At 58.4% G+C, this 55,785-nt stretch carries 60 protein-coding genes, 1 pseudogene and 1 riboswitch (2 of these 62 only partly in view); of the genes and pseudogenes, 20 read left to right on the top strand and 41 right to left on the bottom strand.

Annotated elements, in window-relative coordinates; translation table 11 throughout:
* Positions 1-459, bottom strand: partial view of a GTP cyclohydrolase II RibA gene (gene ribA, locus MHM85_RS03665; RefSeq protein WP_139525317.1) — the 5' portion only. 645 nt of this gene lie to the left of the window's left edge; the window shows 459 of its 1,104 coding nt (coding positions 1-459); it begins with the start codon at positions 457-459; its stop codon lies beyond the left edge, outside the window.
* Positions 460-556: 97 nt separating this feature from the next.
* Here ribA and MHM85_RS03660 point away from each other — a divergent pair, with 97 nt between their 5' ends.
* Positions 557-1,381, top strand: a complete 825-nt coding sequence (locus tag MHM85_RS03660) for a RibD family protein (RefSeq protein ID WP_239285162.1) — start codon at positions 557-559, stop codon at positions 1,379-1,381.
* A gap of 123 nt (positions 1,382-1,504) precedes the next feature.
* On the opposite strand, the pseudogene MHM85_RS03655 reads toward MHM85_RS03660, so the two are convergent.
* The 4 genes and pseudogenes from MHM85_RS03655 to MHM85_RS03640 form a co-directional block, all read right to left on the bottom strand.
* Positions 1,505-2,371, bottom strand: a pseudogene (locus MHM85_RS03655) (lysylphosphatidylglycerol synthase transmembrane domain-containing protein); the annotation flags it as partial.
* A gap of 2 nt (positions 2,372-2,373) precedes the next feature.
* A complete protein-coding gene (locus MHM85_RS03650) occupies positions 2,374-4,308 on the bottom strand; it encodes a glycosyltransferase (protein ID WP_139525316.1) in 1,935 nt (644 codons plus the stop codon).
* Positions 4,305-4,703 (bottom strand): 6-carboxytetrahydropterin synthase, encoded by a 399-nt coding sequence (locus tag MHM85_RS03645; RefSeq protein WP_139525315.1) that lies wholly within the window; start codon positions 4,701-4,703, stop codon positions 4,305-4,307. Before MHM85_RS03645 ends, MHM85_RS03650 begins: the two co-directional genes overlap by 4 nt.
* Positions 4,704-4,736: 33 nt before the next feature.
* Positions 4,737-5,717, bottom strand: coding sequence for a zinc-binding alcohol dehydrogenase (locus tag MHM85_RS03640; protein ID WP_239285077.1), 981 nt, complete (start codon positions 5,715-5,717; stop codon positions 4,737-4,739).
* Positions 5,718-5,976: 259 nt separating this feature from the next.
* On the opposite strand from MHM85_RS03640, the gene MHM85_RS03635 reads away from it, so the two are divergent.
* Both MHM85_RS03635 and MHM85_RS03630 read left to right on the top strand, forming a co-directional pair.
* Positions 5,977-6,696 (top strand): CDP-alcohol phosphatidyltransferase family protein, encoded by a 720-nt coding sequence (locus MHM85_RS03635; protein ID WP_139525313.1) that lies wholly within the window; start codon positions 5,977-5,979, stop codon positions 6,694-6,696.
* A 290-nt stretch (positions 6,697-6,986) separates the two neighbouring features.
* Positions 6,987-7,547, top strand: a complete 561-nt coding sequence (locus MHM85_RS03630) for a manganese efflux pump MntP family protein (protein WP_139525312.1) — start codon at positions 6,987-6,989, stop codon at positions 7,545-7,547.
* A gap of 109 nt (positions 7,548-7,656) precedes the next feature.
* Here the strand turns inward: MHM85_RS03630 and bla are convergent, their stop codons facing one another.
* The 7 genes from bla to MHM85_RS03595 form a co-directional block, all read right to left on the bottom strand.
* Positions 7,657-8,538, bottom strand: a complete 882-nt coding sequence (gene bla / locus MHM85_RS03625) for a class A beta-lactamase (protein ID WP_153842270.1) — start codon at positions 8,536-8,538, stop codon at positions 7,657-7,659.
* Positions 8,539-8,631: 93 nt separating this feature from the next.
* On the bottom strand, positions 8,632-10,038 hold the full coding sequence (locus MHM85_RS03620) for an ATP-binding protein (RefSeq protein WP_139525310.1): 1,407 nt from the start codon (positions 10,036-10,038) through the stop codon (positions 8,632-8,634).
* Positions 10,039-10,172: 134 nt separating this feature from the next.
* Entirely contained in the window at positions 10,173-10,631 is a 459-nt protein-coding gene (locus MHM85_RS03615) for a GNAT family N-acetyltransferase (protein WP_139525309.1), read from the bottom strand.
* A gap of 2 nt (positions 10,632-10,633) precedes the next feature.
* Positions 10,634-11,062, bottom strand: coding sequence for a GFA family protein (locus MHM85_RS03610; protein ID WP_139525308.1), 429 nt, complete (start codon positions 11,060-11,062; stop codon positions 10,634-10,636).
* 43 nt (positions 11,063-11,105) lie between these two features.
* On the bottom strand, positions 11,106-11,576 hold the full coding sequence (locus MHM85_RS03605) for a GNAT family N-acetyltransferase (protein ID WP_239285075.1): 471 nt from the start codon (positions 11,574-11,576) through the stop codon (positions 11,106-11,108).
* A 22-nt stretch (positions 11,577-11,598) separates the two neighbouring features.
* On the bottom strand, positions 11,599-12,126 hold the full coding sequence (locus tag MHM85_RS03600) for a GNAT family N-acetyltransferase (protein WP_239285073.1): 528 nt from the start codon (positions 12,124-12,126) through the stop codon (positions 11,599-11,601).
* A 105-nt stretch (positions 12,127-12,231) separates the two neighbouring features.
* Positions 12,232-12,696, bottom strand: coding sequence for an OsmC family protein (locus tag MHM85_RS03595; RefSeq protein WP_239285071.1), 465 nt, complete (start codon positions 12,694-12,696; stop codon positions 12,232-12,234).
* Between the two features lie 196 nt (positions 12,697-12,892).
* Here MHM85_RS03595 and MHM85_RS03590 point away from each other — a divergent pair, with 196 nt between their 5' ends.
* From MHM85_RS03590 to MHM85_RS03580, 3 genes are all read left to right on the top strand, one after another.
* Complete coding sequence (locus MHM85_RS03590; protein WP_239285068.1) at positions 12,893-13,714, top strand: aldo/keto reductase; 822 nt, start codon at positions 12,893-12,895, stop codon at positions 13,712-13,714.
* Between the two features lie 163 nt (positions 13,715-13,877).
* On the top strand, positions 13,878-14,129 hold the full coding sequence (locus MHM85_RS03585; RefSeq protein WP_081195530.1) for a type II toxin-antitoxin system prevent-host-death family antitoxin: 252 nt from the start codon (positions 13,878-13,880) through the stop codon (positions 14,127-14,129).
* Positions 14,126-14,380, top strand: a complete 255-nt coding sequence (locus MHM85_RS03580) for a Txe/YoeB family addiction module toxin (RefSeq protein WP_239285065.1) — start codon at positions 14,126-14,128, stop codon at positions 14,378-14,380. The genes MHM85_RS03585 and MHM85_RS03580 overlap by 4 nt, the downstream gene beginning before the upstream one ends.
* Before the next feature lie 159 nt (positions 14,381-14,539).
* On the opposite strand, the gene MHM85_RS03575 is transcribed toward MHM85_RS03580, so the two are convergent.
* The 9 genes from MHM85_RS03575 to MHM85_RS03535 form a co-directional block, all read right to left on the bottom strand.
* Positions 14,540-15,520, bottom strand: a complete 981-nt coding sequence (locus tag MHM85_RS03575) for an alpha/beta fold hydrolase (protein WP_239285062.1) — start codon at positions 15,518-15,520, stop codon at positions 14,540-14,542.
* 27 nt (positions 15,521-15,547) lie between these two features.
* Positions 15,548-15,754 (bottom strand): type II toxin-antitoxin system RelE/ParE family toxin, encoded by a 207-nt coding sequence (locus MHM85_RS03570; protein WP_239285059.1) that lies wholly within the window; start codon positions 15,752-15,754, stop codon positions 15,548-15,550.
* Positions 15,751-15,999 (bottom strand): type II toxin-antitoxin system Phd/YefM family antitoxin, encoded by a 249-nt coding sequence (locus MHM85_RS03565; protein WP_239285056.1) that lies wholly within the window; start codon positions 15,997-15,999, stop codon positions 15,751-15,753. Before MHM85_RS03565 ends, MHM85_RS03570 begins: the two co-directional genes overlap by 4 nt.
* Before the next feature lie 118 nt (positions 16,000-16,117).
* A complete protein-coding gene (locus MHM85_RS03560) occupies positions 16,118-16,417 on the bottom strand; it encodes a helix-turn-helix domain-containing protein (RefSeq protein ID WP_239284983.1) in 300 nt (99 codons plus the stop codon).
* Positions 16,410-16,724, bottom strand: a complete 315-nt coding sequence (locus MHM85_RS03555; RefSeq protein ID WP_239284967.1) for a transcriptional regulator — start codon at positions 16,722-16,724, stop codon at positions 16,410-16,412. Before MHM85_RS03555 ends, MHM85_RS03560 begins: the two co-directional genes overlap by 8 nt.
* Positions 16,725-16,739: 15 nt before the next feature.
* On the bottom strand, positions 16,740-17,027 hold the full coding sequence (locus MHM85_RS03550) for a hypothetical protein (RefSeq protein ID WP_239284952.1): 288 nt from the start codon (positions 17,025-17,027) through the stop codon (positions 16,740-16,742).
* A 70-nt stretch (positions 17,028-17,097) separates the two neighbouring features.
* A complete protein-coding gene (locus MHM85_RS03545) occupies positions 17,098-17,817 on the bottom strand; it encodes a DUF4145 domain-containing protein (protein WP_239284949.1) in 720 nt (239 codons plus the stop codon).
* A gap of 91 nt (positions 17,818-17,908) precedes the next feature.
* Complete coding sequence (locus MHM85_RS03540; protein WP_239284932.1) at positions 17,909-18,415, bottom strand: MltR family transcriptional regulator; 507 nt, start codon at positions 18,413-18,415, stop codon at positions 17,909-17,911.
* Positions 18,416-18,485: 70 nt separating this feature from the next.
* A complete protein-coding gene (locus MHM85_RS03535; protein WP_239284928.1) occupies positions 18,486-19,394 on the bottom strand; it encodes a protein kinase in 909 nt (302 codons plus the stop codon).
* A 226-nt stretch (positions 19,395-19,620) separates the two neighbouring features.
* Here MHM85_RS03535 and MHM85_RS03530 point away from each other — a divergent pair, with 226 nt between their 5' ends.
* The 3 genes from MHM85_RS03530 (at position 19,621) to thiC (ending at position 23,503) form a co-directional block, all read left to right on the top strand.
* Positions 19,621-20,565 (top strand): integron integrase, encoded by a 945-nt coding sequence (locus MHM85_RS03530; protein WP_239284912.1) that lies wholly within the window; start codon positions 19,621-19,623, stop codon positions 20,563-20,565.
* A gap of 91 nt (positions 20,566-20,656) precedes the next feature.
* Positions 20,657-20,810: riboswitch (TPP riboswitch) on the top strand.
* Between the two features lie 82 nt (positions 20,811-20,892).
* Positions 20,893-21,561, top strand: a complete 669-nt coding sequence (tenA, locus tag MHM85_RS03525; RefSeq protein WP_239284910.1) for a thiaminase II — start codon at positions 20,893-20,895, stop codon at positions 21,559-21,561.
* A 25-nt stretch (positions 21,562-21,586) separates the two neighbouring features.
* Positions 21,587-23,503: a phosphomethylpyrimidine synthase ThiC gene (gene thiC / locus MHM85_RS03520; RefSeq protein WP_239284893.1), complete on the top strand. Its 1,917-nt coding sequence runs from the start codon at positions 21,587-21,589 to the stop codon at positions 23,501-23,503.
* 17 nt (positions 23,504-23,520) lie between these two features.
* On the opposite strand, the gene MHM85_RS03515 is transcribed toward thiC, so the two are convergent.
* The 9 genes from MHM85_RS03515 to MHM85_RS03475 all read right to left on the bottom strand — a co-directional run bounded on the left by MHM85_RS03515 (position 23,521) and on the right by MHM85_RS03475 (position 32,137).
* Positions 23,521-24,600, bottom strand: a complete 1,080-nt coding sequence (locus MHM85_RS03515) for an NAD(P)-dependent alcohol dehydrogenase (RefSeq protein ID WP_239284877.1) — start codon at positions 24,598-24,600, stop codon at positions 23,521-23,523.
* A 143-nt stretch (positions 24,601-24,743) separates the two neighbouring features.
* The gene (locus MHM85_RS03510; protein WP_139525293.1) at positions 24,744-24,929 is read right to left on the bottom strand and encodes a CsbD family protein; all 186 of its coding nucleotides are present in this window, start codon (positions 24,927-24,929) and stop codon (positions 24,744-24,746) included.
* A gap of 106 nt (positions 24,930-25,035) precedes the next feature.
* Positions 25,036-26,154, bottom strand: coding sequence for a DUF2955 domain-containing protein (locus MHM85_RS03505; protein ID WP_219863048.1), 1,119 nt, complete (start codon positions 26,152-26,154; stop codon positions 25,036-25,038).
* A complete protein-coding gene (locus MHM85_RS03500; RefSeq protein ID WP_219863045.1) occupies positions 26,144-27,205 on the bottom strand; it encodes an HlyD family secretion protein in 1,062 nt (353 codons plus the stop codon). The genes MHM85_RS03505 and MHM85_RS03500 overlap by 11 nt, the downstream gene beginning before the upstream one ends.
* Positions 27,206-27,373: 168 nt before the next feature.
* Positions 27,374-28,702 (bottom strand): TRAP transporter large permease subunit, encoded by a 1,329-nt coding sequence (locus tag MHM85_RS03495; RefSeq protein WP_139525290.1) that lies wholly within the window; start codon positions 28,700-28,702, stop codon positions 27,374-27,376.
* Entirely contained in the window at positions 28,699-29,214 is a 516-nt protein-coding gene (locus MHM85_RS03490; RefSeq protein WP_219863043.1) for a TRAP transporter small permease subunit, read from the bottom strand. The genes MHM85_RS03495 and MHM85_RS03490 overlap by 4 nt, the downstream gene beginning before the upstream one ends.
* A 78-nt stretch (positions 29,215-29,292) precedes the next feature.
* On the bottom strand, positions 29,293-30,345 hold the full coding sequence (locus tag MHM85_RS03485) for a C4-dicarboxylate ABC transporter substrate-binding protein (RefSeq protein WP_219863041.1): 1,053 nt from the start codon (positions 30,343-30,345) through the stop codon (positions 29,293-29,295).
* Positions 30,346-30,575: 230 nt separating this feature from the next.
* Positions 30,576-31,085 (bottom strand): porin family protein, encoded by a 510-nt coding sequence (locus MHM85_RS03480; protein ID WP_058575966.1) that lies wholly within the window; start codon positions 31,083-31,085, stop codon positions 30,576-30,578.
* Between the two features lie 131 nt (positions 31,086-31,216).
* Positions 31,217-32,137 (bottom strand): DMT family transporter, encoded by a 921-nt coding sequence (locus MHM85_RS03475; RefSeq protein WP_153842249.1) that lies wholly within the window; start codon positions 32,135-32,137, stop codon positions 31,217-31,219.
* 152 nt (positions 32,138-32,289) lie between these two features.
* Here MHM85_RS03475 and MHM85_RS03470 point away from each other — a divergent pair, with 152 nt between their 5' ends.
* Entirely contained in the window at positions 32,290-33,474 is a 1,185-nt protein-coding gene (locus tag MHM85_RS03470; RefSeq protein WP_219863039.1) for an acetate kinase, read from the top strand.
* Positions 33,471-35,654 carry a phosphate acetyltransferase gene (gene pta, locus MHM85_RS03465; RefSeq protein ID WP_219863037.1) on the top strand — a complete coding sequence of 728 codons (2,184 nt, stop codon included), beginning with the start codon at positions 33,471-33,473 and terminating at the stop codon, positions 35,652-35,654. Before MHM85_RS03470 ends, pta begins: the two co-directional genes overlap by 4 nt.
* A 95-nt stretch (positions 35,655-35,749) precedes the next feature.
* Here the strand turns inward: pta and cyoE are convergent, their stop codons facing one another.
* The 6 genes from cyoE to MHM85_RS03435 all read right to left on the bottom strand — a co-directional run bounded on the left by cyoE (position 35,750) and on the right by MHM85_RS03435 (position 41,713).
* Positions 35,750-36,673, bottom strand: a complete 924-nt coding sequence (gene cyoE, locus MHM85_RS03460; RefSeq protein WP_139525284.1) for a heme o synthase — start codon at positions 36,671-36,673, stop codon at positions 35,750-35,752.
* Complete coding sequence (gene cyoD / locus MHM85_RS03455; protein WP_044629017.1) at positions 36,631-36,957, bottom strand: cytochrome o ubiquinol oxidase subunit IV; 327 nt, start codon at positions 36,955-36,957, stop codon at positions 36,631-36,633. The genes cyoE and cyoD overlap by 43 nt, the downstream gene beginning before the upstream one ends.
* A gap of 1 nt (position 36,958) precedes the next feature.
* Positions 36,959-37,570 carry a cytochrome o ubiquinol oxidase subunit III gene (cyoC, locus tag MHM85_RS03450; RefSeq protein ID WP_239284871.1) on the bottom strand — a complete coding sequence of 204 codons (612 nt, stop codon included), beginning with the start codon at positions 37,568-37,570 and terminating at the stop codon, positions 36,959-36,961.
* Entirely contained in the window at positions 37,570-39,597 is a 2,028-nt protein-coding gene (gene cyoB / locus MHM85_RS03445; RefSeq protein ID WP_139525283.1) for a cytochrome o ubiquinol oxidase subunit I, read from the bottom strand. Before cyoB ends, cyoC begins: the two co-directional genes overlap by 1 nt.
* Positions 39,598-39,599: 2 nt before the next feature.
* The gene (gene cyoA, locus MHM85_RS03440; protein WP_219863035.1) at positions 39,600-40,646 is read right to left on the bottom strand and encodes a ubiquinol oxidase subunit II; all 1,047 of its coding nucleotides are present in this window, start codon (positions 40,644-40,646) and stop codon (positions 39,600-39,602) included.
* A 299-nt stretch (positions 40,647-40,945) separates the two neighbouring features.
* A complete protein-coding gene (locus MHM85_RS03435) occupies positions 40,946-41,713 on the bottom strand; it encodes a DeoR/GlpR family DNA-binding transcription regulator (protein ID WP_062374779.1) in 768 nt (255 codons plus the stop codon).
* A gap of 291 nt (positions 41,714-42,004) precedes the next feature.
* Here MHM85_RS03435 and MHM85_RS03430 point away from each other — a divergent pair, with 291 nt between their 5' ends.
* The 7 genes from MHM85_RS03430 (at position 42,005) to cdd (ending at position 48,839) form a co-directional block, all read left to right on the top strand.
* A complete protein-coding gene (locus MHM85_RS03430; RefSeq protein WP_219863032.1) occupies positions 42,005-42,850 on the top strand; it encodes an outer membrane protein OmpK in 846 nt (281 codons plus the stop codon).
* A gap of 34 nt (positions 42,851-42,884) precedes the next feature.
* On the top strand, positions 42,885-44,168 hold the full coding sequence (locus MHM85_RS03425) for a NupC/NupG family nucleoside CNT transporter (protein ID WP_139525280.1): 1,284 nt from the start codon (positions 42,885-42,887) through the stop codon (positions 44,166-44,168).
* Positions 44,169-44,251: 83 nt separating this feature from the next.
* Positions 44,252-45,058: a deoxyribose-phosphate aldolase gene (deoC, locus tag MHM85_RS03420; RefSeq protein WP_153842241.1), complete on the top strand. Its 807-nt coding sequence runs from the start codon at positions 44,252-44,254 to the stop codon at positions 45,056-45,058.
* A complete protein-coding gene (gene deoA / locus MHM85_RS03415; protein ID WP_219863031.1) occupies positions 45,059-46,411 on the top strand; it encodes a thymidine phosphorylase in 1,353 nt (450 codons plus the stop codon). It begins immediately after the preceding gene.
* The gene (locus tag MHM85_RS03410; RefSeq protein WP_139525277.1) at positions 46,411-47,655 is read left to right on the top strand and encodes a phosphopentomutase; all 1,245 of its coding nucleotides are present in this window, start codon (positions 46,411-46,413) and stop codon (positions 47,653-47,655) included. The genes deoA and MHM85_RS03410 overlap by 1 nt, the downstream gene beginning before the upstream one ends.
* Positions 47,656-47,669: 14 nt before the next feature.
* Complete coding sequence (deoD, locus tag MHM85_RS03405) at positions 47,670-48,395, top strand: purine-nucleoside phosphorylase (RefSeq protein WP_153842239.1); 726 nt, start codon at positions 47,670-47,672, stop codon at positions 48,393-48,395.
* A 36-nt stretch (positions 48,396-48,431) separates the two neighbouring features.
* Positions 48,432-48,839, top strand: coding sequence for a cytidine deaminase (gene cdd, locus MHM85_RS03400; protein ID WP_219863029.1), 408 nt, complete (start codon positions 48,432-48,434; stop codon positions 48,837-48,839).
* Here the strand turns inward: cdd and MHM85_RS03395 are convergent.
* The 5 genes from MHM85_RS03395 to MHM85_RS03375 form a co-directional block, all read right to left on the bottom strand.
* Positions 48,836-49,825: a LacI family DNA-binding transcriptional regulator gene (locus MHM85_RS03395; protein WP_239284838.1), complete on the bottom strand. Its 990-nt coding sequence runs from the start codon at positions 49,823-49,825 to the stop codon at positions 48,836-48,838. The genes cdd and MHM85_RS03395 overlap by 4 nt on opposite strands.
* Positions 49,826-49,909: 84 nt before the next feature.
* Positions 49,910-51,172: an ABC transporter substrate-binding protein gene (locus MHM85_RS03390; RefSeq protein WP_219863024.1), complete on the bottom strand. Its 1,263-nt coding sequence runs from the start codon at positions 51,170-51,172 to the stop codon at positions 49,910-49,912.
* 61 nt (positions 51,173-51,233) lie between these two features.
* Positions 51,234-52,283, bottom strand: a complete 1,050-nt coding sequence (locus tag MHM85_RS03385; protein WP_219863022.1) for a Gfo/Idh/MocA family oxidoreductase — start codon at positions 52,281-52,283, stop codon at positions 51,234-51,236.
* Positions 52,280-53,059 carry a ThuA domain-containing protein gene (locus MHM85_RS03380; RefSeq protein WP_239284835.1) on the bottom strand — a complete coding sequence of 260 codons (780 nt, stop codon included), beginning with the start codon at positions 53,057-53,059 and terminating at the stop codon, positions 52,280-52,282. The genes MHM85_RS03385 and MHM85_RS03380 overlap by 4 nt, the downstream gene beginning before the upstream one ends.
* 139 nt (positions 53,060-53,198) lie before the next feature.
* Complete coding sequence (locus MHM85_RS03375) at positions 53,199-54,611, bottom strand: hypothetical protein (RefSeq protein ID WP_219863018.1); 1,413 nt, start codon at positions 54,609-54,611, stop codon at positions 53,199-53,201.
* Positions 54,612-54,722: 111 nt separating this feature from the next.
* Here MHM85_RS03375 and MHM85_RS03370 point away from each other — a divergent pair, with 111 nt between their 5' ends.
* Both MHM85_RS03370 and MHM85_RS03365 read left to right on the top strand, forming a co-directional pair.
* Positions 54,723-55,691, top strand: a complete 969-nt coding sequence (locus MHM85_RS03370; protein WP_239284820.1) for a DnaJ domain-containing protein — start codon at positions 54,723-54,725, stop codon at positions 55,689-55,691.
* 31 nt (positions 55,692-55,722) lie between these two features.
* Positions 55,723-55,785, top strand: the 5' end (the start) of a protein-coding gene (locus tag MHM85_RS03365) for a hypothetical protein (RefSeq protein ID WP_239284803.1). It continues 369 nt past the right edge of the window; 63 of the gene's 432 nt are visible here — the first part of the coding sequence; the start codon lies at positions 55,723-55,725; the stop codon falls past the right edge of the window.

The raw sequence follows: 55,785 nt of genomic DNA, 5'->3' as shown, positions 1-55,785 counted from the left end.
ATCGTCAGCGTTGACCTCCAGTAGCCGCCCTTGGGCAATATGTTTGTCAATGTCGTGGCGAGCATCCTCACTCACCAGAGCGGTTAACGCGGCAGGGATCAGCAGTGCTCGGCGCATGAGGGCCACTGCCCCGCGCTCGGCGACGCCAGCGGGTTTCAAGCCGCTCAACAGCGCACTGGGCTTTTTGCCAGCGTCAGCCACGGCCAGTTGATGCAGCTCGCGCTCGCCAATGTGTTCTGCCAACGGCAGGCAGGCGGCCTCTGCACTCAGCGACATGCCCATGGCCTCCAAACGATGCCGCGTGAGCACCAGCGCAGGGCGCGCACCCGCCAGCTGGGCCAGGGTATCCACCGAACGGCTACCCTCTAGCGCTTGGACCAGAAGGCGCTGCTCACCGCTGCTGATCACGACCGGTAAACCGCGACGAATATCGAAAATGGCGCGTTCAATTTGATACATGTAGGCCTCAAGGTTGCCTAATGGTATGGGCAAAGGTTGCTTGCGTTGGGCAACATGGCCCCGCATGATCTGAGGTTATTTTCAGTGTGGAGGCGTCATGCCCGACTCCAGTAATACATCCCATTCGATCGATCTCGATACCGCTTGGCAGTGGCTGCTCGCCCAAATCGACGGCACCTCTATCAAGGCGGATCTTTCGGTCACCCGCGACGGCGCGTGGCAGTCGCCGCACGCCGTCACGCCCCAAGCCCAGACAGCCTTGGACTGCCTGACGCCGCTGGCGTTGCAACCCCGCTGGGTCGTCGCCCAGCTGGGGCAGAGTTTGGATGGGCGAATTGCCACGGAAAGCGGCCACTCCCATTACATCAACGGCCATGAAAGCATCGTGCATTTGCATCGGCTGCGCGCGCTGGCCGATGCGGTCGTGGTCGGTGCGGGTACTGCAGCGGCCGACAACCCCCAGCTCACCGTTCGCCATGTCACTGGCCGCCACCCGACGCGAGTCGTCCTCGACCCTCGTGGTCGCGTGCCCGGTCATCTTGCGCTGTTTCGCAGCAGCGAGGTCAAGACCTTGCACATTACTGGGCCAGACGTGACGACTGCGCCCAGCCACGCGGAGCACTGCGTGCTGGCCTTGAATGCCCACGGCCAGTTCGACCCAGCGAAGGTCATTACGCTGCTGGCGGAACGTGGGCTCACACGTGTGCTGGTAGAAGGCGGCGGTGTCACCATTTCCCAATTCATCGAGGCATACTGCGTTGATCGACTGCATCTGATGGTAGCCCCGCTGCTGATCGGCTCCGGCAGGCCCGGCCTGCAAATGACGCCCATCGAGACGCTGGAGAGCGCGCTGCGCCCCACGATGCGCTCGTTCCGGTGTGGCGACGACACGCTGTTCGACGTGATGCTGCGCGACGTCTAGCCCACCTGCAGCGGTCGGGCCAAAGGGCGTGGAATCTGTCGATGTAGAACCTGTAGAAGGGGTGGCGCGACCACGTTTAGCCAACGCCACCCATATGCCCGGCAGACTAGAGAGCAGCACCAGGACACCGTAGGCCAACGAGATCGCAACCCCTTGCGCGGCTGGCAACCCCACCAAGACCCAAATAGCGGCAGCCGCGCCTTCCCGCAGGCCCCAGCCCGCAATCGATAAGGGGACTAACATGGCCAGCAGCAATACGGGGGTCAGCGCCAATAGGTCGAACACGGGCATCTCGCTACCCATGGCTCGGGCGGCGCACACCATCACCCCGCCATAGCTGAGCACGATGGCCAGCGAAGAGGCCAACTGCAGCGGCCATGCCCGACGCGCCAGCAGTCCACGGCGCACATCCCGTCCCAGCGCGATGCACCACTGAGGCAGTGCAGGCCCTTTCGGGCTGCGACACCAAACGCCCAGAGCGATCGCAGCCAAGAGCAGTGCCGCCACACCGACGACCAGCCCGAACAGCAGCGGGCCACCCAGCGCGGCGTGCCACAGCGGCGAGGCCGTCAGTGCCACCAGGGTCAGCACCACCACGGCCATTTGCCCCGAGGCCCGCTCGATGACTACCGCTCGCCAGGCGCTTCCCTTGGATGCAGCTTGTCGAGCATGACGATGGGCGCGTCCCGCATCGCCCAATACGCCCCCCGGAAGCAGTTGATTGACCAACAGCGCCAAGTAATACTCGCGCAGGGCATAACGAAATCGCAGCGGCACATCTACCCGACCAGCAGTGAACTGCCAACGCCAAGCGCTGAGCATCACCTGCAGCACACTGATGGCTAACGCCGCCAGCACCCATTCGGGCGCGAAGCGTTTCACCTCGGCCAGAATGGCGGCAGGCTCTACCCACAGGGCCACCGCCGCCAATAGCGCCGCGCTGACGATGCCGCGCTGCACCCATGGCCGACGTAACCAGTGCCCGCTCATGGCTAACCCTTCACCGCGGGCAGCGCCAACAGGTCACGGTGGCCCACCCATACCCCTATTTGGCCGCGCTCCACGGCATCCAGGCGTGCGGTACGCCACTCGGCAATCCGCATGGCGGCGTCGGGGGCCTGCTCGGTGGCGGCTTCCGCCCAGCCGTTGATCAGCGAACTGACGAGCGGCTGAGACGCGTGGCTACCCGCGGCAAGCCGCCAGGGCGTGGAGGCTTCCTCTACGTCATAACCCTGCGCCGCCAGGGCGTGGTAGAGCGCCCTGTGGGCCTCGCCGCCCAGCGCCTCACCTAGCCCTTTATCCCGCTGTTGATGCGCGTTGAATAGCCCCAATACAAAGCGATCTTCCGGGTCGTCGATGGGCTGCTGATCCCTATCCGTAAAGCACCATTCGCCGGTCACGCTCAAGCTCACCAGCAGCGCCTGCCGATGCGCAGCACACTGCTGGGCCAGCATGTCGATCCATGGCTGAGACACCAAATCGATGAGCGCTGACGCACTGACGACATCCGCCGCTTGCAAGGCGGGATGCTCGAGAGTCGCGAGTGAAGTGCAGTGTGTTTCCACTTGTAGCGGTTGGCCTGTGGCATCGTGCAACGGCATGGCCCGGCGACGCGCCTCACGCAATAGGGCATCGTCATGGTCGAACAGCGCCCAGCGCTGCGCACCGCTCAACCGAGGCGCAAGAAACTGTACATTGCTGCCCCGCCCACAGCCTAAGTCCGCCAGCGTCACAGGCGCTTCGCAAGACGCGAGCCACGCATCGAGCCGACTGACCAACGCCTCGCTTCGGGCGTGACCATCGACCGCTTCGCGCAGCGTCAGCCAGCTAGCGGCAAACTGACTGCCCGCCGTGAGTTCAGCCGTTCCTTCGTCCTTCAATGCCCTGGCAAACTCAACGCCCGCCGCCTGCCAATCGTTGAGCTCTCCCCGCGCCAGCGCAACGCCCGCTCGCAGCTCGGTTCGCAGCGCTTCGTTGGAACAGAAATTATCGATGGCGGCACCGAGCGCATCGGCATCACCCGGCGCCACGCTAATACCCGCGCCTTCTGGCAAGGTATCGCGCAGGGCACCACCGGTCGTGGTAATCACCGGCAGGCCATGGGCCAACGCCTCGGTGACCACCATGCCGTAACCTTCGTACCAAGAAGGCAGCACCAGCGCATGGGCGTGTTGGTAAGCCGCCTCGAGGGTGTCGGCGTCACACTCACCGTGTAGGGTGATGCGTTCGGCAAGGCGATGCTCATCGATGAGCTGCTGCACGCTGGCGCTAAATGCCGTATCGCGGACACCGCCGTAGCAGTCACACTGCCACTGTTCGCTAGCCACTCGCGCCAGCGCCTTGACCAATACATCCTGCCCCTTGCGCGGCGTCAGGGTGGCCACACACAAAAGGCGGATGGTGTCACCCGCCGCAGGTGCGGGGCTGACCGGCGCTTGGGCAACTCCCGGCTCCACGACAGTAATCGGCGCGGTAATCGGCAGGGAGTAATCGCTCGCGAGTTCGCTCAAACGGCGGGCAGTAAAGCGGCTGGTGACGATGATCCGGGCGACTTCGGCAAGCCCGGTGAGTTCGCTGCGGTGAAGTTGCTGCTGCTCTTCACTGGAGAGCCCCTGCTCATCTCCCAGCGGATGATGCAAAAGCGACGTGATATCCAACCGATCCGTATGGCGCGCCACCACGCCAGGCAGTGCGCCCATGGCTAGGCCGTCGATGATGACTCGCTCGCCATCGGCCAACGTATCCAACGCGCTGGCAAGCGCACGTTTGGCCGTGTCATCGGCTTGAGGAAAACGCCCCTCCAGACCGACCACATCCACCGACAGCCCCTGCTCGCGCAGCGCGTCAACGATGTGTGCATCGTAGATATAACCGCCGGTGCGCTGGTTGGGATCCCCCGCCACCAGTAACGTCAATCGCTGGTTCATAGCGCTCCTTCGTAGCTGGCCCAGGCCACATGGGATTCATGCAGTTTGATTTCCATTTGGGTCAGGCCTTTGGCCGTTTCTCCCATACGGCCCGCCTTGATGGCCGCGGCGAGCTGGTCGAAGATCACTTTCGCCATGAACTCCGTGGTGGTGTTCTGGCCGGACAACTCACTGACCTCATCGAGGTTGCGATAGTTGTAGCCCGCCAACACTTCTTTGACGGTTTCGCTGGCTAGACCGATGTCGATCACCAAGCCATCCTGATCCAGCTCTGGGCGCTGAAACACGACGTCGACCACGTAAGTAGCGCCGTGGGTGCGCTGGGCCGGGCCAAAGATCTCGCCTTTGAAACTGTGGGCAATCATGAAGTGATCGCGAACGCATAAACGGTACATGGCAACTCCCGTAAGCAAATAACGGTTGAAAGATTAGGGGTAGCGAATTCGGTGACAGAGCGCCGTGCTCTGTGGACTAAACAGCGCCGGGGCTCGTTCGGGGAAATCGGCAAAATCGCACTCACTGCTGATCAACGCCTCAAGGGCAGGGTCGGCCAGCAGGCGAAGCGCCACGTTCAAGCGACGGCGATAGTTCCAGCGCGGCTGGAGTTTGGCTGGCAATTGACCCACTTGGCTGGCACGCAGTGTCAATCGCTGGGAGTGGAACGCCCCGCCAAGGGGCAGCGACACCTCTCCTTGACCAAACCAGCTCATCTCGATGACACGGCCTTCATTGCCGACGAGCGACATGGCCAAACGCAGGCCGTCGGGATGACCGCTGGCATGAATCACACAGTCTTGATCGTTCGGGGCTTGCTCAGGCAGGGCAAACGGTACATCGAGGGCTTGGGCCAAGGTTTCACGCTCGGGATTGATATCGACCAGCGTGACCTCGACCCCCGCCATGCGCGCGCACAAATACGCCACCAGCGCGCCCACGACACCCGCCCCCACCACACAAACACGCTCGCCCAGCATGGGGTTGGCATCCCATACGCCGTTGAGCGCGGTTTCCATGTTGGCAGTGAGCACCGCGCGCTGCGCGGGCACGTTATCGGGCACGGGCACTGCCATATCGGCAGGCACCACATAATGATCCTGGTGGGGATGTAGGCAAAACACGATTTTATCGACAAGCGCGTCAGGCCCATGGGTGACCCGGCCGACGCTGCAATAACCGTATTTCACCGGAGTGGGAAACTCTCCAGCTTGAAAAGGAGCGCGCATGCGCTGGGTTTCGCTGTCCGGCACGCGTGCGTGAAACACCAGTGATTCCGTGCCACGGCTAACGCCGCTGTACAGGGCACGAACGTGCACCTCTGCTTCACCTAACGTGGGCAGCGGTTCCTGCTGCAGTTGGCCCTGGCCTGGGTGTGTTACCCAAAAAGCCATGGCCGTCTTAGGCGCCGACATGACATTTCCTTATCGTTGAAGCGCTGTTTCCATCCGTTGATCTTAACGTGACTAAGATATGGCGACTTTTCAATGGCTCACCTATAGCTTAGCGTAGAAAAGCAATCGGTCTATTAACGCTTGCCAACCTTCAACATTGTTTAATGAGGGAACTTTTGGGGATGCTGACTACCATACACCCTATACAATAATGGTACATAGATAAATTATTGCATCATTAATTTCAACTGCGGTCGACGATACCGCTACGTGAGCCACCATGCCGCCTGTGTCTAACTCCTCCCCATTTCCCCTGCCCAAGCGACTGTGCAGCAGCATCGAACTGCTGGTAGGCGCGCTACTATTGGCAGGTCTTGGGACGCTGCTCGCGCCCCTCATGCCCGGCGCAGCCAACTGGTGGGTGGCCATCGCCTTTTATGGCCTGATCAGCGGCTTGGTCTTGGTGTTTTGGCCTCATGGCCCGCTGGGTTGGGCCAACCGGGTGACACTGGGGCGCGCGGTGCTGGTCGCTCTGGTGGCGGGCGCGCTGGTGAATGACGCCTTTATCGACGCCATTTGGCTATGGCTGGGCGTCTCGGTCATCGCACTATTACTGGACGGCGTGGATGGCTGGATCGCCCGCCGCACTCGCTGCCACTCATCTTTTGGGGCACGCTTCGATATGGAACTGGATGCCCTGCTGATCATGCTGCTGTGTGTTGGCTTGATCATGGAAGAGGGGCTGGGGCTGTGGGTGCTGCTGATTGGCGGCATGCGTTATTTATTCGTGGCCGCTAGCCTTCCCTTCCCTTGGCTGGAGGCGCCGCTCAATGACAGCTACCGCCGCAAAGCCGTGTGCGTCTGGCAGGTCGTGGCGATGCTGCTGGCGCTAACGCCGCTGACCTCACCGCTGTTAGCGGGACTGCTGGCGTTCAGCGCGTTGGTGACGTTGATTTACTCTTTTGGCGTGGATATTAAGTGGCTTTACCAACACCGCTAAACGCATTCATCATTACATGGTGTGTTTAAAAAAGAAATTACCTGATGCCTTTAAAGCAGCCATTTCTTACATCTTACCCACGGGCCCAAAGTATCAAAAAAGGCAACAAAATCAGCTAGTAGACACATTCTTAGCCAAGGCAATACTTGTTCGCCATCATCAACTTTATTTTTTATGAACTTTGTGGTCATCAACAAAAAAACTGATAAGATTTCGCGCTATTCGATTCTTTCATTTGTCACTCAAGTAAGCATTTCACACAACGCTTTTACTTCAAGAGTCTGCCCACCATGACACCCGTTGCCCTCCTTTTTCTTGCGGTTTCCATGTCGGCGGATGCGTTCGCAGCCTCCATCAGTAAAGGCGCGGAACTGAGCAAACCCCGCTTCCATCACGCCATCGGCATTGGCTTGGTGTTTGGCATCATCGAAGCGATGACACCGGTGCTTGGCTGGGTAGCGGGTAAGGCGTCTCAACAGTACGTGGAAGCCTGGGATCACTGGGTCGCGTTTACGCTGCTGACCGTCATTGGCCTGCATATGATTCATGAAGGTCTCAAGAAAGAAGACAAGATAGCGCACCGCAAGCAAACGCTGTGGCTGCTGATACTGACGGCTACCGCCACCAGCCTAGACGCCATGGCGGTAGGTGCCAGCTTGGCATTCATCGATGTGAACATTATCACCACCAGCCTCGCCATTGGCCTTGCCACCACCGTGATGGCCTCCATGGGAACGCTGCTTGGTCACTCATTGGGCAAGTACGTTGGCCACTGGGCCGAACTGATAGGCGGGGTCGTGCTGATGGGGATTGGCGTCATGGTGGTGGTAGAGCATACGGGAGTTTTATAACCAACGGCCCCTACCCACTCGATAACGGCGGATAGGTTCACTCGATAGTAGCGTCGCTCAAAGATGAATGGTTACAAAAACGGGTGGCTGTTTGGCCACCCGTGTTTCGTTATTCGTCTGCTAAAGTGGCTTGCACCACTTCCCCTAGCGAGGCAATGGCTGCATTGCGCTCTTCAAACGAGGCCTCGGTGTCGGTGATATAAAATACCGCCACCGTGGGTGGTTGCTCTGGAGGCCAAATAATCGCGGTAATCGAGCGGGAGCCATAACCACCTGCGCCAGTTCGGTCTGCGATCACCCAATCAAACGGCATGGCGGCACGGAAGAGGCCATCCGCAACGGCATTGCCTTTCATCCATGCTTCTAACTGCTGCCGAGACTCATCCGCTAGGACATCGCCAAGCACCAGTTTTTCTAACGTGGCCAGCATAGCGTTGGGCGTGGTGGTGTCGCGCTCGTCCCCCGGAGTGGCTTCGTTCAACTCAGTTTCATAGCGGTCTAACCGAGTAATAGGATCGTCCATACTACGTGCGAAGGCCGTGACCGCCTCCGGCCCACCTAGCGCCTGTAACACGAGGTTAGCAGCGGTATTATCGCTGGTCGTCATGGTGGCATCGCACAGCTCAAACAGCGTCATCGGTTGATGGCCCGCATACTGCTCAGTCACCGGGGAGTACGTCACTAGGTCAGATTCCTCAAAACTCACCTCGGTCTCCAGCGCTAACTGCCCTTCATCTACCTGCTCCAGTAGCGCGCCGCAGGCCAGGGTTTTGAAGGTACTGGACATCGCAAAGCGCTCATCGGCATTCACTTCCCAACGCTGGCCCGTGGCTAGGTTGTGCGCGGCAAAGCCAATACGCGCGTCCAGCGCCTGTTCGATACGCGCTAGCTCGGCGGTAATGGGGTCGTCTTGCGCCATCGCATGAGATGACGCGAACAGCACGCATGCCGATAGGGCTGCACGCAACCAACGTGGTTGGCGATGATTCATGGTTAATTTTCCTGGTCCTTAAGAGGGTCATAGATACCCTGCGTTGGCGTGGTCAGCCCCGGCAACAAGCGGAGCCATCATTGCACTGATCCATCAGGCTGGCTTTGCCACCCTGGGTAAGCGAACCCAGAAACAGCAGCCCTCCGTTGGTACGGAGTGAAAACCGATGCTGCCCCCCATTTCTTCCACTAGGGACTTGGTGATGGACAAGCCAAGCCCCGTCCCACCGGTGCGTCGCCGGTCTGTCCCGTCCGCTTGAGCAAAACGCTCGAACACGCGCGGCTGAAACGACAACGGTATTCCGTTTCCGTGATCGCACACATGGATTTCAAGCCACTGGCTATCGATTGCCCCTGCGCTTACCGCAACGTGTTCGCCGGGATCAGAGTGCTTGCAAGCGTTCGAGATCAAATTCGCCATGATTTGAGCAAACCGTTCCGGGTCGATGTTCACATAGTCATGCTCATCGAGCGGTTGCATGGCTGGCCGGTGTGGTGCGTGATCGTGTGTGGTAATCGTTTGAAATCCTAGCGAGACTGAAAAACTCTCTGCATAGGGCTGATTCAGCGTTACCGCTTGTTCCACCAAGGGAAGCAACGGCAGGCGTTGCCGCTGGAACGTGAGCTGTCCGCTTTCGAGCTTCTCGATATCAAGAATATCATCGATCAAACTTTTCAATCGCTTACCGTTATCGTTCGATAACACGACCAAGCGCTGCGCATCCGCACTCAACGTGCCACCGACACCGCTTTGCAGCATGCTCAATGCCCCTAGAATCACCGTCAAAGGCGTGCGCAATTCATGGCTCACCGTGGAGATGAAGGTTTTCTGCATGGTCATGACCCGCTGGCGCTGACGCCACTGATTGATTACCGACAAACTTGTGACCAGCAGCAGCACTGCAATCACCGCTGCCCCGCCCCCCCACACCCAACGGGATTGCCGGGCTTGACGAGTGGCCTGCAGGGTTTGGGCACTCAAACGCTCGCGTTCATTTTGCTCTAACGCATTTAAATGCCCACGTAACCGATCCATCGTTTGACGTCCACCAGCCGCCAACAGTCTTAGCGCGGCGGCTTCCAGGCCATCCGTATCACGCACGGAGATATTGGATTCTGCTATCTGCATACGCCGCTCGACCAAGGACGACAACACCTCTTCCGATAACAGATCATCGGCGCCAGTGGGCAATGAAATACGCCTCAACTGCTCTTGTTGATGTGCTAAGCGGGCACGCGCCTGCTGATAGGGAAGCAGGTAGGCTGGTTGACCAGTGATCACATAACCCCGCTCCCCCGTCTCCAGATCCAGCAGCGTTGATTTGAACGCTTGTATGAGAACGATACTCTCCAAATGCCGGTTTACGGCAGCATTGGCATCCAGCAGTGCTTCCTGAACGCGAATTCCCTGCCATACCATGGCGGCTAACATGAAAGCGACTAGGGCAAGAGCACACCACTGCAAACGACGCAGTATCGGCGGGGTGAGTTTTTTAATCAATGGAACACCAAACCTATAACAATGATTGATTCATCTATAGCAGGTTAGACGCCATTTATCATTTAACTCTATGAGTTAATAGAGAATACCCAGCGATATATTGCGGCTTTCAAAAAAACTCTCAGCGTGTCGCACTATGCCGAGGTGCGTCTGAAACGCATGAGAAGCTCTGGCTCTCCCGTGTGCTCATCCAACTGCTCGCCCATGGGCACAAAACCCCGCGCTTCATAAAAACGGACGCTAGAAACATTCTGAGCATACACCGTTAGTTGCAGCCACTCCCTGAGGCGCTTGGCATCTTCCAGCAGCGCACTACCCAAGCCGTGGCCCTGCTGGTTGGGTTGCACAAAAATGGCGGCTAGCGTGTTTTCATAAAGGCTGTAAAAGCCCACCACCTGGCCCAATGCTTCAGCCACGTAGGTTTCAGAAGCAGGAAGATACACATCTCGCATCGCCCCCTGCTTCGATTCCCAAAAGCGGGGCGCGATAAAATCATGCGCTTGAACCGACGCCGACAGCCAAATAGAGAGCACGGCCTCCATATCCTCTGCCTGAAAGGCGCGTATGCGATAGTCGGTTGAGTTTGCATTCATGCTCACACCTGGCGAAGTGCGCTGTACAGCGCTTCCAGGCTCTCGGGGGAGGCATCAAAGCGCTGGCAGTGGGTTGCCTCCTGCTCCCAGGCGGCAGCCGAAGCCATATGAAGATGGACGGCAACCCGGGCAGTGGTCTCATCTTCTAATAACCCTGCTGGCACCCACACCCAGTCGCTACCGCGCAGTTGGTTGGGTACCGGGCTGCCGCATGTCGCGCAAAAATCGCTTCGGTAGCCACTGTCACGCTGATAAGAACGGATACTTCCCTGCCCCGACAGCCACTTGAACTGCTCACCCTGCACAAAGGTGGCTGCATTGGCAGCCGCGCCGGTGGCCTTGCGGCATAACGAACAGTGGCATTGGTACAAGTTCGGTAGCTCACCGTCGATCGTGAATGCCACCTCCCCACACAGGCACTCGCCTTTCATTTCCTTCTCCTTAAGGAATTTTTGATACATCACCGCTTTCGCGCTACTCCACGCTGGCGTTATACAAGATCACCTCATCCCCTGTGCCATAGCCACTAATCACCGCCGCGCGGGAGACGCCTAGCGTGGATTGATACAGCTTCTCCGCGAAGTTGCCTTCCGAGGTGGTCACCATTACCGCCCCCACGCCGCAGCCCTGGCGGCGCACGTGAGCTTTGAACGGCGCTAGCGACTCCACAATAAGCTGCTTACCCAGCCCCTTACCCGCCGCATCTGGGTGAATGCCGATTTGTTCCAGCTCGATTATGCTCTTTTCCCGAAAGCCGTTCTTCACGCACCAAAGGATATAACCGCGCACTTGGCCTTCCACTTCGACCACGTAGTAAACGCCCCTTGGGTAGGCGTTAAACGACGCCTCTATCCACTTGGCGTGGTTTTTCTCGCGGGGGAAACAGGCCTGATACACCTCAGCGATGGCAGCAATATCGGTTCTTTCTGCAGCTCTTACGGTCACTTTAAAATCCTTTTTCCGAGGCTTACCTCATGACTTTCTCAAAGCCAAAAAACTCAAGCTTATGCTCCTTACTACCCCGCTCTTCATCATCCGGCAAGGGGTAATAACGGTTATAAAAAGAGACAATTTTAAAACCCCACTTATTGACATAAAAGTGGATGTTTCGCTTTTCAAAGTAGGGCGTGTGGGTCATCCATACCCGCGTTTGTGGGTACATCTGCTCAATGGCTTGCCAGGCACGATAGCCCACGCCACGCCCGTGGGTGCTGGGTAAGAGATAGAACAGATCCAGCGCGTTGTGCTGGGTGGCTTCGTCAATGGTCACAATCGCGCCGCCCACTTTCACGCCGTCAAACAGTATGTGATGCACCACGGCATCTGGCGCGGTAAGAGAGTTGTCGATATCGGTGTCGGAAGGAAGCAAGCTCGCCTCCACTGCGCCAAACGTCTCTTCCACCGCCACGCTAAACGAGGCTTTTAACTCTTGCTTGAACGCTTCAAATGCCGATGCGTCTGCCAACGCCAGCCTGACGTTAGAGGTATCTTCCATGGCTGCGCCTATATGCTCAATGAGCGTGATTAACCCACCGTTTAGGCTAACCGCTGCCATGACGTTTTGCTATATCACGCTCCAGCAGCCGACGACTTAACGACGTTAATGCTGAATCTCGGTCACCACATCGGTCTTAACGGAGTTAGCGATAAAGCACTTTTCATGGGCGGCGTGGTGAATGTGCTCAAGCGCCTCAATAGAGGGCGGTTCTCCTGCAAACACCGCCTTTGGCCGCAGCGTGACTTGGGTCATGGCGATCTTCCCATCGCTACCCTTCTCCATCACACCCACCGCGTTATCCACGTAGCTTTCCACGACAAAGCCCTGCTGCCCGGCGATGGCGAGGAAGAACAGCATATGGCAACTGGAGAGCGAGGCCACGAACGCCTCTTCCGGGTCGACGTTGGCCTCGACCGAATAGGGCAATGGCACTACATGAGGCGATGACGACGCAGGCACGCGAACGCCACCATCGAACACCCATTCGTGCCCACGGCTATAGCGCTGATCTATAAAGGCTTCATCGGCTCCACGGGCCCACTGAATGCAAGCGGTGTATTCGTCCATTTGGGTTTCTCGATAGTATTGAAAGCGGCCACGAAGGCGGCATGAGTAACTTCTGACATGATCTCAAAATTGTGTTCATCAAGCTTCTCTCGTTTATCCCCTTCAATACGGATCGACTACGATGGAAGCACGAACGACGATGGCCTTGGTCAGTCAGAACCGCATCACACTATAAATCACACTTGGAGAGTGAGATATGCAGACGATTGCGCTAGGCGGCATCAGCGTCCCCCGCATCGGCCAGGGCACCTGGCACATGGGCGAGGATGCCGGGCAGCGGCAGGCTGAAATCAGGGCGCTTCGTGAAGGTATAGACCTGGGCATGACGCTGATCGATACCGCCGAGATGTACGCCGAGGGCGGCGCGGAAGAGATCGTGGGCGAAGCCATTCGCGGGCGGCGCGATGAAGTGTATCTCGTCAGCAAGGTGTACCCGCACAACGCCAGCACCCAGGGTGTTCAAGCCGCCTGCGAGCGCAGCCTGCGCCGATTGGGCACCGATACGATTGATCTGTACCTGCTGCACTGGCGCGGCCAGTACCCGCTGAGTGAAACCGTGGAAGCGTTTGAGCGGCTACGCGAGCAGGGCAAGATACGGCGTTGGGGAGTGTCGAACTTCGACGTTGACGACCTAGAAGAGCTAAACGCGCCCGCGTGCGCCACCAACCAAGTGCTCTACAACCCCGACGCCCGGGGCATCGAGTACGACCTGCTGCCCTGGCAAGCACAGCACAACATGCCGCTCATGGCCTACTGCCCGGTCGGGCAAGGCGGCGCGCTACTTCGTGACGCTACTCTGCAACGCATCGCCGACAAACACCGGGCCACTACCGCGCAAGTCGCGCTTGCCTGGGCACTGCGCCACCTCGGCGTGATCGCGATTCCTAAAGCCGTGAGCCTGGATCACCTCAAACAGAACGCTGATGCGGATAAGGTCAGGCTCGATGACGAGGATTTGGCAGAGATTGATGCCGCCTACGCGCCGCCAACACGCAAGCAAGGCTTAATGATGGTGTGAGCAAGCGCCTATCAACGGATTAGCGTGGGATACGATTCGTGGGCATCACCGGCTCAACCGCTGTTTTAAAGCGGAGAAAACCGAACGCGGCAAAGCCAATTGGCAAACCCAATCCTGTACGCTATTCTGTACATTAACAACATCGCGTACAGGAGCACCCTTTATGGATGCCATCAGCTACACCGCCGCTAGAACCAACCTAGCAAAAACCATGGAGCAGGTCTGTGAAGACCACTCTCCTATGATCATCACCCGCAATAAGGCGCAATCCGTGGTCATGATCTCTCTCGAAGACTATGAAGCACTGCAAGAGACAGCCTACCTCCTCCGCGCGCCCAAAAACGCCCGCCGTTTACTGGAATCCGTTGCCGAGTTGGAGCAAGGAGGTGGTCAGGAAAAGGAGCTTCTTGAATGAAGCTCATCTTTTCCGAGAACGCCTGGGAAGACTATCTGTACTGGCAGAAAACCGATAAGAAGGTTCTCAACCGAATCAACAAGCTAATCAAAGAAATCAAACGAGCGCCGTTTGAAGGAGTCGGCAAGCCAGAACCCCTTAAACACAGCCTTGCTGGTTACTGGTCTCGGCGAATCAACGAAGAACACCGCATCGTTTATAAGGTCACGGATGACGCTCTTCTCATCGCCCAGCTTCGGTATCACTACTGATATAGCGCTGAGCTTTCCCTCAATGTGGATAGGCCCTCATAAGATCACCAACCAGCTCTTAAACAGATGCTGTTAGGGTAAGCCACTTAAGGCCTGCACTATCAGGCCCCAACGGCCCAGGGCAGGAGCGCCTTAATAGCGATAACGCTGGTTGGGCTTCTAAGGTAGTCGCTGCACACGGTCAGTGAATTCGACGATGTGATCCACCAACAGTGGGGCTACAGGCAGCGATGCGTCTGAGTACGAAGCGCTTTGCTGCGCTGGATTGGCCGGAACCATTTTGAGCACGTGGTTCATTCCTTCCACGAGCAACAGTTCTGCATCTGGACGCGCTTGCTTGAGCGCCTCCACTTCGCTCGGACTGACCTGTACGTCTGTAGTGCCGTGGACGATCAATACCGGGCCGGGGGCATGCTGGATTTCCTCAGTCGGCACGTACCGAAACCAAGAGATCAGGTACGGCTGCACGCTCGAACGGAACAATGACGCCAACGCTGGCGGCACGCCCTCTGTCGTGTGACCTTGTTCCAGCTCGGAGAGAATGCGCTCACTATCCTGCCACAGATCATCCGGAAGCTGCGGGCGCAACTGATCGCGGATAATCTCTGGCGCGGAACGTGCCGGTGCAGCAACCGAGATGAAGGCATCCGCACGCGCTTGTTTTGCTGCGAGCATGCCGATCAATGAGCCCTCACTGTGCCCAAGCAGAGTGATCGTGCCAAAGCGAGAGTCCGTTCGAAGCTGGCGGACCCATGCGGCGGCATCCTCTACGTAGGTGTCGAAGCGAAGCTCATTCTCCAAAGGTGCAGCGGCTGCACTGGCCGCCACTCCCCGCTTGTCGTAGCGGACCGAGGCGATCCCCCGCACAGCAAGTGCTTCGGCAAGCAGCTTCAGGCTGTCATTTGCTCCCGGCAAGAGAGCACTGTTGCCATTGCGATCCGTGGGACCGGAACCGGCATGCAGCAATACAAGCGGATGTGGCCCGGTAGAGGGCGGCAGGAGCAGAGAACCAAAAAGGGTGCCGGTGGCAGTTTCCAGACGAACATCCGATGCGGTGGGCTGCGCCGGGGCATGCGTCTCGCTCGCCGATCCAGATGCCGAGAACAGGATCAAGAAACCAAAAGCAATGCGCAATATCACGAGAACACAACCCTCAATGTGATGGGCCTAACGCCAAAGCCCACCCGTGACGTTGACGTTGCAAAAAGGAGAAAAAGGTATCCGTCCTGATTGGGGACAATCTCCCAAACGCTCAGTCTTATCAAACACTTCCTGGATCAGATGACTTGCAGCAACAGGATGATCGAGAGCAATGTATTCAGCGATGCTATCCAGTTCTTGAAGCGCAGGCTCCGTCCAGATTACGTCAGTCATTTACTCATTTTTTCCCTGGCCTCACTTTGGCTGTACGTTCTTCCTTCAAGTACAGCACGCTCTCCCCGTGAAAGCCCTTCAAGCAAATCAAAGCGACGTTGCATGAACTCGTAATCTTGCACATCGACAAGGTATGCGGATGGCTTACCATGCTCGGTGATCCGTACTGACTCTTTAGACAAGCGCAGGTCAGCCAAGCTTTCCGTGGCTTGGCACTTAAGGTTGGTAATAAGCTCAACTTTCATGGGCTCACCTTGAATCAGGCTAATAGTGTCACTTTTCGAGAGTGGCAATAGCTGCTAACGCCAGTGGTAATGGGCGACAACGGAGCACAGCGTAGTTGGCGTCCCGTTGACCACCTTGCTAACCCCTGAGTTCGAGGTCTTCCCGAATTACCTCCGGATGGCGAAATGCAATCTCGATGAGCGCCTTTGCCGGCCCAGAAGGTTTACGTCGACCCTGCTCCCATTCCTGCAACGTGCGCGGAGAAATATGGAGTACCTCGGCAAACTCTCGCTGTGTGAGGCCGGTCTTGCCACGCGCCTCTGCGACCTCATTTGGCTCCACACGACTGACTCGTGCGGCTTTGCCCGCTTTCATTTCTTTAACTGATTGGAGCAGCTTATTGCCAAGATCCTCAGCACTCAGGGTCTCATTACTCATTTTCCAATACCTCACGAATCGACTTCAGGATATGCGCGGGTATGTTCTCCTTGACGGCCTTCTTGTAGATCACCAACAGCCAGATCTCACCATTTGCCAACCGGGTGAAGTAAATGACTCTCACTCCACCACGCTTCCCTGAACCCGCCACCGACCAGCGAACCTTTCTGCATCCGCCGCTACCTGGAATTGGGTCGCCAACTTCAGGGTTGGCTGCCAACCAGGCGAAGAAGGCATTTCGCTCTTCCTCGATCCAGATTTTTCTGGCATCTGCTTCGAATGTCGGGGTTTCGATGATGGTAAACATGACAATTAATATACGTCATTGACGGAGTTTTGCAAGGCGGCGACTGGAAGGGTAACGCCCGCATGAGCTGCGGAACATGTTGGACGCTTTTTTGCGCATTATAGCCAACTCATCTTCTAAAGCCGCTATATCACCTCGCGGTAGTTCGTAGGTAAAAAGAGTGATCTCTGCCCCTTCCTCCCTAAACTTAGCAGCTTCATCAGCATTCATGACTCCTCGATTTATCCATGCAGGAGAAGATGTACGACCTAACTCACCCGCCAGCTCCTCAAAACCTTTCTTTGTAAGAATGAGATAGATCATAAACTTTTAACGCCCGCATTTGCGGCTGGTTTGGAGCGTAGCGGAAAACCAGTCCGGCAACATGCGTTTGTTAGCTCTCGCTCTCTTCAGTTTCAACTTCACGGTCCTCTTCGGGAACTCTCCCAGCTTCTCTTAACAGCGCCAAAACCGATTCGCGATCATCATAAAAATCTTCAAGGATTCTCTGACAGTAATGCCTTGCCGCCTCAACATCTTCCTCTGGTATTTCATGCCAATCATCGTGCAGAACATCGTTACCGAGAACTCTAATCTCATCATGTGCTCGGCGCTTTCTTGCTTGCGTTATGACACCATCTTCAGCGGCTGCTTCAATTTGTTTATACAGATTGGATTCCTGCTTAGTTTTATAGCCATTAGCACGTAGAGTTTTATCAAGCACGGAACGAATTAGCCCAGCCGCAGCCCTAATACACATGTTCTCCAAGCAAGTTTCAGCCTCACGAAACTCTGTGACGATACCCTGAGGTACTGAACGTGGAACAGGTAGACGCTGCTTTGCTTCTGGAAAAAACCTAATAAGGCGGTTGTATGAACCAGGATAATTTCCTCCGCCGCCCATTTTAACAACACCAAATGCCCCCATCCCGCAGCCGGCACATTTAAAGAGCCTGTAAGAAACTACGCAGTCTGGCCAGTAGCGATCTTTTTCTCTTCTTTCGTGGGCTCCAATTTCGCGACCATCCACCTTCCATTCGAAAGTGCTTCTACCACCGCGACAACCAGGGCAATGGCTGACAATGGAGCCTTCTTTTTCATTTAAATCTGCCATGGTTCTCCTTTTGAGCTAACGCCGCCAGCATGCGCGGCTTTGTAGTGGAGGCGAAGCCACAACGAAAAAGGCGTCGCCGTGCCTGGCCTTGTTAAGGGCTGAGCTGATAGCTCCAATCCCGATGCTTAGCCCTGTTGGGCTTGTTGTATTCAGGGCGATACCACAGAGCAAGGGACACCAAGATAACTGAGTTAATAAATAGCTGGCGTGTATTACCGTCGAATCTGGCCCCATCCGGCGTATTCGCGCGCAAATTTTTGCAGAGGTCATTTATCTTGTTGTCTGCGAATGTCAGACCGTGAACCTGATGAGCAAACTCATTCCTGACGCGCCTGATAAGCTCACATTCTTTGAACTCAAGCTCCGTGATGAGACCAAGACAATACGCCATTTTGATGCGTGCGCTGAGCGAACCAATCGGCGCATTACCGCCCTTCAGCAATTCTTTAGACTCCTTGCACGCAACAAAATGCGACTCTAAAAGTCTGTGTAACCGCTCATCGATCAAAGCCGCGCCGACCAAGGCCGCGCCCCGATCGGTCTCCCCTTGAAATTCACCGAGGAACTGCGAGAAATACTCTACGTGCTCATCCCGCACTCGACTCTCCTTCTGCCCTTAACGCTTCAAACACCGGCGGAGCGTAGCGACGTCCGAGTGCTTTGACTTGTTAGCCCATGAAAGATACGCCATGAAACGCCTCATATTCTTTTGCATAAGTCTCAACAAGACCTGTGAAACGTCCAAGTGCTGTGCTTATGGAGCACCTGTTTTCTGGTTTGAGAGAGGTCATTTCCATTATGGTTTTGGCTACTAGCCCCCCATGCTTCCCCGGGACGTGCCCAATGTTTTCCAGCTCTATATCAGACAGGCTATCTTCCATATACACGAGAGGATTTCTACCAGTGAACATTTGAGCAATAACAAGGCCTAGCTGGAAGATGTCTGACCTCAGATCTAGTGCACCTTGCCTTTTGGCGTAAGCAACCAATTCTGGCGTGCGGTAGTATTTCGGCATCGCAAAATACCCCTCAAAGTCATTCCTGTCTTGTTCGTCATGTGCCGTGTCTATCTTTTTGAGTAACCCAAAGTCACCCATGTAGATAGTTAGATTATCGACAAATATGTTTTGAGGCTTTATATCTCGATGTATGAAAGATTGGGAATGCAATGCCTGCAAAGCAGAAAGCAATTGGCAGGAAAATAACAATGCCTTGCCAAATTCAATCGATTTTCCGTCTAGCTCTCGGTGAAGCGTTTTTGGCATATAGTCTTGTACGACAAAAGGGTGACCTGCATACGTTCCTTCGTCTAATTGCTTCATTAAATTTGGGTGATTGCTAGATTTGAGAAATTTTACCTCTTCAAGAAATCTTTCCTGCCTCCTTTCAGAAGAAAGCATATGGAAGACTTTTAAGGCAAACAGACCGCCTCGCAAAGGCCCATCAGTAGCCATAACTAAAAATGCAGTCCCATTCCCACCTTTCCCCAGAAATTTTAAGTTCTTAAACCAATTTTCTGTGGCGTGAACGCTCTTATATGGTTCCAAGTAAAATCCATCTTTCTTTTGCTCTGTCAAAATAGACTCCTAAAGGGCTAACAGTGATTATACCCCCTGCCATGAAACCTCAATGAACGTGACATCACAATGACTGAGGTTTCATAGCCAGCAAATTGAATCTACCTCATTGATTCTACAGCGTGCAAAGAGAATTTCGGCGATATAGCCAACATTCGCGGGCTTGCGCGTTTTGCTCGTCTCAATAATACTGTTTTTATATACAGTATTATTGAGGCATCCTGCTATGAAACTGATGGAACGCGTCAAGGCAACCATGAGGGTCAAGCGCTATAGCTTGCGCACCGAGAAAACCTATTGCTACTGGATTCGCTTTTACATTCGGTTCAATAACTTACAACACCCTGCTACCCTAACAGATCATGAAGTACGGCAATTTTTGGAGTATCTGGCAATCGAAAGGCACGTGGCGGCGGCGACACAGAATCAAGCACTCAATGCCATCGTCTTTCTTTATCGCCACGTGCTGGAGCAACCGCTTGGAGAGATTGGTCAATTTAGCCGAGCCAAGCGCCCTCAGCGCTTACCAGTAGTGCTTTCCCATCAGGAGGTAATGGAGGTATTTCAGCACTTGTCTGGCTCTATGCTTCTCATGGCCTCACTGATGTACGGCTCAGGTTTACGTGTCTCCGAAGCTTGTCGGCTTCGCGTCAAAGATATTGATTTCTCACGGCAAATCATCACTGTGTATTCTGGCAAAGGCAACAAAGACCGCACCACGCTACTGCCACCTTCGTGTATCCAGCCATTACATACGCATATACAAATGGCAGAACAACAGCTGAACGCTCGCATTGAAGACAACGCTATTCCTGTGTCACTGCCTTATGCTCTGGACCGTAAATACCCGAACGCAGGTGTTTCACTTGCATGGCAGTGGCTATTCCCTTCCTCCAAGCCTTGTTTCGATGAGCGGGGCCGCGTCGTTCTACATCACATTCATGCCTCTGCCGTCCAGAGAGCCGTCAAATATGCCATGCGCTCATCTTCTTTAACACGCCCTGGCTCATGCCATTCCTTGCGGCACAGTTTCGCCACTCAACTACTAAGCCAAGGTACTGACATTCGCACCGTTCAAGAGCTGCTGGGCCACAAAAGTATCGAAACCACCCAGATATACACCCATGTGCTCGGCAATGGCTTTGCGGGCGTTAGAAGTCCATTGGGTTAGTGAAGGATAGTCATCCTTCAATGAAGCCCGTGGTCTATCAAGTTAGCGCCCCCTTGCATCTCCCCCACCCGCCTCCTACACTCCATCGACGAACAGCTTGACGGGGTGCCGGTGATATCCGGCTGAGATGGCGCAGGGTGGGCTTTTGGCTACCGAGCGCTGGTCCCGCTGAACCTGATCCGGCTAATGCGCTGCTCTTTTACGAGCGCGCGGGTACCGGCGTAGGGATCAAGCGATGGCCGCGGCGCTCCTTTACGCCACCCTTCCGTGCCACTCCCTCGATCTTTCTCGCCCGCCCTCCGGATCATTACCCCCCGGAGGCACACAATGGGCTACCGCTTTACCGATCTCACCACCGCTTGCCAGCAAGATTGGCGCGCCTATATCGAGCACGACTTCGTGCGCCAGCTGGCCAACGCCACGCTGCCTGAGGCGTCGTTTCGCCACTACCTGAAACAGGATTACCTGTTCCTGATTCACTTCGCCCGCGCCTACGCGTTGGCCGCCTACAAAAGCCCCACCCTAGCGGATTTGCGCCAGGCCCATGAAGGACTGAAAGCCATTGTGGATGTGGAGCTGGGCCTGCACGTGGGCTTTTGCCAGGAGTGGGGCATCAGCGAACAGGAGCTTGCCGAACTCCCCGAAGCCCGCGCCACATTGGCCTACACCCGCTACGTGCTGGATACCGGCAACCGTGGCGACCTGCTGGATTTGCACGTGGCGCTGGCCCCGTGCCTGGTGGGCTACGGCGAAATCGCCAACTGGCTCAACGCGCAGTCTTCTACGCTGCGCGGCGCGCAGAACCCGTTCGATGCCTGGATCGCCATGTACGAAGGCGAGGAGTTTCAGGCCGCCATGCAGGCAGAGCTTGCGTGGCTCGATGCCCGCCTGGCGGATATCGCCCCCGCCCGTTTTGCTGAGCTGAGCAAGATCTTCCGCGATGCCACCCGCCTGGAAATCGACTTCTGGCAGATGGGTATAGACCTTTCTGAATAACCTCCTACAACACAGAGCAACCGTCATGACCAAGACCGTCAAAAGCAACACCGCGCACTTTTTAGCCGAAACCGCCCAGGTCGATGCCGCCGCCGTGGCGCCGCTGCCCGGCTCGCGCAAGGTGTACGTGGAAGGCTCGCGGCCGGATATTCGCGTGCCGTTTCGGGAAATCTCCCTCTCGCCCACCAAAACCAGCGGCGTGGATGAGCAGAACCCGCCGCTGCTGGTGTACGACACTTCCGGCCCCTACACCGACCCTAACGCCCGCATCGATTTGCGCCAGGGCCTGCCGGAGCTGCGCCGGGCCTGGATCGAAGAGCGCAACGACACCGAGTTTTTGGATGGCCCCACCAGCCAGTATGGCCAGCGCCGCGCCAACGACCCTACCCTTGCCCAGCTGCGCTTTGATTTAAGCCGCACACCCCGCCGGGCGAAAGCGGGCAAGAACGTGACCCAGCTGCACTACGCCCGCCAGGGCATCATCACGCCGGAAATGGAGTTCATTGCCCTGCGGGAAAACCAGCGCCGCCAAGCGTTGGGAACGGCAGAAGTAGAGCGCATTCTGGGCCATCAGCATGCGGGCCAGAGCTTCGGCGCCAGCCTGCCCAAGGAGATCACCCCGGAGTTCGTGCGCGATGAGGTGGCTCGCGGGCGGGCGATCATTCCCAACAACATCAACCACCCGGAAAGCGAGCCGATGATCATTGGCCGCAACTTCCTGGTGAAGATCAACGGCAACCTGGGCAACTCGGCGGTCACCTCTTCCATCGAGGAGGAAGTGGACAAGATGACCTGGGGCATCCGCTGGGGGGCGGATACCATCATGGACCTCTCCACCGGCCAGAACATCCATGAAACCCGCGAGTGGATCATCCGCAACTCGCCGGTGCCGATTGGCACGGTGCCCATCTATCAGGCGCTGGAGAAGGTCAACGGCATTGCCGAAAACCTCACCTGGGAAATCTTCCGCGATACGCTGATCGAGCAGGCGGAGCAGGGGGTGGATTACTTCACCATCCACGCGGGGGTGTTGCTGCGCTACGTGCCGCTCACCGCCAACCGTGTCACCGGCATCGTCAGCCGTGGCGGTTCCATCATGGCGAAGTGGTGCTTGTATCACCATCAGGAGAGCTTCCTGTACACCCACTTTGAGGAGATCTGCGAGATCTGCAAGCAGTACGATGTGGCGTTCTCACTGGGCGACGGCCTGCGCCCCGGCTCCATTGCCGATGCCAACGATGAAGCGCAGTTTGCTGAACTCGAAACCTTGGGTGAACTGACCAAGATTGCTTGGAAGCACGACGTGCAGGTGATGATCGAAGGCCCCGGCCACGTGCCCATGCACCTGGTGAAAGAGAACATGGACAAGCAGCTAGAGTGCTGCGACGAAGCGCCCTTCTATACGCTTGGCCCGCTGGTGACGGATATCGCCCCCGGCTACGACCACATTACCTCGGGCATTGGGGCGGCGATGATTGGCTGGTTTGGCTGCGCGATGCTCTGCTACGTGACGCCGAAAGAGCACCTGGGCCTGCCCAACAAGGACGACGTCAAAACCGGTATCATCACCTACAAGATTGCCGCCCACGCGGCGGATTTGGCCAAGGGCCACCCGGCGGCCCAGCGTCGCGACAACGCCCTTTCCAAGGCGCGCTTCGAATTCCGCTGGGAAGACCAGTTCAACCTGGGGCTGGACCCGGACACCGCCAGGGAATACCACGATGAAACCCTGCCGAAGGACTCCGCCAAGGTAGCCCACTTCTGCTCCATGTGCGGGCCGAAGTTCTGCTCCATGAAGATCAGCCAGGAAGTACGCGACACCTACCGCGACCGCACCCCGGAAAACGCCGCTGAAAGCGACGCCGAAGCAGTTAAGCGCGGTATGCAGGAGCAGGCGGAGAAATTCCGCCGGGAAGGTAGCGAGCTGTACCAAGAGGTATAGCCCGCTACCGGTGGCGCTTAGCCAGCGCTAAGCGCCACTTTTAGCACGCCATCGCGCTGGTGGGAGAAGAGGTCGTAGGCTTCCACGATCTCCTCCAGCGCGTAGCGGTGCGTAACTAGCGGGCCCAGATCTATGCGGCCTGATGCGATCATGCTCATCAGCCTGCGCATGCGCTCTTTGCCGCCCGGGCACAGCGAGGTAATGATTTTATGATCGCCCAGCCCTGCACAAAACGCACCCAGCGGAAGGGTGAGGTCTTCGGAGTAGACCCCCAGGCTCGAGAGCGTGCCGCCGGGTTTTAGCACCCGTAGCGCGGCCTCAAAAGTTTGCTGTAGGCCCAGCGCTTCGATGGCGGCGTCTACCCCCCGACCACCGGTGAGTTTCAGCACCTCTTCCACCACATCGACCTTGCGGAAATCCAGCGTTACATCCGCGCCCATCTGCTTGGCCATGTGCAGGCGCTCATCCACACCGTCTACGGCGATAATCATGCCCGCCCCCCGCAGCCGCGCGCCTGCGGTGGCGCACAGGCCAATTGGCCCTTGGGCAAACACCACCACCGTATCGCCTATTTTAATGCCTGCGGATTCCGCACCGGCAAACCCCGTCGACATAATGTCTGGGCACATCAGCACCTGTTCGTCGGTTAGGCCATCGGGGACGGGCGAGAGGTTCGCTTGGGCATCGGGCACCAGCAGGTACTCCGCCTGGGCACCATCGATGGTGTTCCCAAAGCGCCAGCCGCCCATGGGCTTGTAGCCGTGGCTGTGGTGGTCGCCATCCTGTGCACAACAACCGTCCTGGCAGGCGTAAGAGGTGAAACTGGGGCAAATCGCGCCAGCAATCACCCGCTGGCCTTCTTGGTAGCCTTTGACGTTGGCACCGAGTTTTTCAATCACCCCCACGGGCTCGTGGCCGATGGTTAAACCGCGCTCTACCGGGTATTCGCCTTTTAAGATGTGAACATCGGTGCCGCAGATGGTGGTGGTTGTGATGCGCATCAGGGCATTGTTCGGGCCAATCTCGGGGATGGGTTTGTCGTCGATTTCGATGCGGCCCGGTTCAACGAAAATTGCCGCTTTCATCATGGTAGGCATGGGGCACGTCCTCAGTGAGGGGAGTCATGACACATTGCCATTAAGCGTGAAATAGCAGCCGCAAATCGTGCGCTGGGTCACGTAAAGTGCCAAAACAGCCACCGGAGCCTGGGCTCCGGTGGATGATGGGGTGCCATCGAGAATTACTTTTTCTTCTTGGCCCCTTCCTTGGCATCGCCTTTGCCTTTTTGCAGTTCGCCTTTGGCTTGCTGGGCTTTGCCTTTGGCTTCGGTTTTGCTGCTGCCGGTGGCCTTACCGGCGGCTTCTTTGGCTTTCCCGGCGGCTTTGTTGGCCGCGCCTTTCACTTTGTCTTCTTTGCCACTTGCCATGACGAACACCTCTAATCCGTTAGGAGGGAAAAGGCCGCTCGTCGCGTCCATGGGGCGTCGACGGCGGCTCTTTTCAGCGTAGTGCGTCGTTAAAAAATTACCTCAACTACTTTTCGGGCAGGCGAGTAGGTTCCCAGCGGTTGAGCAGATAGTGCAGACAAATCATCACCGATAGCGTGCCGATCAGCGCTACGCTCATGGACGAAAAGCGATACAGCGCGCTGTAGACCAAGTCTTGCTGTGGCCCCAACGACTGGCCGAATAGGATACCCATAGTGGTGAGCCCGCCAAACCCGATGCCGGAACCGCCGCCTTCCAAGATGTGCTCCCGCGCAAACAGCATCAAACCCAGCCAATAAAGCAGAATCACCAGCAGAAAGTGGTGGCTTTGGGTGTAGAGCGCCAGCTGCATCACCAGCGCGAGGTTACAGCCCAAGAGCGTGCCCACCGCGCGCTTGGCCGCCGACACCTGCGCGCCAAAGTAGCCCAGCGTAAACAGAATCAAGATGGTGGCCATTTGCGCCGAGAGCGACCCGCGCAGATCGAACACCTGAAACACTACGAACGAAAGCGTGGCGGTGATGCCGCCAATCAGGGTTTCATGGCGGATTTGCGCCGTCGATTTGCTGCCCCTGGGCGGCGGTTGGCGGGGTTCCCTATCGGGGAACAGGGTGTACATCAGCATGGCAATGAACACCGCCAGCACACTGGCCATGAGGTTACTGGCCAGCAGGTCGCTCAAATCCACACTGGGGTAGCTGGCGAAGTGCAGCAGTATGCTGAGCGTCAACACGCCGTTGGCACCAAACAGAAACAGCGGGCCTTTGGCCATCAAGTTGAAACGCAGCAGAAACAGCCCCAGCACCACCAGCGTCATCACCACGGGCATGTGTTTTAACAGCCCGACCACCAGGCTCACCTCCAGCACGTTGAGGCTCACGTTGGAGAGAAACTGGCGAATGATCGAGCCATTCAACACCGGCACCAAACCCAGCAAGAACATCGGAAAGACGGTAAAGAAGACACCGTAATTCCAGCCCATCAATTGGCTAATGATGAACCCCAAGGTGCCGCCGCCCGCGACCCGCAGGCACTGGCGCAGTCCGTTTTGGCTAAGTCCATTCTGGCTAAATCCATTCTGACTGAGCGCCGAGGAAGCGGGCACTGAGCGCGTAGCGGATGTTCCCGTACGCGAGGTTGATCGAGTAGGCGATTTAGTAGACATAATGAAGCCAGCTCACGAGCCGAGCCTGCAGCCAGGCAAACGGCTTGGCCAGCGCGTGCTCGCCGGGCACTAGCTGCACCGTGGCCCGCGCGCCGCTGGGCGGAAGCTCGTCCAAAGGCTCGTCCAGCGCGATGTGAATACGCACCCGCTGGGCATCGCGCACCCAGCGGTCGGAGGTCGGAATGTCCACCAGCTGCCCGTCGGCCGCCTGCTGCCCTTCCCGCACACCGGCATCGAACGCGCTCACGTGGCCTGCCAACAGGCGTCCCGGCAATGCATCGAACACCACCGTTGCTTCGTCGCCTTCCTTCACGTGGCGCAAGCTTTTCTCGCGAAAATCGGCCACGACGTCGACACGGCTGGCCACAAGCGCCACGGCGGGCTGGCCGGCCTGCACGTAATCCCCCGGCTGTAGCTGCAGGTTGGTGACTTCGCCCGCCTCCCGCGCTCTTACCGTGGCGCGGTCCACGTTTAACTCGGCTTGGGCGAGCGCATTGTCGGCCTGGCGCAGCCGCAGGTTGGCGTCGCCCTCTTCACCTAGCTGCACTTCTAGGCTATCGATTTGCGCGCGGGCAGACGCCACGGCAGCTTGGGCCGTATGCTCGGCGGCCACTTGCTGCTCGTACTGCTGGCGGGAGATGCCCTGCCGCCCTAACAGCGCCTCGGCGCGGTGGCGCTCACCGCTACGCTCTTCGAACGTGGCTTGAGCTGATGCCAGCGAGGCTCGCGCCGCCGCCAATTCGGCGGTTAGCCGAGCGTTCTCCTGCTCGGCCTGCTCGCGGTTCAACGCTGCCTGCTGTAGGGCAAGTTCGAACGGCGCCGGGTCTAGCCGAAACAGCACGTCGCCCGCGTCCACCCGCTGATGGTCCCGCACCACCACGTCTTTCACCGGCGCGCTGAGCTCCGGCGCAATCCGCGTCACGGGCCGCATCGCGCGTGCTTCCGGGGTCATGGGCATAAAGCTATCGGCGAGTAAGAAATAGACGAACAGCACTACAAACGCCGCCAGGGCTATTTTCACCCAGCGGATAAATCGTTGATCAGGGGTCATGGGTATTACTCGTTCACTGGCCCCCAAGCGGTCACGTGCACTCGGGGTAGCGTTAGACGGAATACCTTAGTCTAACAAATTTATTAGCACGCTAAAAATAAGCCCGACTGATCAATAAAAAGCCGCTCTGGCTTGAGCGGCTTGTCATTACTGGGAAGTGTCAAAAGGCTAGCGCCAGGAAGGCCCTCCCATCACATCCGGTAGCCACAGGGCAATGGCTGGGAACATCAGGACCAATGCCAGCACCACCAGTTGGGCAATAATAAAAGGCACCACACCTTTATACATGTGTTTGAGTGTCACTTCTGGTGGCGTGATTGCCCTCAAGTAGAAAATTGCCGGTGCCAATGGTGGTGTCAAGTAGCTGGTTTGAAGCACGACCAGGAACGCAACGCAGAACCAGATTTCATCGAAACCGAGCATCCTCACAATGGGCATGGCAACCGGGATGATAATGAGCACCACCGAGATCAGATCAAGCACAAACCCGGCAATAAAGGCAATCAGTAGAATCAGCCCCAAAATCATCCACGGGCTAAGCCCCGTGTCCATTAGCAGTGCTTGCACAGTCGCCATGCCACCTGAGGCAAAAAAGACGCCCGCAAACATACTGCCCCCCATTACGATCAGGAGAATCATCGCGGAGATGTTCACGGTCTTGATCGCCGAGGTCCAAAGCACCGACAGGGACAGATTACGGTAGGCGGCCGCCAAAATAATCGCGCCAAGCGCCCCACAGGCAGCCGCTTCTGTGGGCGTTGCCATACCCAGCAAAATGGTCCCCAGCACGGTGAAAATCAGCAACATGGTAGGGACTAACGCAATCAAGGTGATGCGCAGTTTGTCGCCAAAAGGAATATCCGGCTCCTGCTCCTGAATGCGCGGCGCCATCTCTGGCTTGAGATAGGCGACACCGACGATGTAGATCAAGAACATCGCGGCCATCAAAAAGCCAGGAATCAATAAACCGCTGAACAGTGACCCCACCGACACACCCGCCACGGGCCCCAGTACCACGACCGTAATGGAGGGCGGTATGGCCGTGCCTAGTGAACCGCTGGCACAAATAGTGCCCGACATCAGGCTCTTGCTGTACTGGTGCTTCAACATCACCGGGATTGCGAGCATACCGATGACGGCCTCGGTGGCCCCCACTACCCCGCTAGAGGCGGCAAACAGAGTGCCGAGGATGATCGCGCCAATGCCCAGCCCACCCGGCAAGCGGCGTGTCCACATGTGGATGGCTTCGAACAAGCGCTCGGCAATGCCGGAACGCTCCAGCATGGCGCCCATAAAGATAAATAGCGGCACCGCGGCCAGAATGGAATTTGAAGCGGTATCTTCTATTTTGGTCAGCAGCTGGTAAGCCGCCACGTCACCAAACTGGATGATGCCAAAGCCGGTGGCCACCAAAATCATCGAAAACGCAATCGGAAACCCTGCGATGATGAAGGCCATCAACGCCGGGAACATCAATAACGCGAGATAGCTACTCATTTGGCTGGCTCCTCGACGTCAGTCATCCCCAGGAGCACTCTGACCGATTTGAGCAGCTCGGCCACCACCTGCAGTGCCAATAGGGCAAAGCCTAAAAACCACACGGTAAAGATTGGCCAAACCACCGGATTCCAAGCCGAGCGGCCCGACCGCTCGTTGGTATCGAAAGCGGACCAAGCGTATTTGGATAGCTCCCAGACCAGCCACACGAGTACCGGCAGGAAAAGCACATAGCCCACCGCCCGGATCAGTGCGTTCGCCCGCGGTTTCAACTGCAGCGTCACGATATCGACGCTCACGTGCTGGCCCACCCGCAGCGCATTGGCCATACCCAACATGAACATGGCGCCCATGACCATGTAGCTGACCTCGAATGCCCATAGGGTCGGTCGACCCGCCACATAACGGCTGAACACCTCGACGATCAGTGCGCCTATCAATGGGAAGACCAGTATCGCTCCCAACCAACCAGCAACGCGTGTCAGCGCCTCTATGGATCGGATTAGTTTCATGGGAATTCTCAACGTATAGGAAAAACAAATAAAAGAGAGGCCTGTAGAGGCCTCTCTGTTGGTTGACGCTGTTGCCTCTTAGCGTGCCATGACGCCGATGGGCAGACGATACTCCGACCAGCTGTTCATATCGTTCTTGAACGTGCGCTGAGATTCGAGCACCCGCGCAAACCATTCGTTTTCAGCGGCGTATTCGTCTTCCCATTTCGCAGTCTCTTCGTAAATAGCGTCAATGAAGGATTGATCCAGCTCGACGATTTCGTTGGGACCCTCCACCAGTGCTTGATACGCCTCGAGATCAGCAAACGAACTGGCAAGCCAGGTATCGAACACGGACAGTTTGCCCGCGAGACGCAGCATGTTTTGCTCACGCTCGGATAGTTCTTCCCACGTGTCGCTGTTCACTTGGCACTCGAGGAAACCGCCTGATTGATGGACGCCCGGCGTAATGACGTACTGAGCGACTTCCTGAAAACCCGTCGGGCGGTTCATTTCAGGGCTGCCCCATTCGGCAGCATCAATCACGCCGCGCTCCAAAGCGCTGTAGATATCGCTGCCCGCCATGACCACCGTTGAGGCTCCCAGGCGCGAGGCGATTTCGGCCCAAGCGCCTGACGTGCGCAAGCGCAGCCCCTGGAAATCTTCGAGCGTTCTAACGGGCTTGTTGGAGTGAAGGAAAATCTCGGTGCCCAAGATGGCACAAGGAAACGCGACCACATCAAAGACGTCACGGCGATACTCTTCATAGAGATCTGCGCCGCCACCTTCATACATCCACAGCATGAACTCTTCAGGAGTCAGGCCGCTAGAGTGGCCCGCCAGCAATGCCGTGGTGGGGTCTGTTCCGTAGTCGTAGTTGATATAGTTATGACTCACTTGTGCAACGCCAGACATCACCGTATTGGTGACGCGCAGCGCACTACCGAGGGTGCCGCCTGGATAGACTTCGATGGCGATCTTGCCATCGGTCAGCTCGGCCACGCGGTCTGCAAACATTTGCGCATCGCGCTCGAGCCAGGGGCCGCCGCTCCAAGGCGTGGCCATTCGCCAGTTCATTTCCGCTGCAGAGACTGTGGCCGAGACACCGATACTGAGACCAACGGCTAGTGCGATTTTGTTTAGGTTGCGCATGGGGGTTTCCTCATAAATGGAGCGTTATAAGTTTGTTCGCTGGCCATTCGTTATGTTTATCGTTTTTTTGAAGGTACCACCTTCGCGCTTGCAGCATTTGGCCCAAACTGAGGGAAATTATGCTGATCCTCAGAATTGGCCCACTCACAACCAAAAACCCCGCTGCCGAGTCTGTGCTCGGTCAGCGGGGTCGTATTCCCTTGATGAATAAGCGCTAAACGCTTGCCGTGTTAGAAGCGGTAGCGAAGGCCTACGCTCGCCGCATCGAAATCGTAGGCGGATTCGTCCAGGTAGCGCATGTAGTCGGCACCAATCGAGACGTTGTTGGCAATGTCCATCTCGGCACCCGCGCCGTAAGAGAGACCACTTTCGCGATTATCGCTGATCTCGACCTCGGAGAAACCCGCTAAACCGTAAAGACGGAAGTTGGGCGCTACCGGGAGGATACCTTTGGCATACGCACCCGCCAGATGGTCTAGATCGGCGCCGCGATCCGAACCGCCGGTGCCTAGGTGGCCCTCGAGGGCGAAGTAATCGTTGAATTGGGCACCACCGCGCAGGCGTAGGCCGACATCGTCACGGGAGTCGCCACGGTCAGGGTTGAGGCTCCAAAACATGGCATCGCCACCCACGTATCCTTGTGGGTATTGGAAAGATTCTTGGGCTTGGGCGGATGCCGCAAACGCACCTGCACCTAACAGAAGCGCTGCAGAGGTCAGTGATAGTACGGTCATCTTCATGGGGATCACCTCAGTTAAAAAACAGTGTTTCCTTACGCTTTCGAAGTGTGGCCTAGGCCCATGAAGAACGCAATTCACCTACTGACGCTTGCATCGAGTTTCCTTTTTTCTTGCGCTGTTGATGACGTTTTCTAGCGCCCTTTGGAAAGGCTCAGTACGACGATGCCCCCAACCACCACCGCGCCGCCCACGAGTTGGCTAGGGCTGAGCATTTGGCCCAGTACCAGATAGGCTATCAACAGCGACGCCACCGGCTCGAAGTTCATCACCGGCGCGTTGCGGGCCATATCTAGCCGGGGCACGAAAATGAAGAGAATCGAGAATCCACTGCCGTACAGCAGCGCCAGCAGCGTTAACCCCACCCAGCCAGTACTGTTATCCGGCAGGCTCATACCGCCCGGTACGGCCCCGAGAAACCCTCCAATGATCATGGCGATGAACACGGTTTGCATGGTCAGCAGACTGCGCAGCGTGCTGCCTACCCCAGACAGGCGATGCTCGGTGACCCACAGCGCGCAGGCAAACGCAAAGGCCGCTAGTAGTCCAAAACCAATGCCTGCCAGCCATTCAGGTCCCATGGCATCGGCGTTAGCCACCCAGCTGGGAATGTCCAGCACCACCAGAAGGCCGATCAAAATGGTGCCCATGATCAGACAGCTACGTAAAGAAGGCCTAGGCCCGCCCAGCGCCCAGCTAATCAGCGCCAGTTGAATGGGGAAGGTATTCACCAACAGCAAAGCAATCACCACCGGAAGACGCGCGACGGCCGAGTAAAGGCTAACGCTTTGCAGCGTAATGAGTAGCCCCACCGCCAGCTGCCAGGGCCACGTTCCGGCAGGCAGCCAAAGGCGCTTTTTCTGCAGAATCACCAGCGAGAGTAGAATCAAGCAAGCCACACCCGAGCGCATCAACACCGCCAAGAGCAGCCCCGTGCCGTTATCGAAGGCCAGACGGGCTGAAACGTGGTTCGCGGCGAACATCGTCGCCACGGTCATCATTAACAGAATGGCCAGATGGCGGGGTAACAGCTTAGGGCTAGAAATCGAGGACATAAGAACAAAACGGCTCACGATGGGTTATATAAGGAACAGGATGCCGACATTTTACATAGAAGGCTAACTAAATTCTTCGCTGATTTTCCGCGTCGCAGCATGTTAAACTAAAGTCTATTCCCTTACTTCCTCATTACGTTACAAAGGTGGTTATGAACGCACCGGTGCTGGTCATTAACTGTGGCTCTTCTTCTATTAAATACGCTTTGATCGATGCGGACCCGCAGGTACCACGCTTGGCCGGGCTAGCGGAGCGCTTAGGCAGCAGCGACGCCCGCTTGAAAGGTAAAGACAGCGCCGGTGAAAGCTTTACCCAACCGCTGCCGAATGCTGACCACGCCGACGCCTTGAACGCCATTCTTCAGCGTTTGGAAGGTCGCGTACCGGGGGCCGTGGGCCACCGCATCGTTCATGGTGGCGAGCACTTCACCCAAGCAGCGCTGATCGATGACAGTGTGATCGAGGCCATCGAGACCACCGCTGCCTTGGCACCGCTGCATAACCCCGCCAACCTGGCGGGCATTGCCGCGACTCGTAAGGTGTTTCCGGACCTGCCTCAGGTGGCCGTGTTCGATACGGCGTTCCACCAAACGCTGCCGCCCCGCGCCTATCGCTATGCACTGCCGGAAGCGCTGTATACCGAGCACGGCATTCGCCGCTACGGTTTCCACGGTACCAGCCACGCCTTCGTTAGCCAGCGTGCCGGTGAGCTCAGCGGCCGTGGCGCGGGCGGCTGGCTGACCGCCCACCTGGGCAACGGCTGCTCTACCGCTGCGGTGTGGAACCACCAAAGCCTGGATACCAGTATGGGCCTTACGCCGCTGGAAGGCCTGGTGATGGGCACCCGCAGCGGCGACGTGGACCCCGGCCTGCACGCTCACCTGCACCGCCAGTTGGGCTGGTCACTGGACGAGATCGACGACGTGCTGAACAAGCAAAGTGGCCTGCTGGGGCTTTCCGGCTTGACCAACGACATGCGCGAAGTCGAAGAGCAAGCGGTGGCTGGCCACCCCGCTGCCAAACTCGCGCTGGACGTCTTCTGTTACCGCATTGCCAAATCGCTGGCGGCGCTGTCTTGTGCATTACCTAAGTTAGACGGCGTGATCTTCACTGGCGGCATTGGCGAGAACTCACCTATCGTACGTCGTGAAGTGCTGGCGCTGCTGCCTCACTTTGGTTTCAGCTTGGATGAAGCAAGCAACGAAGTCACCATTCGTGGCAAAGAGAGCAAGCTGGATAGCGCTGGCCACCAAGGCCCGGAAGTGTGGGTGATCCCTACCGACGAAGAGGGCCGCATTGCCATGGAAACCCGCCACTGCGTGGAGACCGCTGAATGAATAGCTCCCCCGAGCAACCGCAAGCGATTCTACTCGTACCTACCAGCATGGGCGCGGGGCTCACCTCCGCGTGCCTTGGCCTGATTCAGGCGCTCGACACCATCGGCCTGAAAGCCGGTTTTTTAAAGCCATTCATGCAGAACGAGCTGAATGGTCCAGGCTTGGACCGCTCGACGGCGCTCGTATCACGCACATTGAATCAGCGCCCGCCGTCGCCCATCTCTCAGACGCGCCTGGAGCGTCTCCTGCGCGACGACCAAACCGATGAGCTGATGGAAAACGTCATCGAGCTCTACGAACAAGTCGTGCAGCAAGCCTACCGAGATGGCAGCGCGCTAGACCTGGTCGTGGTGGAAGGCGTGGTACCGACCCAGCACACCACCTACGCCACTCAAACCAATGCGCAGCTTGCGCATGCGCTGAACGCGCGGATCATTCTGGTGGGCTCTGGGGATCTCAACGAGCCCCAGGCGCTGGCGGAAGAGCTGGATATGCACGCTCGAAGCTTTGGTGGCGTCAGCTCTAGCCGCACCTTGGGCGGCATCTTGATGCGCATGAAAAACCTGCCCTACGGTCAGGAGGATGATCTTTCCGCTGCACCGGGCACCATCAAGCCGCAGCTAGAAGAGCCAGTCCTCAACGAACTGCGCCGCTACTCGCCAGCGCTGGCCACCGATAGCTTTCATCTGATTGGCGTCGTGCCCTACAGCAAAACCCTAAGCGCTCCGCGCACGCTAGACGTGGCCCGGGCGCTGAACGCGAAAATGCTCAACGAAGGCGACGCCGCTAGTCGTCGCGTCCTCTCTACCAGCCTGTGTGCTAGAAGTGCGGCCAATGCGCTGCATATCTTCACGCCGGGTAGTCTGGTGGTCGCCTCCGGGGACCGTGATGACGTGGTGCTGGCCTCGGCGCTGGCCACCATGAACGGTACGCAGTTGGCGGGCGTACTGCTTACCAACGGCTTCTTGCCCAACGAGGGCATGATTGAGATGTGCCGCCCGGCGCTGAAAACCGGCTTACCGGTGCTGGCAGTCGACACCGATAGCCTGACAACGGCGCAGGACCTGAGCCAGCTCAACACCGAAATCCCCATGGATGATTTCGAGCGCGCCGAGCAAGTGGCACGCTACGTGGCTGCCCATATGGATTTAGAGTGGCTGAAAGCCAAACTGAGCCGTGGCTATACGCGCCGCCTGTCGCCTTCGGCGTTCCGGCACCAGCTGGTGAAGCTGGCCCAACAGGCCAAAAAACGTATCGTGCTACCGGAGGGCGACGAGCCGCGCACCATCGAAGCGGCGATCATCTGCCAGCGCCGTGGCATCGCCGACTGCGTGCTGCTGGGCAAACGCGACGATATCGAAAACGTCGCCCACCACCGCGGCCTCACGCTGCCCGATGCGCTGACCATCATCGACCCGGAAAGCACCCGCGCCCGCTACATCGGCCCCATGGTGGAACGTCGACGCGGCAAACTGAACGAGCTAACCGCCGAAGCACAGCTTCAAGATACGGTAGTGCTGGGCACCATGATGCTGCAGCTGGATGAAGTCGATGGGCTGGTGTCAGGGGCGGTGCACACCACCGCCAACACTGTTCGCCCGGCGTTTCAACTGATCAAAACGGCGCCTGAGTACAACCAGGTCTCTTCGATCTTCTTTATGCTGCTGCCGGAACAGGTGGTGGTGTACGGCGACTGCGCGGTGAACCCAGACCCGGATGCCGAAACGCTTGCCGAAATTGCCCTGCAAAGCGCCCGCTCTGCTGAAGCGTTTGGCATCGAGCCCCGCGTGGCAATGATCAGCTACTCCACTGGCGACTCCGGCACCGGTGCGGATGTGGATAAAGTGCGCGAAGCGACCCGCATCGCCAAGGAGCGCGCACCGCATCTCGCCATCGACGGCCCGCTGCAGTACGACGCCGCCGCCATCGAAAGCGTGGGCAAGCAGAAAGCCCCCGACTCCCCCGTGGCGGGCAAGGCAACGGTGTTCGTGTTTCCCGATCTCAACACCGGCAACACGACCTACAAAGCCGTTCAACGTAGCGCCCGAGTGGTCAGCGTGGGCCCGATGCTGCAGGGTTTGAACAAGCCGGTGAACGACTTGTCGCGCGGCGCTCTGGTGGATGACATCGTCTACACCATCGCCCTCACCGCGATCCAGGCCAGTCAGCGGGAAGGCTAAGTACTCACCGGTCTATACGCGCTAAAAGCAACGCCCCGAACGGTCAACTGTTCGGGGCGTTTTGGTTTTGCGTCAGGTTTAATTGTTCGGAGGTATCACGCCCACATGGGTACCATCGCCTCCAGCACCATCACTAAGCTCATGGCGGTGATAGTCAAAATCGACACGCCGAATACTTTCTTCGCCCAGCGCACGTCGTCTTCTAATCGATAGCCACACAGCGCCAAGTAGAGCCAGTAGCCCCCCATGGTGAGCGCCACGCACAGGTAGCCTGCGCCCGCTTGGCTGGCCAGTACCAGCGCCAGTGACGCGGGAATGAAGGCCACGATATAGCCCAGAATATGGTGTTTGGCACGTTTGATACCGTGAACCACCGGCAGCACGGGTATCGACGCACGGCGATAATCGGCGTAGCGGAAAATCGCGATGGCGTAGGAGTGCGGCATTTGCCACAAGCAGAAAATCACCAGCAGCATGAACGCGCCGCTGTCGAACTGCCCCGTGACCGCGCAGTACCCCACTACCGGCGGCATGGCGCCAGAGAGACTGCCCACCAGCGTGCCGTACTCGGAGTGGCGCTTCATGTAGAGGCTATACACCCCCACGTAGACGCCCCAGCCGATTACCGCCAGCGCCACCGTCAACCCGTTGGTGCCCAGCGCCAAGCAGACAACACCGGCCACCCCCAACAGCGCTGAAATACCCAGCGCCTGAGTGATCGAGATGCGCCCTTTGGCCAGCGGGCGATGGCGCGTACGCGCCATCAGTGCATCGATATCCCGGTCAATCACGTTGTTGCAGGCGCAGCCCGAGGCGATGACCAGGGCAATGCCCATCATTACCGAGGCAAAGGTGATCCAATCGAAAGTGCCGTGGGCGGCCAAAAAGTAGCCGCCCAAGGTCGCAATCAAGTTGCCACCAATGATCCCCGGCTTGGTGAGCGCCAGCACGTCGCGCCAGCGGCTCGGCGCCACGTTCAGCCGATCATCATGTTGAGATGCAGATGCTGCATGATCCATAACGAGCCCCCTACCACCAGGACGAGTATCGTCAGTGTGAAAACGAAGGACATCACGTTCCAGCCTTCGTCGGCTTTGGTATTCATATGCATAAACATGACCAGCTGGACCAAAATCTGCAGCACGGCTGTTATAGCGATGACCACCACCGTCGTGGCGGTGCTCAACGCACCGCTCATAACGACCGCGAACGGAATCACGGTTAGCACTAAAGATAGCAGAAGCCCCGTCACATACGATTTAACGCTGCCGTGAGAAGACGTTGAAGATGATGAATGACTCATGTCACAGCACTCCCATCAGATAAACGAACGAGAAGACGCAGATCCACACGATGTCCAGGAAGTGCCAGAACAGGCTCAGGCACAGAATCCGCGGACGTGTCATCGGGGTGATGCCCTTGGTCGAAAGCTGCACCAGCATCACTAGAATCCACACCAAACCAACGGTCACGTGGAGGCCGTGGGTGCCGACCAGGGTAAAGAAGGACGAGAGAAACGCGCTCTGATCAGGGCCGTAGCCCTGATGAATCAAGTGCTGAAACTCGTACACTTCCATACCGACGAACGCGGCACCGAGCAAGAAGGTGATCGCCAGCCACGCTTTTACTTGGCCGACGCGCTCGGCATTCATCGCCAGTACGCCCATGCCAAAGGTGAAGCTACTGAACAGCAGCAGGAAGGTCTCCACCAGCAAGAAGGGCAGTTCGAAGATATCTGCTGCCGTGGGTCCGGCGGCCGTGCCTTTCATCAGCACGGCGTAGGTAGCGAACAGTGACCCGAAGATCACCAGGTCACTCATCAAGTAGACCCAGAAGCCAAATACTTTCGTGCCGGTCGCGTCGTGGTGCTCATGGGGCTCGGACGCGGCGCCATGATGTAGGGTATCGGTGGCCATTACGCGCGTGCCTCCACATAGTTGGTCTGTTCACGGTCAGACGCTGCGCTGCTCGGCGCAGACGTTTTGCGCTTTTCGTGCGCGCGCTCGATGCGCGCCACTTCGGCAGCGGGCACGTAGTAGTCGATATCTTCGTTGAATACACGGGCCAAGAAGCTGGCGACGGCACCCAACGCACCGACGGCGGCCAGCCACCAGATATGCCATACCAGTGCAAAACCTAGAATCAGCGCAAAGAAGCTAATTACCGGACCCGCCACGGTATTACGCGGCATGTGAATATCGGTGTAGGGCGCTTCGTCCAACTGCTCGTTGCTACGCTGCTTTTGCGACCAGAAGCTGTCGATGTCGCCGACTTCCGGCAGGCGCGCGAAGTTGTAGAACGGTGCAGGCGACGAGGTGGACCACTCCAGCGTGCGGCCATCCCAGGGGTCGCCGGTCAGATCTGCATTCAGCTTGCGGTCGCGGATACTGACCCAGAACTGAATGATGGTGCAGGCAATTCCCATCATGATGATCACGGCACCTACCCAGGCCAGAATCATCCAGGGTTGCCACTCAGGATTGGCGTAGGACTGCATACGGCGCACGGCACCGAAGAAACTCAAGACATAGAGCGGCATGAACGCGACGTAAAAGCCAATGAACCAGCACCAGAACGAGCGCTTGCCCCACTTCTCGCTCAGCGTGAAGCCGAACGCTTTCGGGAACCAGTAGGTCAGGCCCGCCATCATGCCGAACACCACGCCGCCAATGATCACGTTGTGGAAGTGGGCAATCACGAACAGGCTGTTGTGCAACACGAAGTTGGCCGCCGGTAACGCCAGCATGACGCCGGTCATACCGCCTAGGGTAAAGGTGATGATGAAGCCCAGAGTCCACAGCACTGGCGAGGTCAGCTCTAGGCTGCCGCGGAAAATAGTGAACAGCCAGTTGAACACCTTCACCCCGGTGGGGATGGCAATGATCATCGTCATGATGCCGAAGAAGGCATTGACGTTGGCACCGGCCCCCATGGTGAAGAAGTGGTGCAACCAGACGATGAACGACAGCAGCGTAATGGCCACCGTGGCCCACACCATGGTTTTGTAACCAAACAGGCGCTTGCGAGCGAAGGTGGCGATCACTTCAGAGAACACGCCAAAGGCCGGCAGAATCAGAATGTAGACTTCGGGGTGACCCCAGGCCCAAATGAGGTTGACGTACATCATCATGTTGCCGCCAAAATCATTGGTGAAGAAGTGCATACCGAAGTAGCGATCGAGCGTCAGCAGCGCGATGGTCGCGGTCAGAATCGGGAACGAGGCAATGATGAGGACGTTGGCGCACAGCGACGTCCAGGTAAAAATCGGCATGCGGAACATCGTCATGCCTTTGGTGCGCATTTTCAGAATGGTGACGAAGAAGTTGATGCCGGTGAGCGTGGTGCCTATCCCGGATATTTGCAGTGCCCATATCCAGTAATCGACCCCCACCCCGGGGCTAAACTCTATCCCCGATAACGGCGCGTAAGCGAGCCAGCCGGTTTTGGCGAACTCCCCTACCACGAGGGAAATATTGACCAAAATCGCCGACACGGCGAATAGCCAGAAACTCAGGTTATTCAAAAACGGGAAAGCGACGTCGCGGGCGCCGATTTGCAGGGGCACCACCAGGTTCATCAGACCGATGACCATGGGCATCGCCACGAAGAAGATCATGATCACGCCGTGGGCGGTAAAGATCTGATCGTAGTGTTCAGGAGGGAGATAGCCTGCGGCCCCACCGGCCGCCATGGCCAGTTGTGTCCGCATCATGATCGCATCGGCAAAGCCGCGAAGCAGCATCACCAAGGCCACCACGAAGTACATGATGCCAAGCTTTTTGTGGTCAACGGAGGTAAACCACTCGTTCCACAGCCAGCCCCATTTTCGGTAGTACGTCAGTGCGCCTAGTAGCGCGGCACCTCCAAGCGCCATAAAGGCGGCAACGACCATAATGATCGGTTCGTGGTATGGAATGGCTTCTAACGTGAGTTTTCCAAACATGCTTAACCCCCCGCTTCAACGCTTGTGGGATGGCCGCCCAGGGCGTGGTCATCACCTGCATGCTGATTGGTAACATGGCCGATCGCGGCCTGCTGTTGCGACGCGCTGGCGCTCTCTAGCTCGCTGGATTCGCCGTGACTGTCGTGAGCATCACTGATGGCGTCACCGTGGCTCGAATGACCGTCGTGACCGCTGCCGTCACCGCTGTGGAAGCTGCTCACGATCGACTCATACAGCTCGGGCGTGACCGCCGAGAAGTACTCCACCGGGTGATACTCGGTCGGCTGCGCTAGGGCTTCGTAACCGTCCGGGAAGGTCAGGGTGTCATCGGCGGCACGCACGTTGTCCACCCAGGCGTCGAATTCCGCCGAAGAGGTGACGTGGGCATCGAAGGTCATGCCAGAAAAGCCAGCGCCGCTGTAGTTAGTGGAACGACCGGGATAGACGCCCTCTTCGTCGGCAATCAGGTGAACGTCGTTATCCATGCCCGCCATGGCGTAGATCTGGCTGCCCAGACGTGGAATGAAGAAGGCGTTCATCACCGAGCCAGAGCTCACCCGGAAGCGCACCGGCGTATCCACTGGGAACGCCAACTCGTTGACACTGGCAATCCCCTGTTCGGGATAGATGAATAGCCATTTCCAATCCAACGCGACGGCTTGAATCTCCATGGGTTCCACGCTGCCTTCGATCGGCTTGTGGGGGTCCAGGCTGTGAGAGGTTTTCCAGGTAAGAAAGGCGAGAACGGCAATGATCAAGCAGGGAACGGTCCAAACCGCCGCCTCGATGGCATTGGAGTGCGCCCAATCCGGCAGATACTTGGCAACGCGGTTGCTGCGGCGGTAACGCCAGCCGAACAAAAGCGTCATCACGATGACCGGAATGACCACGATCAGCATCAACCCAAAGGAGGTCAGAATCAGAGAGCGCTGCTCGACGCCAATCTGCCCCTTCGGATCCAGCAATGCAGAACTGCAGCCCGTTAACAGCAAGCACAATACGACGAGCACAAACGTGCCTCGCCTGCGCCAGTGGGTAGGTAGTTGCATGGTGTGATCTCATCAGAGAGTTGTCTAAAACAGCCTGCTGTTTGGCTGGCTAACTAGCCAGCTATATAGCAAGCTAACTATCACCCCATACTTTTCCCAGAACAGTGAGAGCGTAAGCGTTGCTCCGGGAAAAATATGCGCCACCGCATGGGGTTGGTGGCGAGCCTCGGCCATGCGCTGATGCGCATCAACTAAGACTAAAGTATTTTCTATTGATCTGAGTCAATCAGAAAGAGACGTTATGCCGCACCCCGCGCACCGTTTTGAAGAGGGCGATACGGAGCTTCGACCGTCTTTCATTAGGCGAGCGTGACGTTAAGCGCGGGCAGCGGATGGCGCTCCAGCAAACCAGGGGCGCGCTCGTCGTCGGTGACGATGACATCGAAGTCTTCCAGCGAGGCAAAATAGGCCGGGCGCACCACGCCAAATTTGCTGGCATCGACCACCAACAGTCGCTGCATTGCCGTGGCAATGGCCGCTTGCTTTGGCCCTACTTCGTGAAAATGGAAGCAGCTGACGCCTCGTTCGCAATCCACGCCGGCAGCAGAGATCAGCGCCTTGTTGATGCCCAAGCGCTCGATGGCCGCGCCCATACCGTCGCTGCCAAACGATTGAGAGGACGCGTAGAAAAGCCCACCTAGCAATACGAGGCGCACATTGGGCAGCCCAGCGACGGCGTTGGCTACGTTGAGGGCATAGGTCACCACGGTTAGCTCTCGGAAACGACTAAGCTGACCCAGCAGTGGAATGAGCGTGGAGCCGCAGTCGATAAACAGCGTATCGCCCTCTTCGATGAAGCTGGCCGCGCGCTGGCAAAGGCGCTGTTTGACTTGGTAATGGCTCGCCTGCTGCTCGGTCAAATCGTATACCGGCGTCACGCCGGGGTAGCTGGCCATCACCAATCGCCCGCCCAACAGGCTAATGGCCGACGGCTGCGTCGAGAGATCCCGTCGAATGGTCATTTCGGAGACGCCGCACAGCTCGGCGGCATCGCGAAGATGCAGGGTTCCCCCGCTGGCCAGCGCTTCTTGCAGCATGGCCATGCGCTGTGCGCTGCGATCGTTCATGTCCGGCATCTCCTTATGATTCATTTTGTTATCGGCATTGCGTCCCGCCAGGCATCCTATGCTGAGCTAGGGCCCTGCCAATTTCCACTACTGCGCACTCTTTTCACTGGCGTCACCCACCCGTGATGCGCTTATCACATTTAAATAGCGTTGATGTGACGATACTTGCAAATCAGCGTTAAAAAAATAACACTCAATGTTATAATTTTAACATCAACGCCAGCCCACACGACCCATAACGTCGGAACGCCATTCCCTCTGGCTCCGAGATACAACCCTGTTGAGGCTTCCATGACTGCTCACTCTCACACTCGTTCTTCTACTTTCGTCACGCTTGGCGCTGGTGTTTTACTGACCGGTGCGGCGCTCGCTACACCCGCTTTGGCAGACGATGCCGAACCGCGTACCCTCGACCGCTTGTGGTCGTTTGCCAACGTCTCGGTCAACTACCTGGATTGGTCCAACGGCACCGAAGCGCGCACGGCTAGCAATGCCGCGAAAAGCGACTTTACATTCGTCGAAATCGAAGGCGGCGTCGGCTTTAGCTGGGGCGAGTTCTACGGCTTCTTCGATTTCGAGAATCCGACCAATGATCAATTCGACCAAGCCAGCGGCGGTAAAGACAACTTCCGCACCGCTGGTAAAGTGACCTCGCACATCTACCTGGGCGACAGCCCGCTGTCGATTTACGCCCACCTGTACGATTTCCGCGACTACGGCTTCAACGGCCGCGAGCAGGATCAAATTCTTGGCCTCGGCTATCGCACCACGTTCGATAATGGTCTGTGGTTCAAGCCCTTCATTGGTGCCGCGCGAGTACAAAGCGATGGCTACACTGGCATGAATGGCTTCATGGCAGGCTGGGTCGCGGGCTACGATTTCACCGCTGGCAACCAAAATTTCAGCGTCACCAACTGGCACGAGCAGACCTTCGGTCGTGACGATGAGTATCTTTCTCAGAACTACGTGAATGGTACCGCTGGCAGCGTGGGCACCAACGGAGCGCTGAGCCTATGGTGGCACCCGTCCGAGCTGATCACGACGGGCGTGCAGTACCGCTACTCAGAGAATAAACTGGGCACCCCGGATGCTTACCAAAACGCGATGATCTACTCAGTGAAGTTGAACTTACTGTAATCGCTCACACTCCTCACGATCCGAAGGTACTCCCATGACCCTCATCATGAGCTTGGTTGGTATGGTCACCCTAGTGGCCATTGCCCTGATTTTTTCTTACGACCGCAAGTCGATTCGGCTGCGCACCGTGCTGGGTGCCTTTGCCATCCAAGCCGGTATTGGCGCGTTCGTGCTTTACGTACCGTTTGGCCAAGCGGTGCTTCAGGCCATCTCGGCGGGCGTTAGCCAGGTGCTGGTGTACGCCAACGACGGTATCGGCTTTTTGTTTGGTGGCCTTGCCGATGTAGAAAACGTCGGTTTCGTGTTTGCCATCAAAGTACTGCCGGTCATCATCTTCTTCTCGTCGCTGATTGCCGTGCTCTACTACCTGGGCATCATGCAGTGGGTCATTCGGATTCTGGGCGGCGCACTGCAAAAAGCACTGGGCACCTCGCGTACCGAATCGCTCTCGGCCACGGCCAATATCTTCGTCGGCCAAACCGAAGCACCACTGGTGGTGCGTCCGTTCATTGCCCGCATGACGCCATCGCAGCTCTTCGCCGTCATGTGCGGCGGTTTGGCCTCGGTGGCCGGTTCGGTGCTGGCGGGCTACGCCGCGCTGGGCATTCCGATGGAGTACCTGGTGGCCGCCTCGTTCATGGCAGCACCGGGCGGTCTGCTGTTCGCCAAGCTGATCATGCCGGAAACTCAGGACGCCGAGGATAGCGATAGCGTCTCCAAGGTCGATGAAGAGCTGAAAGAGCAGGACGACAAGCCTACCAACGTACTGGATGCCGCGGCGTCCGGCGCGACCTCCGGCCTGATGCTGGCGGCCAACGTTGGTGCGATGCTGCTGGCGTTCATCGGGTTGATCGCGCTGATCAACGGCATTTTAGGCGGCGTTGGCGGCTGGTTCGGCTTTGAATCGCTGAGCCTCGAGCTCATTCTCGGCTGGCTGTTTGCGCCGCTGGCGTTCCTGCTCGGCGTGCCGTGGGAAGAGGCAACGCTGGCAGGTTCGTTCATCGGCCAAAAGCTGGTGGTCAACGAGTTCGTCGCCTACATCAATCTAGCGCCGTACATCGATGGCGAACAGGTCGTGGCGGCAACGGGTCAACTGATGACCCCGCACACCATGGCCATCCTGTCATTTGCCCTGTGCGGTTTCGCTAACCTGTCATCGATTGCCATTCTGCTGGGTGGCCTGGGTAGCATTGCTCCCACGCGCCGCAAAGAAATTGCCCGCTTCGGTGTCAAAGCGGTCTTGGCCGGTACGCTCTCTAACTTGATGTCTGCTTCCATCGCCGGCTTCTTCATTGCGCTAAGCAGTTTGACGGCGTAACGCAGCGAGCACCACACCATTCAACGGGCGCTGCTATGTTTTCGCAGTGCCCGTTTTGTCTTTTATCGATTTGCGAGAATGTCATGAACGCTACTGCCTCCCCCCAGCTCACCCAAGCCCAACTCACCCAAGCCGCTCGTCAAGCTTTGTCGCTAATGGATTTGACCAGCCTGAACGACAGTGACACCGACAGCGTGATCGAAGCGTTGTGCCAGCAGGTAAAAACGCCGTTCGGCAACCCGGCGGCGGTGTGCGTTTACCCGCAGTTCATCGTCACCGCTGCCCGCGCGCTCAGTGCCCACAAGCTGGAGAGCCAAGTCAAGATCGCCACGGTCACCAACTTCCCCCACGGCGGCGACGATATCATGGGCGCTGCCCGTGAAACCCGCGAAGCGGTAGCGTCAGGTGCCCACGAGGTCGACGTGGTGTTTCCTTACCGTGCGCTGATGGCAGGCGATGAAGAGACGGGGCGCGAGCTGGTGGAAATGTGCAAAGCCGCCTGCGGCGGGCAAGCCCAGCTTAAAGTCATCATCGAATCTGGCGAACTCAAGGAGCCTGCGCTTATCCAACGTGCAAGCGAGCTGGCCATCGAAGGTGGCGCTGACTTCATCAAGACATCCACCGGTAAAGTACCGGTGAACGCCACGCTAGACGCCGCCGAGATCATGCTAAAAGCCATCAAAGCCAGCGGTAAAAATGTCGGTTTCAAAGCCGCTGGTGGCGTTCGCACCGCCGAAGAAGCGGCCCAGTATCTGGCGCTGGCTGCCGACATTATGGGTCCGCAGTGGGTGACGCCCGAGCACTTCCGGTTCGGTGCGTCCAGCCTACTGACGAACCTACTGAACACGCTCAACGGCAATGCCGATGCCGCGACCAATGGAGGCTACTAAATGTCGTCAAACGCTTCTCACCATGCCCTGCTCCCCCAAGAACTGATTCGCCTGAAGCGCGACGGCCAGCCGCTGCCCGCTGAAGAGATCAAAGCTTTCGTGCAGGGCATTGCCGACGACCGCATCAGCGACGCGCAGATCGGTGCTTTCACCATGTCGGTGTTTTTGAATGGCATGAGTCGTGAAGAGGTCGTGGCGCTGACCACCGCGACGCGCGATTCAGGCCACGTGATGCAGTGGGATTCGCTCAACCTGCCTGGCCCGATCGTGGACAAGCACTCTACCGGCGGCGTGGGTGACCTGGTATCGCTGGTGTTGGGCCCTTGGGTCGCCGCCTGCGGCGCCTTCGTCCCGATGATTTCTGGCCGCGGCCTGGGCCACACCGGCGGCACGCTGGATAAGCTGGAATCGATCCCTGGCTACGACCCCTACCCCGCTCCCGAGCGCTTCAGTGACGTGGTGAAGTCCACCGGCGTTGCGATCATCGGCCAAACCGGCAACCTCGCCCCGGCGGACAAGCGCATCTACGGCGTGCGTGACGTGACCGCCACCGTGGAATCCATTCCGCTGATCACTGCGTCCATCTTGGGTAAAAAGCTGGCGTCTGGCCTGGACGCCCTGGTCATGGACGTCAAGGTCGGCAGCGGCGCGTTCATGCCCACCCCGGAAAAATCCCGCGAACTGGCGAAAAGTATCGCCAATGTCGCGACCCAAGCAGGCACGCCCACCACCGCCCTTCTGACCGATATGAGCCAGCCGCTGGCCCCGTGTGCCGGTAACGCGGTGGAGATCGTCGAAACCCTGGCGCTGCTGCGCGGCGAGCGCGCCAACAGCCGCGTGATGCAGGTCACCCGCGAACTCGCCGTCGAAATGCTGATGGCGGGCAAACTGGTGGCTAACCGCGAAGAAGCCCTTACCAAGTTAGACAAAGCGCTCACCTCCGGCGCAGCCGCAGAAGTCTTCGCCCGCATGGTGCGCGAACTGGGCGGCCCCGCCGACTTCATGGAGCGTTCGGACAGCTACCTGGCCACCGCACCGGTCATTCAGGCAGTGTACCCCGAGCAGAGCGGCATCGTGCAGCGCTTCGATAACCGTACCGTGGGCATGAGCGTGGTGGAGCTGGGCGGTGGCCGTCTGCGTAACGACGCCAGCGTCGACCACAGCGTCGGGTTTAGCGATATCGCCGAAATCGGCGACCGTGTGGATAGCCAGCGCCCGCTGGCCATCGTTCACGCCCGGACCGAAGAGGCCGCCGCTCGTGCCGCCGCCCAGCTACGCGCGGCGGTTACCGTCGGCGACGCCGAGGCCACCGCCGACACCCTGCTGCAAGAGACCTTCCGAGGAGAAGCCTAATGCGTCGTGCCATCGTCTTAGTTCTGGACTCTTTTGGAATCGGTAGCGCGCCGGACGCCGCTACCTTTGGCGACCAAGGTGCCGACACCCTGGGCCACATCGCCGCGGCCTGCGCCCGTGGCGAAGCGGATACCGCCGAGCGCTCCGGCCCGTTGAAGCTCCCCAACATGGCCGCGCTCGGCCTGTTCCACGCCCACCGGGATGCCACCGGCAGCGTCGCGGAAGGCGTCAGCCTGCCCGAGCAGTTGAGCGGCGCTTACGCCCACGCCAAAGAGATCTCCAGCGGTAAGGACACCCCTTCCGGCCACTGGGAAATTGCTGGAGTACCGGTGCGCTTCGACTGGGGTTACTTCAGCGACAAGACCGATAGCTTCCCCCAAACGCTGCTGGACAGCATCGTCGAGCAGGCCGACCTGCCTGGCGTGATCGGTAACTGCCACGCCTCGGGCACCGAGATCATTGCCCGCCTGGGTGAAGAGCATATCCAGAGCGGCAAGCCGATCGTCTACACCTCGGCAGACTCCGTGTTCCAGATTGCCGCCCACGAAGAGCATTTTGGCCTGGAGCGCCTCTACGCCCTGTGCGAAACCGTGCGCGAACTGCTGGCGCCGTACAACATTGGCCGCGTCATCGCCCGCCCGTTCATCGGCGATGACAGCCAAAACTTTGCCCGCACCGGCAATCGCCGCGACTACAGCATCGAGCCGCCCACCCCGACCGTGCTGCAAAAACTCGCCGATGCCGGGGGCGAAGTGGTCTCGATTGGCAAGATCGCCGACATCTACGCCCACTGCGGCATCACCCACAAGGTCAAAGCCAGCGGCCACGACGCGCTCATGGAGGCCACTCTAGCGGAAGTCGCGCGCACCGCACGCGAGACTAGCGACCGCCCAACCATGATCATGACCAACTTCGTGGATTTCGACTCGGTCTATGGCCACCGCCGGGACGTGCCGGGCTACGCCGCTGCGCTGGAGCACTTCGACGCCCGCCTGCCGGAGCTGCTGGCGGCGCTTAACGATGACGACCTGCTGCTGCTCACCGCCGACCACGGCTGCGATCCCAGCTGGGAAGGCACCGAGCACACCCGCGAATACGTGCCCATCATGGTGCGCGGCGCAGGCTTCGCCCCCGGCCCGCTGGGCGAGCGCGGCACCTTCGCCGACATCGGCCAAACCCTGGCCGACTACTTCACGCTCGAGGCGATGGCCGACGGCGACAGCTTTTTGACCAAAGCGGCTTAAAGGAGAGAGACACAATGGCTACCCCCCATATCAATGCCGAAAAAGGCGATTTCGCCGATACCGTTCTGATGCCCGGCGACCCGCTGCGCGCCAAGTACATCGCCGATACCTATCTCGAGAACGTGCGCCAGGTGAACGACGTGCGCAATATGTTCGGCTACACCGGCACTTATCAAGGCCGCGAGATTTCCGTAATGGGCCACGGCATGGGTATTCCTTCCGTCTCCATTTACGCCAAAGAGCTGATTACCGATTACGGCGTGAAGTCGATCATTCGCGTCGGCTCCTGCGGCGCGGTGCGCGACGACGTGAACGTGCGTGACGTGGTGATCGGCATGGGTGCCTGCACCGACTCCAAAGTAAACCGCATGCGCTTCAACGACCACGACTTCGCTGCCATCGCCGACTTCGAGCTGACCAGCCACGCCGTGGCGGCCGCCAAAGCGCAGAACGTGCCGGTCAAAGTCGGCAACATCTTCTCTGCGGACCTGTTCTACAACCCGCAAACCGACATGGCCGAGCTGATGAAGCGCTACGGCATCGTCGGCGTCGAGATGGAAGCCGCTGGCCTTTACGGCGTGGCTGCCGAGTTCGGTGCCCGCGCGCTGACCATCTGCACCGTGTCGGACCACATCCTGAAAGGCGACTCGCTCTCCAGCGCCGACCGCCAAACCACCTTCAACGACATGATGGTGATTGCGCTCGATACCGTGCTGCGCGACGACGCCGCCCGCGCTTAAGACGATGTCCCCTCACGCCATTCAGAGGATAACAGCATGAATCGAGCGGATCCGGCCTTGGTCGACACGCTGCTGACCACCCTGGGCAACGCCTACGCGCCCTACTCCAACCATCCGGTCGCCGCCGTCATGGAGTGCCCCGACGGCCAGCAGTATGCCGGTAGCAACGTAGAAGTCGCCCACTACAAAGGGCTGTGTGCCGAAGCCTCGGCCATTTCTGCCATGATTACCGCGGGCCAGCGCGAGCTGGCCAAGGTCTACGTGATGGGCCCCGGCGAGCACCTCTGCACACCCTGCGGCGACTGCCGCCAGCGCATCCGCGAGTTCGCCACCCCCAGCACGCAGATCATGGTGCTCTCCAAACAGGGTGAAGTGCTGAAAACCTACACCATGGACAGCCTGTTGCCCGATGCCTTTGGGCCCGAGCAGCTGCCGGAACGTTAAGAGGTTTCCCGCAGCACCAGCGCCACCGACAGCGACACGTGCCGGGGCGCTTTTCCCGCCAGCGCCTCGCTCAATAGCTCGACACTCATCGCCGCAATGGCGGCAATGTCCTGGCGTACCGTGGTCAATCCGGTGGCTAGGGTCGGCAGGTCATCGAAGCCGGTCACGGCCACGTCTTCGGGCACGCGGATACCACGATCTTCCAGGGCGGCAACACAGCCAAGCGCCAGCTCGTCGGTGGCGCAGACCAGCGCATCGAACGGCAGCGCAGCCTTGTCATCGTGACCGAGAAAGCGGTTGAGGTGGCGGTAGCTAGTGAGCGAGTCGGAAGTGAACCGATGGGGCAGGCTCAGAAGCTGTTCGCTCAGCCCCGCTTCCGCTATGGCTCGTTGATAGCCGGAAAGACGACTATGGGGGCGCGGCACGTCCAACTCGCCACCCACGAAGGCAATCCGTGTTCGCCCTTGCCCGATCAGATGGCGCGTGATTTGGTACAGGCCTGAGACATCGTCCGGGGCCACCGAGAACCCTTCCCCGGCGTTGCCAATCCGCACGAACGGTATGCCGGCTGCGCGCAGTACGCTGGGGCGCTCGTCTTCCCCGGTTTCCCCTAACAAAATCGCCGCGCCTGCCCGTTCGGGCAGATCCGAGGTTTGGTCGTGGTGAAAGAAGATCGGCACCATGCCCTGCTGGTGCAGCGCCACGGTCAGGTGCTGGTAGAGGAGAATATAGTAAGGGCGCAGCTCGATATCCTGCCGCCCAAGGGAAATACCCACCACGGCGGCTTTTCCGCTAATCAGCTGCCGCGCCGCCGCGCTGGGCTGATAGGCCACTTCGCGGCTGATGGTGAGAATTTTATCGCGCAGCGCGTCGCTGATCCCCGGCTTACCGTTGAGCGCCCGGCTGACCGAGGCAATCGAGACCTCGGCGCGCTGGGCGATTTCGCGGATGGTGGCGGTTTGCGCACTCGGAGTGTTCTGTTTCATGCCATGCCTCAGCAATTCGGGCCATGATTGTACAAAAAGCGGGGCCGAAAATCGCTGAAGGCACGGACGCTAACGCCGTTCGCGCTACCAGCCACGCCGCCCTAATCGCGCCAGTTCGCTATCCAACTGCTGCACCGCCTGCTCTGGCGTGACGCTACCGGACAGCGCTTCATGAACGCGGTTGAAGATCGCGTTGGAAACGCGCGGATAGGCATCGCCAGTGACGCTGGCCGGGCGCGGCACGCCGTTCATCACCGTTTCATGCAGTTCGCCAATGAACGGATGCGCGGCCAGCACCTCGTCGTCTTCGTACAGCGCGGGGCGCGTGGGGTTGCGGCCAAACTCGATGGCATGCGCTTTTTGCTGCGCTTGCGCGGTGAGATAGGCCACCAAGTCGGCGGCGGCCTGTGGCTCGTCCGAATAGCGGGAAACCGCCCAGTTCCAGCCGCCCAGCGTCGCAACGGACTCGCCCTCTGGCCCGCTGGGCAGCGGCGCTACGCTGAACTTGTTCTGGATCGGCGTGCCGTCCGCTTGCCCCAGCGACCATGCATAGGGCCAGTTACGCATGAAGACGGCGTTGCCCGCCTGGAAAACGCCGCGGGCTTGCTCCTCCATGTAGTTACGCACGCCTTCTGGACTGATATCTCCTATCCACGAGGCCGCCAGCGTCAGGGCCTCCACCGCTCGAGGGTTGTTCACCGTCGCCTGCCCCTCGTCATCCACGAAGGTACCGCCGCCGTAGCTCGCCACCCACTCCAGCGCGTTGGTGGTCAGTCCTTCGTAGGCGCGCCCCTGAAAGACGAAGCCATGCATCCGCTCGTTGCCCGCTTCGCGCTCGGCGTTTTGAATACGCCGGGCGGTATCGGTCATCGCCTGCCACGTATGCGGCACCTCCGCGTCGTACTTGTCCAGAAGATCGTGGCGGTAGTAAAGCAGCCCCGCATCGGTGAACCACGGCAGCGCGACCAGTTTGCCCTGCACGGTATTGTTCTCCATCAGCGAAGGAATGAAACCCTCGGTGGCGGATGCAGGAAGATACTCGTTCAGATCCAGCAAGTGCTCTGCCAGCAGCCCCGGCCAGACGATATCCACCATCAGCACATCGACATCTTCCGACTGGCTGCCCAGCAGCTGTTGATAGAGCGAGAGTTTTTCGGTGGGCGACGCAGGTGTGGTGACGATGTTGACCTGGTGGCCGTTGGCCTCGGCCCAGCGCTGGGAGAGTTCGGGGCAGAAATCGGCGGCCCCACCGTCGCCGCAGGCGACGGTGATCTCGGCGGCCATCGCCGGCAGCGCCGTGGGCAGCAGCGCCATGAGTAGCAGCGGTGTTTTCAGTGGTTGGCGCATCGTGAAGTCCTCATCTTGTTATTGGGTATCTGACGCTATGGATGCGTGGGCATGACACGGCCTAGCTAGCTATCGCCAGGCTGCGATCCTCCAGGCTGGAAACGAAACAGGCGTCCAGCACGGTTTGAATGGCCGCGCCGCGGGCAAAGTCGGGCTGGTCGTTCTCTCCGGTGCGGATGCTGTCGATGAAGCGCTGGTAAATGCTGGGCGTGGGCGGCGCTTTGACGGTGCTCCACCGGGCAGGATGCACGTCATCGTTCAGGCACACCTGTACGTCGTCTTTGGACGCGTCAAGGTCCACACGAATCGCCCCTTTATCACCGTGAACGCTCAGCGTGAGCGAGTTGTGGTGGCCGGTGGCCCAGCGGGTCGCTTGAATCGTGCCCATGGCCCCATTGGCAAAACGCACGCGCATCAGCGCAGTATCGTTGGCGTCCAGCACGTAGTCGCCAATACGGTTATCCGGCGCTTTGTCGAAGCAGGTCAGCTCGCAGTTGACGCGGGTGATATCGCCCACCGGAAAGCTGGCGAAATCGACGATATGCACGCCCACATCGCCCAGCACGCCTTTGCTGCCGTGGGCTTCCGAGAGCCGCCACAGCCACTGGCTCTCCTGGTCCCAGCGGCCCCAGGCGTTGCTCACCAGCCAGCTTTGGCGATAGCTGGCGTCCACATGGCGTACGGTACCAATGGCGCCGCCGGTAATCAGTGCTCGGGCGTGCTGAATGGCAGGGGCGTCTCGATAGCTCAGGTTGACCATATTGATGACGTTGGCGGCCTGTGCGGCGGCGGCCATCTCATGGGCATCGTCCGCGTTGGTGGCTAAAGGCTTTTCACACAGAATGTGTTTGCCTGCGGCAATGGCGGCCAGCGACGTGGACTTGTGCACGCCATCGGGGGTGACGTTGCTCACCGCGTGGATATCGTCGCGGGCGAGCATGGTGTCCAGCTCTTGATACACATCGGCAATGCCGTGACGCTCGGCAAACGCCTGGGCTTTGGGCACATCACGGTCACAAACGGCGACCACTTCCACGCCCTCGAGTCGGCCGTAGTGCTTGGCGTGTTCGCCCGCCATGCTGCCCGCGCCAATGATGGCGATACGGATCATTTGAAGCCCTCCTCACCGGGTTTGTGCAGGCTTTCGCCTTTGATCTCGACCGGGTTGGGCGCCTGGTCGGCGGGCACGTTGGGGCAGCTGTCGATCCACCGCGAGCCTTCCGGCTGCGCCCAGACCACGGCGTTCTTGAGCACCCGCTTGACCTGCTCGTCGTAGTAGATCGGGTAGGTTTCGTGGCCGGGGCGGAAGTAGAAAATCTTGCCGTTGCCGCGCTTATAGGTCAGGCCGGAGCGGAACACTTCGCCGCCTTCGAAGGCACTGATGAAAATCACCTCGTCCGGGTTGGGCACCGCAAAGGGTTCGCCGTACATTTCGGTATGGGGCAGTTCGATGTAATCGCCGAGCCCTTGCACGATGGGGTGACCCGGATTGACTACCCAGAGCCGCTCACGCTCGCCGGCTTCCCGCCATTTCAGCGAACAGGTAGTGCCCATCAAGCGTTTGAAGATTTTCGAGTAGTGGCCGGAGTGCAGCACGATCAAGCCCATGCCCTGCAGCACGCGCGTTTGCACGCGATCGACGGTATCTTCCAGTACGTCGCCGTGGGCGGCATGGCCCCACCACAGCAGCACGTCGGTATTTTCCAGCGTCTCTTCGCTGAGCCCCTGTGCGGGGTCTTGCAACGTGACCGCCGTGGCTGTTAGCGCTTCCGCTTCGTTCAACCCATCGGCAATGCACTGATGCATGCCGGTGGGGTACATGCGCGCAACCACCTCGTTGGTTTGCTCGTGGACGTTTTCGCCCCATACGGTGACTCGGAGTGTCATCACTCTCTCCCAAGCGTGTTCGTTAAACCACCTTGCTGGCCGCTGCGACCAGCGCATGGGCAAAAAGTAAACGTTTACGTTACAAGAGTAAACGTTTACTCGTTCGCTTTTAGTCGCATTTACTGGAAAAGCATGCAGGCTAGTCGTCGTCGCGGTTTTCGGCGACCCGCTCGACATCCACGATCCCCGAGCGGCTGACCACGACTTTCCAACGGGCCAGATAGGGGGCATCTTCACTGCCGGTCTCGCGTATCACCAGATTGAACAGATGGCGACGCTCGACGCTCTCCCGCACGGCCTGCCCCTCTTTGAGGCGGTAGATGGCGTGATTATCTTTACTCATCAGGCGGGTCAACATGGAAAGGTCGATGGTCAGGGTTTCCCGGGTATGCTCGTAGCCGCTCAAAAAACGCGTCGGCGACATACGTGAGCTGGAGCGGTAGTGCATCACCACTTCATCACGCTGGGCGACGGTGCGTCGCCGCATCCGTTGAATGTCAGGATCCAGTGCGGCGTAGCGCTTGTAGTCGAACCATTCGAGCTGCCGCCCCACCAAGGCATTGCGGGTAGGGTCGATGTACTGGCGACGCCATTTGGGGCGACCACGGCGCAGCCAGCGCCATAGCGTGTTGCGCAGATCGTCTTTGAACACTTCCCGCAACGCATAGAGCAGCGCCATGGCCAGTACGAACAGGGCGGTGATATCGCCCAGGGCACTGCGCAGTTGCAGCACGCCCAACGAAACGAATGCCATCACCACCGCTGTTGCCAGGGCTTTCACTGCTTTCTGCTCGCCATTACCCAGCTCCAAAGCACGCTGTTTCAGGGTGATGGGGTGCTCGATGAGACGTCGCAATAAACGCATTTTATTCGACATGCGAGTGGGGTCTTCCACCACTCGCTCAGCGTTGTACTCCTGCGCCTGACGATACTCCCCTTCGCGCTGACAAACCGTCAAGAAGCGCCGTTTGATGTCGCTAAATCGCCCTCCCCTGGGCATGTGCGCGATCAGCGCCAACAGCTGCTGCTCGGTGAACCAGGAGAGGTAGTTGTCGATATTGGCAAAGTATTTATAAAGACGATCGTCGCTGGGCGGGTTGCGCCGCAGGCGTTTGAGAATGCCGTCACTCAGGTCACTCATTTCCGCGAGCCGTTCGCTCAGTGCGTTGGCCTTCTCATCCCAGGCGTCTGGCTCATCGGTTGGCTCGCGACGCAGCTTACGGGCGTCAGCCAGCAAGGCTTGGGTGGTGCGCTCCAAGGCCCCCACGTATTGATAGGCGTAAAGGCTGAGGCTCAAGCGGTAAGAGTCGCTGCCCAACTGGTTACGGCTAGCCAATCGACTATGCACCAGCGGCAAGTGATACTCGTCGCTGTAGTAGGTGCGCGAGACACTGATCGCACCATGATAAAATGCCTCTTCGGAAATGACGTGAGTGCTCAACCCAAGCTCTTTGGGCACGAACAAATACACATCGAGCGTATGCGAGGTTTCTTCTTTTAGCCGCCGCGATAGGCGCAGTTGGAAGCTATTTTTACGCTCAACGTTGATCACCTCACGAATCTCCTACTTCATTGCCAAACACGATGATATACCATGGTGAGCTCGCCATAGTGGTCTGCTAAACAGAGGCTACGGTTTACTACTTCGCCTTGGAGCTAGGGAATGTCCATCGCCCGTTTTTCACCCTTTGAGCTGCTGCTGCTCAAAAGCCGCAGCCAAGTGGATACGGCCACACTACTACTGCTGGGCTGGGTGCTGGTGCACCGCCAGCACGTCTCGGAAGGCCAACGGCGTCGCCGCTTGGCCCAGGTGACATCGCAGTTTCGCCACGGACACGAACTGGGGCCGGTGATGAGTATTGCCCACAGCCAAGACCTGCACGCCATTCAGCTGGCCGCCGAGGTGGTACGCAAAGAGTGTTCTAAAGAGCGTAGCCTGAGTGTGATGCACCAAGCGATTACCGTGGCCACGGACGACGGCGATATTTCGTTGGCTAATCATTACATTCTGCGGTTTTTAGCCGATTTGTTAAACGTGACGCCCACGACCCTGGGTACGCTGTTCCAAGAGCTGACCGGCCAGCCGCTGCGCCAGCCGGAAGACCCGAGCCGCGACGCCTACTGGCAAGCTCACGACCCGGACTACTATGCCCGCAAAGCGCGGGAAGAAGCCGAGGCTGCACAACGCGCCAAGGCATCGCAGGCCGAGCAAGAACAGCAGCAGCGGGCCAAAGCCGATAAGCAGCAGGAAAAAAAGCAGCAGAAAGAGGACGCCCGCCGCGCCAAAGCGCGGGCGGAACAGTCCAGCGCCGAACAGGCCCGAGCCGAACAAGCGCGTCAGGAGCAGGCACGCCAAGAGCGAGCACGCCAGGAGCAGGCGCGGCAAGAGGAGTCACGACGACGCCAGCAACGTAGCAGCCCACCGCCTCCCGATCGCACCACTCGCGCCCTCGCCGTCCTGGGGCTGACGCCAGGGGCGAGCAAAACCGATGTACGCCGCGCCTATCGCCGCATGGCCCAGCTTCACCACCCAGATCGCTTCTACTCCGAGAGCGAGCACCAGGTCGCTCTAGCGTCGGCGCGTTTTCAACGCATCAAAAATGCCTATGATTATTTGATGCAAACCTACTAATCACTACGCTTGGAAAGAGACTTCCTGGATTATGCGCGACCTGTACCAACGCCTCGCCCTGACACCAGAGGCCAACGACCAGCAGATCAAGAGT

It is taken from the genome of Halomonas sp. McD50-4 (assembly GCF_022348135.1).
GTDB classification, from domain to species: domain Bacteria; phylum Pseudomonadota; class Gammaproteobacteria; order Pseudomonadales; family Halomonadaceae; genus Vreelandella; species Vreelandella piezotolerans.
The sequence above is the reverse complement of the archived record's forward strand: the minus strand, read 5'-3'. Positions and strand labels throughout refer to the sequence as shown.

Bases quoted from the DNA above. Each gene is read 5' to 3' on its own strand.
- MHM85_RS03660 (WP_239285162.1), top strand. From the start codon at position 557: ATGCCCGACTCCAGTAATACATCCCATTCGATCGATCTCGATACCGCT.
- MHM85_RS03650 (WP_139525316.1), bottom strand. From the start codon at position 4,308: ATGAACCAGCGATTGACGTTACTGGTGGCGGGGGATCCCAACCAGCGC.
- MHM85_RS03645 (WP_139525315.1), bottom strand. From the start codon at position 4,703: ATGTACCGTTTATGCGTTCGCGATCACTTCATGATTGCCCACAGTTTC.
- MHM85_RS03640 (WP_239285077.1), bottom strand. From the start codon at position 5,717: ATGTCGGCGCCTAAGACGGCCATGGCTTTTTGGGTAACACACCCAGGC.
- MHM85_RS03635 (WP_139525313.1), top strand. From the start codon at position 5,977: ATGCCGCCTGTGTCTAACTCCTCCCCATTTCCCCTGCCCAAGCGACTG.
- MHM85_RS03630 (WP_139525312.1), top strand. From the start codon at position 6,987: ATGACACCCGTTGCCCTCCTTTTTCTTGCGGTTTCCATGTCGGCGGAT.
- bla (WP_153842270.1), bottom strand. From the start codon at position 8,538: ATGAATCATCGCCAACCACGTTGGTTGCGTGCAGCCCTATCGGCATGC.
- MHM85_RS03615 (WP_139525309.1), bottom strand. From the start codon at position 10,631: ATGAATGCAAACTCAACCGACTATCGCATACGCGCCTTTCAGGCAGAG.
- MHM85_RS03610 (WP_139525308.1), bottom strand. From the start codon at position 11,062: ATGAAAGGCGAGTGCCTGTGTGGGGAGGTGGCATTCACGATCGACGGT.
- MHM85_RS03600 (WP_239285073.1), bottom strand. From the start codon at position 12,126: ATGGAAGATACCTCTAACGTCAGGCTGGCGTTGGCAGACGCATCGGCA.
- MHM85_RS03595 (WP_239285071.1), bottom strand. From the start codon at position 12,696: ATGGACGAATACACCGCTTGCATTCAGTGGGCCCGTGGAGCCGATGAA.
- MHM85_RS03590 (WP_239285068.1), top strand. From the start codon at position 12,893: ATGCAGACGATTGCGCTAGGCGGCATCAGCGTCCCCCGCATCGGCCAG.
- MHM85_RS03585 (WP_081195530.1), top strand. From the start codon at position 13,878: ATGGATGCCATCAGCTACACCGCCGCTAGAACCAACCTAGCAAAAACC.
- MHM85_RS03580 (WP_239285065.1), top strand. From the start codon at position 14,126: ATGAAGCTCATCTTTTCCGAGAACGCCTGGGAAGACTATCTGTACTGG.
- MHM85_RS03570 (WP_239285059.1), bottom strand. From the start codon at position 15,754: ATGACTGACGTAATCTGGACGGAGCCTGCGCTTCAAGAACTGGATAGC.
- MHM85_RS03565 (WP_239285056.1), bottom strand. From the start codon at position 15,999: ATGAAAGTTGAGCTTATTACCAACCTTAAGTGCCAAGCCACGGAAAGC.
- MHM85_RS03560 (WP_239284983.1), bottom strand. From the start codon at position 16,417: ATGAGTAATGAGACCCTGAGTGCTGAGGATCTTGGCAATAAGCTGCTC.
- MHM85_RS03555 (WP_239284967.1), bottom strand. From the start codon at position 16,724: ATGTTTACCATCATCGAAACCCCGACATTCGAAGCAGATGCCAGAAAA.
- MHM85_RS03550 (WP_239284952.1), bottom strand. From the start codon at position 17,027: ATGATCTATCTCATTCTTACAAAGAAAGGTTTTGAGGAGCTGGCGGGT.
- MHM85_RS03545 (WP_239284949.1), bottom strand. From the start codon at position 17,817: ATGGCAGATTTAAATGAAAAAGAAGGCTCCATTGTCAGCCATTGCCCT.
- MHM85_RS03530 (WP_239284912.1), top strand. From the start codon at position 19,621: ATGAAACTGATGGAACGCGTCAAGGCAACCATGAGGGTCAAGCGCTAT.
- tenA (WP_239284910.1), top strand. From the start codon at position 20,893: ATGGGCTACCGCTTTACCGATCTCACCACCGCTTGCCAGCAAGATTGG.
- thiC (WP_239284893.1), top strand. From the start codon at position 21,587: ATGACCAAGACCGTCAAAAGCAACACCGCGCACTTTTTAGCCGAAACC.
- MHM85_RS03515 (WP_239284877.1), bottom strand. From the start codon at position 24,600: ATGCCTACCATGATGAAAGCGGCAATTTTCGTTGAACCGGGCCGCATC.
- MHM85_RS03510 (WP_139525293.1), bottom strand. From the start codon at position 24,929: ATGGCAAGTGGCAAAGAAGACAAAGTGAAAGGCGCGGCCAACAAAGCC.
- MHM85_RS03505 (WP_219863048.1), bottom strand. From the start codon at position 26,154: ATGTCTACTAAATCGCCTACTCGATCAACCTCGCGTACGGGAACATCC.
- MHM85_RS03500 (WP_219863045.1), bottom strand. From the start codon at position 27,205: ATGACCCCTGATCAACGATTTATCCGCTGGGTGAAAATAGCCCTGGCG.
- MHM85_RS03495 (WP_139525290.1), bottom strand. From the start codon at position 28,702: ATGAGTAGCTATCTCGCGTTATTGATGTTCCCGGCGTTGATGGCCTTC.
- MHM85_RS03490 (WP_219863043.1), bottom strand. From the start codon at position 29,214: ATGAAACTAATCCGATCCATAGAGGCGCTGACACGCGTTGCTGGTTGG.
- MHM85_RS03485 (WP_219863041.1), bottom strand. From the start codon at position 30,345: ATGCGCAACCTAAACAAAATCGCACTAGCCGTTGGTCTCAGTATCGGT.
- MHM85_RS03480 (WP_058575966.1), bottom strand. From the start codon at position 31,085: ATGAAGATGACCGTACTATCACTGACCTCTGCAGCGCTTCTGTTAGGT.
- MHM85_RS03475 (WP_153842249.1), bottom strand. From the start codon at position 32,137: ATGTCCTCGATTTCTAGCCCTAAGCTGTTACCCCGCCATCTGGCCATT.
- MHM85_RS03470 (WP_219863039.1), top strand. From the start codon at position 32,290: ATGAACGCACCGGTGCTGGTCATTAACTGTGGCTCTTCTTCTATTAAA.
- pta (WP_219863037.1), top strand. From the start codon at position 33,471: ATGAATAGCTCCCCCGAGCAACCGCAAGCGATTCTACTCGTACCTACC.
- cyoE (WP_139525284.1), bottom strand. From the start codon at position 36,673: ATGGATCATGCAGCATCTGCATCTCAACATGATGATCGGCTGAACGTG.
- cyoD (WP_044629017.1), bottom strand. From the start codon at position 36,957: ATGAGTCATTCATCATCTTCAACGTCTTCTCACGGCAGCGTTAAATCG.
- cyoC (WP_239284871.1), bottom strand. From the start codon at position 37,570: ATGGCCACCGATACCCTACATCATGGCGCCGCGTCCGAGCCCCATGAG.
- cyoB (WP_139525283.1), bottom strand. From the start codon at position 39,597: ATGTTTGGAAAACTCACGTTAGAAGCCATTCCATACCACGAACCGATC.
- cyoA (WP_219863035.1), bottom strand. From the start codon at position 40,646: ATGCAACTACCTACCCACTGGCGCAGGCGAGGCACGTTTGTGCTCGTC.
- MHM85_RS03435 (WP_062374779.1), bottom strand. From the start codon at position 41,713: ATGAACGATCGCAGCGCACAGCGCATGGCCATGCTGCAAGAAGCGCTG.
- MHM85_RS03430 (WP_219863032.1), top strand. From the start codon at position 42,005: ATGACTGCTCACTCTCACACTCGTTCTTCTACTTTCGTCACGCTTGGC.
- MHM85_RS03425 (WP_139525280.1), top strand. From the start codon at position 42,885: ATGACCCTCATCATGAGCTTGGTTGGTATGGTCACCCTAGTGGCCATT.
- deoC (WP_153842241.1), top strand. From the start codon at position 44,252: ATGAACGCTACTGCCTCCCCCCAGCTCACCCAAGCCCAACTCACCCAA.
- deoA (WP_219863031.1), top strand. From the start codon at position 45,059: ATGTCGTCAAACGCTTCTCACCATGCCCTGCTCCCCCAAGAACTGATT.
- MHM85_RS03410 (WP_139525277.1), top strand. From the start codon at position 46,411: ATGCGTCGTGCCATCGTCTTAGTTCTGGACTCTTTTGGAATCGGTAGC.
- deoD (WP_153842239.1), top strand. From the start codon at position 47,670: ATGGCTACCCCCCATATCAATGCCGAAAAAGGCGATTTCGCCGATACC.
- cdd (WP_219863029.1), top strand. From the start codon at position 48,432: ATGAATCGAGCGGATCCGGCCTTGGTCGACACGCTGCTGACCACCCTG.
- MHM85_RS03395 (WP_239284838.1), bottom strand. From the start codon at position 49,825: ATGAAACAGAACACTCCGAGTGCGCAAACCGCCACCATCCGCGAAATC.
- MHM85_RS03390 (WP_219863024.1), bottom strand. From the start codon at position 51,172: ATGCGCCAACCACTGAAAACACCGCTGCTACTCATGGCGCTGCTGCCC.
- MHM85_RS03385 (WP_219863022.1), bottom strand. From the start codon at position 52,283: ATGATCCGTATCGCCATCATTGGCGCGGGCAGCATGGCGGGCGAACAC.
- MHM85_RS03380 (WP_239284835.1), bottom strand. From the start codon at position 53,059: ATGACACTCCGAGTCACCGTATGGGGCGAAAACGTCCACGAGCAAACC.
- MHM85_RS03370 (WP_239284820.1), top strand. From the start codon at position 54,723: ATGTCCATCGCCCGTTTTTCACCCTTTGAGCTGCTGCTGCTCAAAAGC.